General features: G+C 67.7%; 60 protein-coding genes, 3 pseudogenes and 1 riboswitch (1 of these 64 cut by a window edge). Of the genes and pseudogenes, 31 read left to right on the top strand and 32 right to left on the bottom strand.

The window, feature by feature from the left end; genetic code table 11:
- The 6 genes in view from AWC08_RS25320 to AWC08_RS25295 are tightly spaced (each overlapping or abutting the next) and all read left to right on the top strand, a layout consistent with a single transcriptional unit that may run on beyond the window.
- Positions 1–406 carry the end of a Na+/H+ antiporter subunit A gene (locus AWC08_RS25320; protein ID WP_085088370.1) on the top strand. It extends 2,504 nt beyond the left edge of the window, so only the last 406 of its 2,910 coding nucleotides appear in the window; its start codon lies beyond the left edge, outside the window; its stop codon occupies positions 404–406.
- Positions 403–876, top strand: coding sequence for a Na(+)/H(+) antiporter subunit C (locus AWC08_RS25315; protein ID WP_069435296.1), 474 nt, complete (start codon positions 403–405; stop codon positions 874–876). The genes AWC08_RS25320 and AWC08_RS25315 overlap by 4 nt, the downstream gene beginning before the upstream one ends.
- Positions 866–2,494: a Na+/H+ antiporter subunit D gene (locus AWC08_RS25310; RefSeq protein WP_069435297.1), complete on the top strand. Its 1,629-nt coding sequence runs from the start codon at positions 866–868 to the stop codon at positions 2,492–2,494. The genes AWC08_RS25315 and AWC08_RS25310 overlap by 11 nt, the downstream gene beginning before the upstream one ends.
- The gene (locus tag AWC08_RS25305; protein ID WP_069435298.1) at positions 2,491–3,042 is read left to right on the top strand and encodes a Na+/H+ antiporter subunit E; all 552 of its coding nucleotides are present in this window, start codon (positions 2,491–2,493) and stop codon (positions 3,040–3,042) included. Before AWC08_RS25310 ends, AWC08_RS25305 begins: the two co-directional genes overlap by 4 nt.
- Positions 3,039–3,329, top strand: coding sequence for a monovalent cation/H+ antiporter complex subunit F (locus AWC08_RS25300; RefSeq protein ID WP_083271410.1), 291 nt, complete (start codon positions 3,039–3,041; stop codon positions 3,327–3,329). The genes AWC08_RS25305 and AWC08_RS25300 overlap by 4 nt, the downstream gene beginning before the upstream one ends.
- Positions 3,326–3,673 (top strand): monovalent cation/H(+) antiporter subunit G, encoded by a 348-nt coding sequence (locus AWC08_RS25295; RefSeq protein ID WP_069435299.1) that lies wholly within the window; start codon positions 3,326–3,328, stop codon positions 3,671–3,673. Before AWC08_RS25300 ends, AWC08_RS25295 begins: the two co-directional genes overlap by 4 nt.
- A gap of 12 nt (positions 3,674–3,685) precedes the next feature.
- On the opposite strand, the gene AWC08_RS25290 is transcribed toward AWC08_RS25295, so the two are convergent.
- Positions 3,686–4,327, bottom strand: a complete 642-nt coding sequence (locus AWC08_RS25290; protein ID WP_065134632.1) for an LON peptidase substrate-binding domain-containing protein — start codon at positions 4,325–4,327, stop codon at positions 3,686–3,688.
- 5 nt (positions 4,328–4,332) lie between these two features.
- Positions 4,333–4,932: a TetR/AcrR family transcriptional regulator gene (locus AWC08_RS25285; protein WP_065134631.1), complete on the bottom strand. Its 600-nt coding sequence runs from the start codon at positions 4,930–4,932 to the stop codon at positions 4,333–4,335.
- Positions 4,933–4,953: 21 nt separating this feature from the next.
- Between AWC08_RS25285 and AWC08_RS25280 the strand changes: the two genes are divergently transcribed.
- A complete protein-coding gene (locus AWC08_RS25280; RefSeq protein ID WP_069435300.1) occupies positions 4,954–5,340 on the top strand; it encodes an SRPBCC family protein in 387 nt (128 codons plus the stop codon).
- Positions 5,341–5,407: 67 nt separating this feature from the next.
- On the opposite strand, the gene AWC08_RS25275 is transcribed toward AWC08_RS25280, so the two are convergent.
- The 4 genes from AWC08_RS25275 to AWC08_RS25260 form a co-directional block, all read right to left on the bottom strand.
- Complete coding sequence (locus AWC08_RS25275) at positions 5,408–6,538, bottom strand: glutamate--cysteine ligase (protein WP_065134639.1); 1,131 nt, start codon at positions 6,536–6,538, stop codon at positions 5,408–5,410.
- Between the two features lie 13 nt (positions 6,539–6,551).
- Positions 6,552–7,262: a superoxide dismutase[Cu-Zn] gene (gene sodC / locus AWC08_RS25270; protein ID WP_065134629.1), complete on the bottom strand. Its 711-nt coding sequence runs from the start codon at positions 7,260–7,262 to the stop codon at positions 6,552–6,554.
- Positions 7,263–7,357: 95 nt separating this feature from the next.
- Positions 7,358–7,831: a LytR C-terminal domain-containing protein gene (locus tag AWC08_RS25265; protein ID WP_065134628.1), complete on the bottom strand. Its 474-nt coding sequence runs from the start codon at positions 7,829–7,831 to the stop codon at positions 7,358–7,360.
- Between the two features lie 25 nt (positions 7,832–7,856).
- Positions 7,857–8,165, bottom strand: coding sequence for a DUF3263 domain-containing protein (locus AWC08_RS25260; protein WP_065134627.1), 309 nt, complete (start codon positions 8,163–8,165; stop codon positions 7,857–7,859).
- A 276-nt stretch (positions 8,166–8,441) separates the two neighbouring features.
- On the opposite strand from AWC08_RS25260, the gene AWC08_RS25255 reads away from it, so the two are divergent.
- The 4 genes and pseudogenes from AWC08_RS25255 (at position 8,442) to AWC08_RS25240 (ending at position 10,985) form a co-directional block, all read left to right on the top strand.
- Entirely contained in the window at positions 8,442–9,038 is a 597-nt protein-coding gene (locus AWC08_RS25255; protein ID WP_065134626.1) for a peptide deformylase, read from the top strand.
- Positions 9,038–9,613 (top strand): annotated as a pseudogene (locus AWC08_RS25250) (GNAT family N-acetyltransferase, cg3035/Rv0428c family); the annotation flags it as partial. The gene AWC08_RS25255 and the pseudogene AWC08_RS25250, both read left to right, overlap by 1 nt.
- 59 nt (positions 9,614–9,672) lie before the next feature.
- A complete protein-coding gene (locus AWC08_RS25245) occupies positions 9,673–10,479 on the top strand; it encodes an exodeoxyribonuclease III (RefSeq protein WP_172835167.1) in 807 nt (268 codons plus the stop codon).
- A 65-nt stretch (positions 10,480–10,544) separates the two neighbouring features.
- Positions 10,545–10,985 (top strand): hypothetical protein, encoded by a 441-nt coding sequence (locus tag AWC08_RS25240; RefSeq protein ID WP_065134623.1) that lies wholly within the window; start codon positions 10,545–10,547, stop codon positions 10,983–10,985.
- Between the two features lie 12 nt (positions 10,986–10,997).
- Here AWC08_RS25240 and AWC08_RS25235 read toward each other — a convergent pair whose 3' ends face one another.
- Complete coding sequence (locus tag AWC08_RS25235) at positions 10,998–11,198, bottom strand: Rv1535 domain-containing protein (RefSeq protein ID WP_142283800.1); 201 nt, start codon at positions 11,196–11,198, stop codon at positions 10,998–11,000.
- A 60-nt stretch (positions 11,199–11,258) separates the two neighbouring features.
- Here AWC08_RS25235 and AWC08_RS25230 point away from each other — a divergent pair, with 60 nt between their 5' ends.
- Positions 11,259–11,540, top strand: a complete 282-nt coding sequence (locus AWC08_RS25230; RefSeq protein ID WP_065134622.1) for a hypothetical protein — start codon at positions 11,259–11,261, stop codon at positions 11,538–11,540.
- On the opposite strand, the gene AWC08_RS25225 is transcribed toward AWC08_RS25230, so the two are convergent.
- The 3 genes from AWC08_RS25225 to AWC08_RS25215 form a co-directional block, all read right to left on the bottom strand.
- Positions 11,537–13,666 (bottom strand): ATP-binding SpoIIE family protein phosphatase, encoded by a 2,130-nt coding sequence (locus AWC08_RS25225; protein WP_069435456.1) that lies wholly within the window; start codon positions 13,664–13,666, stop codon positions 11,537–11,539. The two genes, AWC08_RS25230 and AWC08_RS25225, sit on opposite strands and share 4 nt — an antisense overlap.
- Positions 13,663–14,013: an STAS domain-containing protein gene (locus tag AWC08_RS25220; protein ID WP_069435455.1), complete on the bottom strand. Its 351-nt coding sequence runs from the start codon at positions 14,011–14,013 to the stop codon at positions 13,663–13,665. The genes AWC08_RS25225 and AWC08_RS25220 overlap by 4 nt, the downstream gene beginning before the upstream one ends.
- A 102-nt stretch (positions 14,014–14,115) precedes the next feature.
- Positions 14,116–14,793, bottom strand: coding sequence for a PAS and ANTAR domain-containing protein (locus AWC08_RS25215; protein WP_142283804.1), 678 nt, complete (start codon positions 14,791–14,793; stop codon positions 14,116–14,118).
- A gap of 137 nt (positions 14,794–14,930) precedes the next feature.
- Here AWC08_RS25215 and AWC08_RS25210 point away from each other — a divergent pair, with 137 nt between their 5' ends.
- From AWC08_RS25210 to AWC08_RS25195, 4 genes are all read left to right on the top strand, one after another.
- Positions 14,931–16,388 carry a PE family protein gene (locus tag AWC08_RS25210; RefSeq protein ID WP_085088364.1) on the top strand — a complete coding sequence of 486 codons (1,458 nt, stop codon included), beginning with the start codon at positions 14,931–14,933 and terminating at the stop codon, positions 16,386–16,388.
- Positions 16,389–16,524: 136 nt separating this feature from the next.
- Positions 16,525–16,634: riboswitch (TPP riboswitch) on the top strand.
- Positions 16,625–18,259, top strand: coding sequence for a phosphomethylpyrimidine synthase ThiC (gene thiC, locus AWC08_RS25205; protein ID WP_065134617.1), 1,635 nt, complete (start codon positions 16,625–16,627; stop codon positions 18,257–18,259). Its footprint overlaps the riboswitch before it by 10 nt.
- Before the next feature lie 10 nt (positions 18,260–18,269).
- Positions 18,270–19,100 carry a bifunctional hydroxymethylpyrimidine kinase/phosphomethylpyrimidine kinase gene (gene thiD / locus AWC08_RS25200; RefSeq protein ID WP_069435000.1) on the top strand — a complete coding sequence of 277 codons (831 nt, stop codon included), beginning with the start codon at positions 18,270–18,272 and terminating at the stop codon, positions 19,098–19,100.
- Entirely contained in the window at positions 19,097–19,732 is a 636-nt protein-coding gene (locus tag AWC08_RS25195) for an alpha/beta hydrolase family protein (protein WP_069435001.1), read from the top strand. Before thiD ends, AWC08_RS25195 begins: the two co-directional genes overlap by 4 nt.
- Positions 19,733–19,891: 159 nt before the next feature.
- Here AWC08_RS25195 and AWC08_RS25190 read toward each other — a convergent pair whose 3' ends face one another.
- From AWC08_RS25190 to AWC08_RS25165, 6 genes are all read right to left on the bottom strand, one after another.
- Positions 19,892–21,355, bottom strand: a complete 1,464-nt coding sequence (locus AWC08_RS25190; RefSeq protein WP_069435002.1) for a neutral zinc metallopeptidase — start codon at positions 21,353–21,355, stop codon at positions 19,892–19,894.
- A gap of 89 nt (positions 21,356–21,444) precedes the next feature.
- On the bottom strand, positions 21,445–21,897 hold the full coding sequence (locus AWC08_RS25185) for a DUF4190 domain-containing protein (protein WP_065134613.1): 453 nt from the start codon (positions 21,895–21,897) through the stop codon (positions 21,445–21,447).
- 69 nt (positions 21,898–21,966) lie between these two features.
- Entirely contained in the window at positions 21,967–23,442 is a 1,476-nt protein-coding gene (locus tag AWC08_RS25180; protein ID WP_069435003.1) for a M28 family peptidase, read from the bottom strand.
- Positions 23,439–24,941, bottom strand: a complete 1,503-nt coding sequence (locus tag AWC08_RS25175; protein WP_065134611.1) for a M28 family metallopeptidase — start codon at positions 24,939–24,941, stop codon at positions 23,439–23,441. Before AWC08_RS25175 ends, AWC08_RS25180 begins: the two co-directional genes overlap by 4 nt.
- Before the next feature lie 36 nt (positions 24,942–24,977).
- Positions 24,978–25,415, bottom strand: a complete 438-nt coding sequence (locus AWC08_RS25170; protein ID WP_065134610.1) for a DUF2752 domain-containing protein — start codon at positions 25,413–25,415, stop codon at positions 24,978–24,980.
- Between the two features lie 4 nt (positions 25,416–25,419).
- The gene (locus tag AWC08_RS25165; protein ID WP_065134609.1) at positions 25,420–25,761 is read right to left on the bottom strand and encodes a CD225/dispanin family protein; all 342 of its coding nucleotides are present in this window, start codon (positions 25,759–25,761) and stop codon (positions 25,420–25,422) included.
- Between the two features lie 410 nt (positions 25,762–26,171).
- Here AWC08_RS25165 and AWC08_RS25160 point away from each other — a divergent pair, with 410 nt between their 5' ends.
- Together AWC08_RS25160 and AWC08_RS25155 are read left to right on the top strand one after the other, a co-directional pair.
- Positions 26,172–26,675, top strand: a complete 504-nt coding sequence (locus AWC08_RS25160) for a serine/threonine protein kinase (protein ID WP_065134608.1) — start codon at positions 26,172–26,174, stop codon at positions 26,673–26,675.
- A gap of 73 nt (positions 26,676–26,748) precedes the next feature.
- Positions 26,749–27,264, top strand: coding sequence for a hypothetical protein (locus tag AWC08_RS25155; protein ID WP_065134607.1), 516 nt, complete (start codon positions 26,749–26,751; stop codon positions 27,262–27,264).
- On the opposite strand, the gene AWC08_RS25150 is transcribed toward AWC08_RS25155, so the two are convergent.
- From AWC08_RS25150 to thiO, 4 genes are all read right to left on the bottom strand, one after another.
- Entirely contained in the window at positions 27,261–28,025 is a 765-nt protein-coding gene (locus tag AWC08_RS25150; protein ID WP_085088361.1) for an SGNH/GDSL hydrolase family protein, read from the bottom strand. The two genes, AWC08_RS25155 and AWC08_RS25150, sit on opposite strands and share 4 nt — an antisense overlap.
- Complete coding sequence (thiG, locus tag AWC08_RS25145; protein ID WP_142283799.1) at positions 28,022–28,768, bottom strand: thiazole synthase; 747 nt, start codon at positions 28,766–28,768, stop codon at positions 28,022–28,024. Before thiG ends, AWC08_RS25150 begins: the two co-directional genes overlap by 4 nt.
- A gap of 61 nt (positions 28,769–28,829) precedes the next feature.
- Entirely contained in the window at positions 28,830–29,027 is a 198-nt protein-coding gene (gene thiS, locus AWC08_RS25140; RefSeq protein WP_065134604.1) for a sulfur carrier protein ThiS, read from the bottom strand.
- The gene (thiO, locus tag AWC08_RS25135; RefSeq protein WP_065134637.1) at positions 29,024–30,028 is read right to left on the bottom strand and encodes a glycine oxidase ThiO; all 1,005 of its coding nucleotides are present in this window, start codon (positions 30,026–30,028) and stop codon (positions 29,024–29,026) included. Before thiO ends, thiS begins: the two co-directional genes overlap by 4 nt.
- A 160-nt stretch (positions 30,029–30,188) precedes the next feature.
- Here thiO and thiE point away from each other — a divergent pair, with 160 nt between their 5' ends.
- Positions 30,189–30,875 carry a thiamine phosphate synthase gene (thiE, locus tag AWC08_RS25130; protein WP_065134603.1) on the top strand — a complete coding sequence of 229 codons (687 nt, stop codon included), beginning with the start codon at positions 30,189–30,191 and terminating at the stop codon, positions 30,873–30,875.
- A gap of 68 nt (positions 30,876–30,943) precedes the next feature.
- Here the strand turns inward: thiE and AWC08_RS25125 are convergent.
- A pseudogene (locus tag AWC08_RS25125) lies at positions 30,944–31,432 on the bottom strand (NUDIX hydrolase); the annotation flags it as partial.
- Positions 31,433–31,557: 125 nt separating this feature from the next.
- Between AWC08_RS25125 and glnX the strand changes: the two are divergent.
- The 5 genes from glnX (at position 31,558) to AWC08_RS25100 (ending at position 36,953) form a co-directional block, all read left to right on the top strand.
- Positions 31,558–32,877, top strand: a complete 1,320-nt coding sequence (glnX, locus tag AWC08_RS25120) for a protein kinase G-activating protein GlnX (protein WP_065134601.1) — start codon at positions 31,558–31,560, stop codon at positions 32,875–32,877.
- Positions 32,874–33,839, top strand: a complete 966-nt coding sequence (locus tag AWC08_RS25115; RefSeq protein WP_372513481.1) for a glutamate ABC transporter substrate-binding protein — start codon at positions 32,874–32,876, stop codon at positions 33,837–33,839. The genes glnX and AWC08_RS25115 overlap by 4 nt, the downstream gene beginning before the upstream one ends.
- A complete protein-coding gene (locus AWC08_RS25110) occupies positions 33,839–36,133 on the top strand; it encodes a serine/threonine-protein kinase PknG (RefSeq protein ID WP_065134599.1) in 2,295 nt (764 codons plus the stop codon). Before AWC08_RS25115 ends, AWC08_RS25110 begins: the two co-directional genes overlap by 1 nt.
- A 149-nt stretch (positions 36,134–36,282) precedes the next feature.
- Positions 36,283–36,702, top strand: a complete 420-nt coding sequence (locus tag AWC08_RS25105; RefSeq protein ID WP_065134636.1) for an Hsp20/alpha crystallin family protein — start codon at positions 36,283–36,285, stop codon at positions 36,700–36,702.
- Between the two features lie 11 nt (positions 36,703–36,713).
- Positions 36,714–36,953 carry a hypothetical protein gene (locus AWC08_RS25100; RefSeq protein WP_065134598.1) on the top strand — a complete coding sequence of 80 codons (240 nt, stop codon included), beginning with the start codon at positions 36,714–36,716 and terminating at the stop codon, positions 36,951–36,953.
- 192 nt (positions 36,954–37,145) lie between these two features.
- Here the strand turns inward: AWC08_RS25100 and AWC08_RS25095 are convergent, their stop codons facing one another.
- Positions 37,146–37,802, bottom strand: coding sequence for a hypothetical protein (locus AWC08_RS25095; RefSeq protein WP_232008061.1), 657 nt, complete (start codon positions 37,800–37,802; stop codon positions 37,146–37,148).
- A gap of 101 nt (positions 37,803–37,903) precedes the next feature.
- On the opposite strand from AWC08_RS25095, the gene AWC08_RS25090 reads away from it, so the two are divergent.
- Both AWC08_RS25090 and AWC08_RS25085 read left to right on the top strand, forming a co-directional pair.
- Positions 37,904–39,208 carry a DUF1800 domain-containing protein gene (locus AWC08_RS25090; protein WP_065134597.1) on the top strand — a complete coding sequence of 435 codons (1,305 nt, stop codon included), beginning with the start codon at positions 37,904–37,906 and terminating at the stop codon, positions 39,206–39,208.
- Entirely contained in the window at positions 39,205–40,386 is a 1,182-nt protein-coding gene (locus tag AWC08_RS25085; RefSeq protein WP_065134596.1) for a DUF1501 domain-containing protein, read from the top strand. The genes AWC08_RS25090 and AWC08_RS25085 overlap by 4 nt, the downstream gene beginning before the upstream one ends.
- On the opposite strand, the gene AWC08_RS25080 is transcribed toward AWC08_RS25085, so the two are convergent.
- Genes AWC08_RS25080 through fgd form a run of 3 tightly spaced genes read right to left on the bottom strand, consistent with a single transcriptional unit; the run spans position 40,381 to position 44,609 of the window.
- Positions 40,381–41,526 (bottom strand): acetate kinase, encoded by a 1,146-nt coding sequence (locus AWC08_RS25080; protein ID WP_065134595.1) that lies wholly within the window; start codon positions 41,524–41,526, stop codon positions 40,381–40,383. The genes AWC08_RS25085 and AWC08_RS25080 overlap by 6 nt on opposite strands.
- Positions 41,519–43,588, bottom strand: coding sequence for a phosphate acetyltransferase (pta, locus tag AWC08_RS25075; protein WP_069434847.1), 2,070 nt, complete (start codon positions 43,586–43,588; stop codon positions 41,519–41,521). Before pta ends, AWC08_RS25080 begins: the two co-directional genes overlap by 8 nt.
- Before the next feature lie 10 nt (positions 43,589–43,598).
- Positions 43,599–44,609, bottom strand: coding sequence for a glucose-6-phosphate dehydrogenase (coenzyme-F420) (gene fgd / locus AWC08_RS25070; protein WP_065134594.1), 1,011 nt, complete (start codon positions 44,607–44,609; stop codon positions 43,599–43,601).
- 29 nt (positions 44,610–44,638) lie between these two features.
- Between fgd and AWC08_RS25065 the strand changes: the two genes are divergently transcribed.
- Both AWC08_RS25065 and AWC08_RS25060 read left to right on the top strand, forming a co-directional pair.
- Positions 44,639–45,391 (top strand): MBL fold metallo-hydrolase, encoded by a 753-nt coding sequence (locus AWC08_RS25065; protein ID WP_069434846.1) that lies wholly within the window; start codon positions 44,639–44,641, stop codon positions 45,389–45,391.
- Positions 45,392–45,617: 226 nt separating this feature from the next.
- Positions 45,618–45,914, top strand: a complete 297-nt coding sequence (locus tag AWC08_RS25060) for a hypothetical protein (RefSeq protein ID WP_232008060.1) — start codon at positions 45,618–45,620, stop codon at positions 45,912–45,914.
- Positions 45,915–45,934: 20 nt separating this feature from the next.
- Here AWC08_RS25060 and AWC08_RS25055 read toward each other — a convergent pair whose 3' ends face one another.
- From AWC08_RS25055 to AWC08_RS25030, 6 genes are read right to left on the bottom strand one after another with little or no spacing between them, the layout of a single operon-like run.
- Positions 45,935–47,263, bottom strand: coding sequence for an NtaA/DmoA family FMN-dependent monooxygenase (locus AWC08_RS25055; protein ID WP_065131680.1), 1,329 nt, complete (start codon positions 47,261–47,263; stop codon positions 45,935–45,937).
- Positions 47,263–48,375, bottom strand: coding sequence for an LLM class flavin-dependent oxidoreductase (locus AWC08_RS25050; protein ID WP_069434845.1), 1,113 nt, complete (start codon positions 48,373–48,375; stop codon positions 47,263–47,265). The genes AWC08_RS25055 and AWC08_RS25050 overlap by 1 nt, the downstream gene beginning before the upstream one ends.
- On the bottom strand, positions 48,372–49,445 hold the full coding sequence (locus AWC08_RS25045; RefSeq protein ID WP_085088358.1) for an LLM class flavin-dependent oxidoreductase: 1,074 nt from the start codon (positions 49,443–49,445) through the stop codon (positions 48,372–48,374). Before AWC08_RS25045 ends, AWC08_RS25050 begins: the two co-directional genes overlap by 4 nt.
- Positions 49,442–49,924 carry a GNAT family N-acetyltransferase gene (locus AWC08_RS25040; protein WP_065131683.1) on the bottom strand — a complete coding sequence of 161 codons (483 nt, stop codon included), beginning with the start codon at positions 49,922–49,924 and terminating at the stop codon, positions 49,442–49,444. The genes AWC08_RS25045 and AWC08_RS25040 overlap by 4 nt, the downstream gene beginning before the upstream one ends.
- A complete protein-coding gene (locus tag AWC08_RS25035; protein WP_069434209.1) occupies positions 49,921–50,829 on the bottom strand; it encodes an SAM-dependent methyltransferase in 909 nt (302 codons plus the stop codon). The genes AWC08_RS25040 and AWC08_RS25035 overlap by 4 nt, the downstream gene beginning before the upstream one ends.
- Positions 50,830–50,841: 12 nt before the next feature.
- Entirely contained in the window at positions 50,842–51,225 is a 384-nt protein-coding gene (locus AWC08_RS25030) for a DUF3054 domain-containing protein (RefSeq protein WP_065132968.1), read from the bottom strand.
- 35 nt (positions 51,226–51,260) lie between these two features.
- Between AWC08_RS25030 and AWC08_RS25025 the strand changes: the two genes are divergently transcribed.
- Genes AWC08_RS25025 through AWC08_RS25015 form a run of 3 tightly spaced genes read left to right on the top strand, consistent with a single transcriptional unit; the run spans position 51,261 to position 53,825 of the window.
- On the top strand, positions 51,261–52,451 hold the full coding sequence (locus AWC08_RS25025; RefSeq protein ID WP_065132967.1) for an acyl-CoA dehydrogenase: 1,191 nt from the start codon (positions 51,261–51,263) through the stop codon (positions 52,449–52,451).
- 49 nt (positions 52,452–52,500) lie between these two features.
- Positions 52,501–53,217, top strand: coding sequence for a hypothetical protein (locus AWC08_RS25020; RefSeq protein WP_065132966.1), 717 nt, complete (start codon positions 52,501–52,503; stop codon positions 53,215–53,217).
- Positions 53,214–53,825, top strand: a complete 612-nt coding sequence (locus AWC08_RS25015; RefSeq protein WP_065132965.1) for a hypothetical protein — start codon at positions 53,214–53,216, stop codon at positions 53,823–53,825. Before AWC08_RS25020 ends, AWC08_RS25015 begins: the two co-directional genes overlap by 4 nt.
- On the opposite strand, the pseudogene AWC08_RS25010 reads toward AWC08_RS25015, so the two are convergent.
- A pseudogene (locus AWC08_RS25010) lies at positions 53,822–54,820 on the bottom strand (HNH endonuclease signature motif containing protein); the annotation flags it as partial. The gene AWC08_RS25015 and the pseudogene AWC08_RS25010 overlap by 4 nt on opposite strands.
- Positions 54,821–54,895: the final 75 nt, after the last annotated feature.

Genomic DNA, 54,895 nt, shown 5'->3' with positions numbered 1-54,895 from the left:
GTCGGTGTTCTTCTTCTTCACCGGCCACAATGCCCCCGGGGGTGGTTTCGCCGGTGGGCTGGCCGCGGGGTTGGCCCTGACGCTACGTTACCTCGCCGGAGGTCGTTACGAACTCGGTGAAACGCTGCCACTGGATGCCGGCAAAATTCTGGGGGCCGGCCTCGCCCTGTCCGCCGGAACCGCGGTGGCATCGCTGGCGCTGGGAGCACCGGCACTGTCGTCGGCGGTGGTGCAGTTCGACCTCCCCTTGGCAGGCCACGTCAAGTTGGTGACAGCGCTGTTCTTCGACCTGGGCGTGTATCTCATCGTGGTCGGCCTGGTGCTTGACGTGCTGCGCAGTCTGGGCGCGAGGGTCGACGAGGAGCTTGCCGAATCGGCGCCCGATGAGCAGGTAGGTGCTCGGTGACCACGTACGTCATCCCCATGCTCGTGGTCGCCGGCCTCTTCAGCGCCGGTGTTTACCTGCTGCTGGAGCGGAGCTTGACCCGGATGCTGTTGGGCCTGCTGCTGATCAGCAACGCGGTGAACCTGCTGATCCTCAATGCCGGGGGACCCCCGGGCAATCCGCCGGTGCGCGATCACGGCGGCGCCAACAGGCCCGCGACAGCCGACCCGCTGGCGCAGGCGATGGTATTGACCGCGATCGTCATCACGATGGGCACCGCGGCTTTCGTGCTGGCGCTGGCCTACCGGTCATATCGCCTGACCACTGCGGAACGCGTCGGTGACGACCCCGAGGACGTCCGCGTCTCGCGACTGACAGGGCCCGAAGCCAGCGCCGTCGACGAGGACGAGCCCGAGCCGGTGCCTACCGTCGGCAGCGATGACCCGCATGAGCTCGACGCGATACCCCCGGAGGGCCACAATGGGCCTTGACCTCGGCTCCATCCTGACTCCGCTGCCTGTCCTGCTCCCCACCCTCGGCGCAGCGGCCACGTTGATCGCGGGACGACGCCCGCGGATGCAGCGCACGATCGCGCTGTCCGTCCTGTCAGCGGTGGTCGCAGTCTGCGTGACCCTGCTCTACCTCGTCGACAAGAACGGAACACTGGCCCTCGCCGTCGGCGGCTGGGGTCCGACCAGCGCCGGGTTGGGACCGTTGGGGATCATGCTGGTGGTCGATCGGCTGTCCGCACTGATGCTGGTGGTGTCCTCGATCGTGCTGGTCGCCGTTGTCGTCTACGCGATCGGCCAGGGCATCCGCGACGGCGGCGAGCAACAGCCGACCTCCATCTTCCTGCCCACCTATCTGGCACTGGCCGCGGGTGTCTGCATGGCATTCCTTGCCGGAGATCTGTTCAACCTCTTCGTCGGTTTCGAGGTGCTGCTCAACGCCAGCTTCGTGCTCTTGACCATTGGGGCGAGCGCCGACCGGGTGCGTGCCGGCATCGGCTACGTCATGGTCTCGATGCTGTCGTCACTGATCTTCTTGGCCGGGATCGCACTGGTCTACGCTGCCACCGGCACGCTCAACATGGCCGAACTGGCGGTGCGGTTCGACAGCATCAGCTCCGGCACCCGCAGTGCGGTGTTCGCGGTGCTGCTCGTCGCATTCGGAATCAAGGCCGCCGTCTTTCCGCTTTCGGCCTGGCTGCCCGACTCCTACCCCACCGCGCCTGCCCCCGTCACCGCGGTATTCGCCGGAATCCTGACCAAGATCGGTATCTACTCGATCATCCGGGCACACGCACTGCTGCTCCCTGGCGCTGGACTGGACCATGTGCTGCTGGTGGCGGCGCTGCTGACCATGCTCGTCGGCATATTCGGCGCCATCGCCCAGAGCGACATCAAACGCCTGCTGTCATTCACGCTGGTCAGCCACATCGGCTTCATGATGTTCGGGGTTGCGCTGAGCAATCAGCCGGGCATGTCCGGCGCCATCTACTACGTCGCGCACCACATCATCGTGCAAACCACGCTGTTTCTGGTGTTGGGACTCATCGAACGCCAGGCCGGCACGTCGGCGCTGGGCCGCCTCGGCGGTCTGACCGCCACCCCGCTGCTGGCGTTCGTGTTCCTGGTGCCCGCATTGAATCTTGGTGGCATTCCGCCATTCTCGGGTTTCATCGGCAAAGTGGCGCTGCTGCAGGCCGGCGTGTTGAACGGTTCGGTGCTGGCCTGGACGCTGGTCGCCGGGGGCGTGCTCACCAGTTTGCTGACTTTGCTGGTGGTGGCCCGAGTGTGGGCGAAGGCGTTCTGGCGGCCCCGCGCCGAGGCGCCGGGTGCTGATTTGGTGACCGCCAGCCCGGCGGCGTTGCTGGATGACGCGGACGACGTGGCCCTCAGCCAGCGCGACGACGTGGGCAAGATGCCTGTCGGTATGGTCGGCCCGACCCTCGCCCTGGTTGCGGTGGGATTGACGCTGACCGTTCTGGCCGGACCGATCGTCGGCTACAGCCAACGGGCAGCCACGGAAGTCCTCGACCGGAGCCGCTACATCACCGCGGTTCTGTCCGGGGCCGACGCACACCATGACGAGGCAGGTGGCCGATGAGCGCGGCCAACCCGACGCGGACGGTCTTGCGCCGGGTGACGGTACTGGTCACACTGGCGGCGGTCTGGACGTTGCTGTGGGGGGATTATTCGCCGGGCACCGCGCTCGTCGGGTTGATGGTGGCCACGGTCATCGTCACCGTGCTGCCGTTACCGAAAGTTCCGATCCAGGGCCGGGTGCACGTGGTCTCGCTGCTGCGACTTATCACCCGCGTCGCGTGGTTTCTGCTGGTATCCAGCGTTCAGGTCTCCTGGTTGGCGATCAGACCGGGCTCGTTGCCGCTTTCGGCTGTGCTTCGCGTGCAGCTCGCAGTGAAGTCCGATCTGGTGCTGGTGTTCGCCTCCAACATCCTGTCGATGATGCCCGGGTCGCTGGTGCTGGAGATCGACCAAACGCGCCGAGTGCTCTTCTGCCACGTGATCAATGCCGGATCTGCTCGCGCGATGGAGACGTTCCGGCACCAGGTCACCGAGGTGGAACGGCTACTACTGGCCGCCTTCGAGCGCGACGCCGATTGGCGACCGGAGCGAATCGAGGGGAATCCATGACCATGGTCTCGGCAACCTCATTAGTCGCCGCGGTGATGCTGGGGATCGCAGCCGTACTCACTACCGTCCGCCTGCTGGCGGGCCCCAGCACGTTGGACCGCCTGGTCGCGCTGGATACCCTGATCGCGGTCACGATGTGCGCTATCGCGATCTGGGCGGCGGTGAGCCTGGACATCACGGTGGCCTTCAGCCTCGCTGCCCTTGCGTTGATCAGTTTCATCGGGTCGGTGAGCGTGGCTCGCTTCCGGGTGCGCGAGGTCCAGCGGAACCGGCGGAGACCCCGATGAATATCCTCGACATCGCCTCGGCCGCATTGCAGTTGTCCGGTTCAGCACTGGCGCTGACCGCGGCCATCGGGGTCCTCCGGTTCAAAGACACCTTGTCGCGGATGCACTCCGCGACCAAACCTCAAGTGATCGGCCTGATCTTGGTCCTGGCGGGTGCAACTATCCGGCTACGCCATGATTCCGACGTCGGTGTGCTCATCTTGACCGGGTCGTTCACGATCATCACCGCACCCGTCATCGCGCATCGCGTTGGGCGCTTGGCATACCACGAGCAGGACCTGCGGGACCTGCTGACGACTGACCAGCTGGAGTCAGATGTTCCCGACGAGCGAGAAGCCGGCTGATTAACCGGCCCGTCACTCCGACAACTGAAACTCCACCACCGCGGTAACCGAATCCACCGCCTCGAGCAAGGCGTCCAACCGGTCTGCGGCGGATGCGGCCGACAGCACGGCGTACCGGTCGGCCGGTCCCATCGGAACGCGAGATGCCAACGCGTACAACAGCGTTGCGAGGTCAGCGTCGTCGTCCCCGTAGTCGAAGATCTCGTCGCGACTGGGCAGTTCAGCGCCCTGTACGTCAGCGATCCGCTCGAACAGCGCCCACACCCGGTCCTCGACGTCGAGGAACGCGGCGGGGGTCACCGGCGGTCCCGGTTCGTCAGGCCAGATCTGCACCCGCGCCCGCGGGTAGGGGTCGTCCGGTAGCCACTGCAGCACCTTGATGCGCTCACCCATCCGGCACTGCAGCGCATACCGGCCCCCGCCGGCGTCAACGTAGTCGGTGATCGCGGCGAGGGTCCCGACGTCAGAGCGCGCGTCACCACCACCGACCTCGCGGCCACGGGAGATCAGCACGACGCCGAAGCGGGGGTCGGGGCTGTCCAGACAATCCCGGACGAGTGCTGTGTAGCGGGGTTCGAAGATGCGCAGCGGCAGATCCTCACCCGGCAGCAACGCGGATTCCAGCGGGAACATCGCCACGTCGATTGATTCCATCCGCCTCATCCCCTCTCTCCCCCATAACTATGCAGTACGGCGCGGGCGGCGGCCGCGACATCGGCCTCCAGCCAATGCGGCAACGGATTGTCGTGAGCGTGGCGTCTGACGACGGCATAGGGCAGATCGGAAACGGCGCGGTATACCGCGTCCAGCGCGCGTGGCTCGTCGCTGCCGTAGAGCCCGTCGGCCAACTCGTGAATCCGTTGTGTCAGCGGTGCGTTCATGGCGCCTAACGTGTCCCGGAAGTCCGTGTCCGAGCGGCTGTCGACCAGATCGCCAGGACGGATGGTCAACAACAGCCGCGCATCGTCGGGTAGCTCGCGGGCAAAGCCGACGGCTGCCACGGCCATCGCCGTGGCCTGCTCCGCCGCGGTGCCGCCGGTGGACGCGAGCGCGCGCTGCTGGAACCGGTCCAGCGCCCGCAGCCAGGCCGCGATCACCACGCCGTCCCGGTTGCCGAAACGATGGTAAAGCGTGCCCGCCGGCGCGCCGCTGGCCTTGGCTATCGCCGCGACACTCGCCGCGCGCGGGCCGGCTCTGAGCACGAGCGCCCGGGTCGCATCCAAGATGATGTCGGTTTCGTGCTTTCGCGGAGGTGCCATGATCTAGTATGGTCCTTCTATATGGAACGATTACCCTATATCGATGAGCATGCTATCGCGATCCACGCCTCGCCGGCGCAAGCCTGGGCGGCGCTGCTCGCCAAGACCTGCCGCGACCCCGGTGACCCGAGCACGGTTCCGTTCGGGTTCGCCCTCGAGGAGGCGACGCCGCCGCGCCGGCTCGCACTCAAGGGCCGTCACCCGTTCGCGGCCTACCGCCTGGTGTACGAGCTGGATCCCGAGCCCGACGGGGTTCGGTTGCGGGCGGTGACGTTCGCGGCATTCCCTGGTCTGCGCGGGACGGTGTACCGGGCGCTGGTCATCGGCAGCGGGGGGCATCGGATCGTGGTGCGCCACTTGCTCAGACGCGTCGCTAACCATGCCAAGGAAAATCCAGTGTGCGTCTAGCGCTTTGACAGTGCATCCACGGCGGCGAGATCGCGAAATCTCAACCGTGGCATCACACTCGAACAGGTCAGATATCCAGCTCGGCCACGAGCGCGTCGACGACCGAGCGCAGGTCGCCGTCGTGCTCCTCGGCCACCCGACGCTGCCGTTGGTAGGAGCCGCCGCGGCGCGGGATGTCGGCTACCGCCGCCAGTTCGTCAGAACACTTGAGCGACTTGGCAATCGGCTCCAACCGGTTCAGCACGTCATCGAGGTCCTCGGTGACCAGCCGCTCATTGCTGTCGGCGTCCAGGATGATCACCGCGTCCAGACCATAACGGGCCGCCCGCCATTTGTTCTCCTGCACATGCCACGGCGGCATCGTCGGCAGCGGCTGGTCGGCCTCCAGGCGGCGGTCCAGATCCACGATCAGGCAGTGGGTCAACGCGACCAGCGCACCCAACTCGCGCAGATTGGACACCCCGTCGCAGATCCGCACCTCGAGCGTGCCCAGATGCGGGGAAGGCCTTATGTCCCAACGGACCTCGTCGACGTGGTCGATGATGCCGGTCTTCTTCTGGTCGTAGACGAAGCCCTCGAACTCCGACCATTTCTGGAATTGGAACGGCAACCCCGCGGTGGGCAACTGCTGAAACATCATCGACCGGTTGCTCGCGTACCCCGTGTCCTCGCCGCCCCACCACGGCGAGGACGCCGACAGTGCCAACAGATGCGGGTATTGGTTGAGCAGCGAGGACAGGATGGGCATGACCTTGTTGGCCGATGAGATCCCGACGTGCACGTGCACTCCCCAGATCAGCATCTGCCTGCCCCACCACTGGGTGCGTTTGATCAGCTCGGCGTAACGCGGTGCGTCGGTGAGCTTCTGGCTGGACCACTGCGCGAACGGATGGGTGCCGGCGCAGAACAACTCCATGCCGCGGTCCCGCACGATCCGGCGGGCGGGGCCTAGCGTGTCGCGCAGGTCCGCCATCGCCTCGGCAGCGTTCTCGCAGATGCCGCTGACGACTTCGACGGTGTTACGCAGCAATTCCTTGTGCACACGCGGGTTTTCGCCGATCTCGGCGATCACCGCGGTGGCCTCGTTGCTCAGGTCGCGGGTTTGCGCGTCGACGAGCGCGAACTCCCATTCCACGCCGACGGTGGGCCGCGGCGAGCGGGCGAAATCGATGTGGCTACGCGCCCTGCTGGACGGCAGGCTGCCCGGACCCTTACCCGGATCCAATGACACCGCACGCCACCCGCTTGCCGGCGTCACCGGTTGTCATCGTCGTCTCGTCGGGTCCCGGCGTCCCGTCGTTCTGCTTGTAGCGATCCGCCGGAATGTTGGCGAAGTTGTCCGCGCCAGCATGAATGATGATCGCGGTCTTGGCCCCGGAGGTCAGGTCGTCCATGGTGAAGGCGTCCGTCGTGGTGATCAGCGTCCCAGACCCGTCCTTGCGCACCTGCAGCGGCGGCAGGTCACCGCTGGAGTGGCCCGACGGGGCACCGGGCAGTTGGAGATGCCCACCGGCGGACAGGAAGTCACCGGGCGCGCCGCCGTTCGGGGCGACGGAGTTGGGTTCACACTTGCCCACCTTGTGCAGGTGCATGCCGTGGAACCCGGGCGAGAGCACCCCGCCGGCGGTCGTCGCGACCGTCACGGTGGCGTAGCCATTGGTGAATTCGAACTTCGCCGTCGCGATCTGCGCGCCGTCCGGCCCCTTCAAAACGGTCATCAGCACCTGCGCCGACGCACCCGCCTGCGGGCTGGGGGTCGCCTCCTGATGTCCGGAGGTGGAGGGTGCCGGGGATCCCGTCCACACCGACGGCGTGGTACCCGGAGTGTTCGTGGCGTGCTGGGGCGACGAGCAGGCGCCCACCAGCGCGACGCAAGCGGCGGCCGAAAGGGCTGACAAAGCGGTGGCTGCAGGCTTAGGCATAGCGGAGAGCCTAGCGTGACGACGATGCGGGTCGAAACGACCCGCTGAGGAGTCAGGCAATCTGGGCCTAGCGTGACGACGATGCGGAATCAGCGTCAACCCATGACCAAAACGATGACGCCCGGTGGCTGGTCGGAAAGTGCCGATATCCGCTTCTCCACCGGCGCTCCCAGCTTCTTGCCCACCGCCTCAGCGGTCGCCTTCTCACCCTCGTCGCCGTAGTACACGGTGGTGGCCGTCACGTCCGCAACCGCCAGGTTGGTCACCTCGGTCACCTTGAATCCGGCCGCCTTGAGCTCGTCGGCCGTGGTCTTGGCGATGCCTTCCTTCGACGAGATGTTGTACACCCGGACCTCGGCTTCGTTCGCCGCGGCGGGCTTGGCGCTGGTCGACGAGGCCGGTCCGGTGGTGGCCGACACCGTGGTGACCGGTGACGCGTCGTCGTCGGACTTTCCGGAAGAGTCCAGGGCCTGCCAGCCGAGCAACAGGAAGATGACGCCCAAGAACAACAGCACCATCACCATGGCCCGCAGGGGAAGCCCGGAAGAGTCGGGCACGCGCTCGTTCATCGAGCCCACTGTAGCCGGGGGTCGCTCAGGTCACCTCGAAGCCGAGCCGGCGGGCGGCGCGAGCCTTCTGGCGGCTGGCACGCAGTCGCCGCAGGCGCTTCACCAGCATCGGATCGGCCGCCAACGCCTCCGGCCGGTCGACGAGCGCGTTGAGCACTTGGTAATAGCGCGTCGCCGACATCGAAAACAACTCTTTGATGGCGTCTTCCTTGACGCCGGCGAACTTCCACCACTGCCGTTCGAAGGCGAGAATGTCGTGTTCGCGACGGGTCAGCCCATCGGCGACCTCGACGTTGTCCCCCGACCGATTTGCCCGCGCCATGGCGCTGTCCATATCGCTTCCCCTGGACCCTTCCGGCGAAAACTCGATTGACTCGAATGACCTGACGTACTTCGGGGGCATTCTCCGGCGATTATTGAAACACGCCGGCATCTGCTGGGCCGGAAACCAGACCCGCGAGTCGGCCGAGTTGCTTTGGAACACGCGATGTCTGCGGGCTGCAGCATGCCTGGCAGACGTATGTCGCGGCCCTGCGGCCGTCGGATTGGTCACACTTGCCGCGCGGCCCGTTCCGGGCTGCCCCGGCGACACGCCTTAAGCTAGCCGACCATGGCCGTCGTACCCATCCTCATCGTGGGCGATCCCGTCCTGCACAACCCGACGACGCCGATCCCCGTCGGCCCCGACGGATCGCTCCCGGCCGATCTGCCCGAGTTGATCAAGAACATGTACGACACGATGGACGCCGCTCACGGCGTCGGTCTGGCCGCCAACCAGATCGGGTACGGATTGCGGGTCTTCGTCTACGACTGTTCCGACGACCGCGGGCTGACCAACCGCCGCCGCGGGGTGGTCGTCAATCCGGTGCTGGAGACCTCCGAGATCCCCGAGACCATGCCGTCAGCCGGGCACGACGACGACGAAGGATGCCTGTCAGTTCCCGGCGAGTCCTTCCCCACCGGACGTGCTGACTGGGCGCGGGTCACCGGACTGGACGGCGAGGGCAAGCCGGTCTCCATCGAAGGCACCGGACTGTTCGCCCGCATGCTCCAGCACGAGACCGGGCACCTGGACGGATTCCTCTACGTCGACTGCCTGATCGGCCGGCACGCCCGGGCTGCGAAACGGGCCATCAAGTCGCACGGCTGGGGCGTTCCCGGCCTGTCCTGGCTGCCGGGCGAGGGACCCGACCCGTTCGGTCACTGATGGTCTCCTGGCCGGCCCTCGGGACGCGGGTGACGCTGCGCTACCGCCGACCGCCCGGGTCGGTTCCGCCACTGACGGACGCGGTGGGCCATCTACTGGCGATCGACCCGACGGTCCGGGTCCAGACGCGCTCCGGTGCGGTGGTCGAAGTGGCTCCGGCGGACGTGACGGCCCTGCGCGTCCTGACCCACGCGCCGGTGCGCACCGCCGATATCCGCAGGCTCGAGCACGCGGCCGCGGCCGACGCACCCGGCGCCGAGCAACTCTGGCTGAGCGGCTGGCTGCTGCGCGCCCGCGGCCGCACGTTGGCAGCGAACTCCGCTGTACCACTTGATATTTCGGCACAGGCCAGTAGCATTCCGGAGATTTTCGACTGGTATGCCGAACGCGGACTGAAGCCACGGCTGGCCATCCCCGACCGCCTGTTGTCACCGCCCGCCGGCCTGCCCTGCGAACTCGTCGAACAGGTTCTGATGCGCGACACAACACGTGGCACAACGGAGTTCGTGTGCATCCCGGACACGGACTCGACCGCCGCCGCCGAGGAACAGGGCTTTCGCCTGCACCACCGCCGCCGCTACTACCACCGACCTTGACTCTCGCCACCGATAGGAGACACCCGATGCCCGAGCGATTGCGGCTGGCCACCTGGAACGTCAACTCGATCCGCACCCGACTGGACCGTGTCGTCGACTGGCTCGATCGGGCCGAGGTCGACGTGCTGGCCATGCAGGAGACCAAGTGCTCGGACACCCAATTTCCCGCGCTGCCATTGATCGAACGCGGTTACGAGGTGGCTCATGTCGGCTTCAACCAATGGAACGGCGTGGCGATCGCCTCCCGCGTCGGCCTGGAGGACGTGCAGGTCGGATTCGAGGGTCAGCCCACCTGGAGCGGCAAGCCCGATGTGGCCGCCGCGTCCGAAGCCCGTGCCATAGGCGCGACGTGCGGCGGCGTGCGGGTGTGGAGCCTGTACGTGCCCAACGGTCGCGCCCTCGACGACCCGCATTACACCTATAAGCTCGATTGGCTTGCGGCGCTCCGCAATACGGCTGAAGGTTGGTTGCGCGCCGATCCTTCCGCACCGATCGCGCTGGTCGGGGACTGGAACATCGCGCCCACCGACGACGACGTCTGGAGCACCGAGTTCTTCGCGGGCTGCACTCACGTCTCCGAACCGGAGCGCCGGGCCTTCAACGCGATCGTCGACGCCCAATTCGCCGATCTGGTAAGGCCTTTCACCCCGGGTCCCGGGGTGTACACCTACTGGGACTACACGCAGTTGCGGTTCCCGAAGCGACAGGGAATGCGAATCGACTTCATCCTCGGCTCACCGGCGTTGGCCGCCCGGGTGGTGGACGCGCAGATCGTCCGGGAGGAGCGCAAAGGCAAAGCGCCCAGCGATCACGCACCCGTGCTGGTCGATCTGCTTACCACCTGACAATTGCTGGTCATGTGAGCGGCATAGGGGTATACAAAGCAGAGAAACCTAGGCCAGGAGTCATCATGGGCGTCGTTGATCGGGCAGTGCGGAGTATGGGTCGAACGGTAAGTCGCGCTGCGACGGCTACAACGTCCGCCGCCGGGGCCGTCGGAGGGGCGGCCGTCAACGGCATCGTCGGCGGCGTCAAGGGTGCCGCCGAGGGAATTCAGCAGGGGCTCGGCACCGGCAGCAAGTCAACACCGGCGGCAGCCTTGGCCATCGGCGCGATCGGCGCCGCGGGTCTGGTGGAATGGCCGATCCTGTTGGCCGTCGGCGGCGGCGCCCTGTTGCTGCGCAGGCTGAGCCAGGCACCGGAGCCGCCGGTGCAAGCCGTGCAGCCGGCCAAGGCCAAGCTCGCGCCGGTACCCGACGAGCCGCCGGCCAAGAAAGCTCCCGCCAAGGCCGCGGCGAAGAAGACCGCGGGTCGCAGGGCCGGCGCCGGCGACCTGCGCAGCACGAACTGACGAGGCGTCGATTCAGCTAATCAACCGGTTGCTCGGCGGTACTCCGCCTGCGGCCGGGCCAGTGGTGGCCAGCCGCGGCTGCCGGCGCTCGGTCGTCACAACCTCCAGCACGCCGACGCGCCACAACAGCGCATAAAGTTCGGTTAGCGGCCCCCTCAGCAACACGGCGAACGACGCCGCTAGCGGGTCGGTCGGGTGTTCTGTCATCGTCATATCTCCGACGGTGACCGCACCAACCGGCAGGATGGCAAATCCGACGTTACCGAAAGGCAAATGATGGCGGAAAAGAAAGAACGCCGGCAGACCCCACAACGGGAGGCGGTTGACCGCATCCGGTCGGCACACACCTTCGCGGTGAACCTGCCCATCGTCGGACGGGTGACCGTTCCCCCACCCGAGCAGCTGGCCTATTTCGGCGGGCTGATCGCCCTGACCGCCTTCGAGCTGATCGACTGGCCGGTGGCCCTGGTGATCGGCACCGGACACCTGCTGGCGAGCAATCACCACAATCAGATCCTCGAGGAGATCGGCGAGGCTCTCGAAGAGGCCGACTAAGAATCGCCCGCGCGGTCGAAGCGCAGAGTCACCCGGGTTCCGCCGGGGGTGCGTACCGTCTCGACCTGGTCGGCCAGGCCGCTGATCAGGGTGAGGCCGCGGCCCCGCCGTCGGCTGCGCCGGCTGGCCGATGAATCGCCGACCCACCGACCGGAGTCACTGACACTGATCGACACCGCATCGGGGCGCAGGAACGCCTCGATCGACACCGTCTTGCGAGCCTCGCAGCCGCTGCCGTGCTCGACGGCGTTGGCGACGGCTTCGCCCACCGCCAGCAGGACTTCCTCGGCCCGGCCCACGGCGGTTGCGGCCAGCCACTCCCGCAGTCGGGTGCGCGCGGTGGGAATCTGGCCGGGGGTGGCCGGCACGACCATGGCGAAGCTGCGGTCCCCCGCGTGGCGGGGTCGCGCCGCCAGCACCACCACGTCGTCGCGGTAGCCGCCCGGCGGAGCCATCCGGTGCACCAGCTCGGCACATACACACTCGGCGGGAAGGTCCGCGCACTCGGCGGCAACGGCTTTGAGCCGGTCGAATCCGCGGTCCAAAGTCTCTCCGGCCCGTTCGATCAACCCGTCGGTGTACAGCAGGACAAGGCTTCCCGGCGGCAGCTCAGCGGTCGCGGTCTCCGGCGCATCCCCGGACGCGGCGGTCGCCACCGGAGACCGGCGCCCCCCTTCGAGGTACACCGGGCCCCGTTCGGGATGAACCAGCAACGGATAAGGATGGCCCGCGCAGAGGTAACTGATGCGGGCCGGTTGCACGCCGGTGTCGATGGCGGCGTAGGCGACGGTCGCGCAACGGGCACCGGCCAAGGTCAGCGCGTACCGGTCCAGGGCTCCGAGCACACTGACCGGATCGGAGGCCGTCAATGCCGAGACGGTGACCGCGGCGCGCAATCGGCTCATCACGATCGCCGCGGCCAGCCCGTGACCGACGACGTCGCCCACCGATATGCCGATCCGGTCGGAGTGATCGAGACCGGTCGCCGAGAACCAGTCGCCGCCGACCCGCACCACCTCACCTGCCGGCTGGTAGACGGCCGCTACCACCGCCGCGGTCGACCCGCGATCCAGGTCCAGCAGATGTTCCTGGAAGTCGACGGCGATGCGGTGTTCACGCGCGGCCAACCGGATCCGGCCCAGGGCCGACGCGGCGATGTCGGCGGTTCGGGCGAACAACTCGAGTTCGGCATCGGCGAAGCGGCGCGCCTGCGGCCACAGCAGCGTGAGCACACCCACCACGCGACCGCTAGCAGCGCGCAACGGGTGCGCCACACAGGCCCGCACGCTGCTCGCTGTGTCGTGCACGGCGTGGGCATAGCGCGCGGGCAGGGCGAACGTGTCGGGGATGACCATTCGCTGGCCGGTCGAGATGACGTCGACGCCTACCAACGGGCTGTCCAGTCTGGCCACGTGGTAGCGGTCGCGCAGCTCAGCCGGCACGGCGCCGGCGAATTCGAACTGGACGTGGTCCTCGCCGTCGAGAACGACGCCGATCGCTGCGGCGGTGGCATCGCCGCTGGCGAACGGGGAGCGCAGCACGGCGCGCAGGAGCCCGGCTATCGAATCTGCGCCCTGGACCGCCGCGTCGAGCGCCATGAGACCGGCGGATTGCTCGGCACGGTGCCGGACCACCGGGGGCGCCGGATCGGCGATATCCGTGACGGCGGCCATGACGGCACTGACCACGCCGTCGCTGCCCAGCACCGGATTGACCGCGAACGTGACATCCTCTGGTTTCGACCCTGTCAGGACCGGGAGCATCAGTCCGTGGGACCAGGTCGCGACCCCGGTCGACAGGACACCGCTGAGCATCGGCCCGATCTGATCCCAGTCGTCCCACCACAGCTCCCGAGCTGCGCGGCCGAGCGCGCCGGGGTGGTCGTTGCCCAGCAGGAAGAGGTATGCGTCGTTGTGCCACACGAACAGCTCCGGCGACCGCAGGAACACGATGGTGGGAGATCGCGACGTGAGCGTGCTGGCCACCGTCGTCCGTATCTCGGCCGCCCACTGCTGCGGCGGGCCGAGCGGATGGGCTGCCCAATCGAAGTCGGCGAACCGCTTCCCCATCTCGCCACCGAGCTTGACCGCAGTCGTGAGGTCAGCCGGCAGCGGGGACAGGTTCATCGCTGCAACGCGTCAGACACTGTCGAGTAGATCTCGAAGATGCGGTCCAGCTCGGTCACCCTGATCGGCTGCAACACCTGCGGGTGGTCGGCCACCAGCCGGACCGCAGTTCCGGCGGCCTGGCCGGCCTCATGGCAGTCGAGCACCGCGTTCAAGCCCGCGCTGCCGAAGAAGTTGACCGCCTGCAGGTCGACGACCAGCAGACGCCTCGGGTGCGTGGTTGCCACGTCGAGCGCGGCGACCAGCTGATCGCGCAAGTGGTCCGCCGTGCTGGAGTCCACGTCGCCTTTCACGAGTACGACCACCGCTTCCTCACCCGACTCACGCCCGACCTCCAGCAAATCCATCGGTTACCCGCCTAAATGTGTCAAATTTCGGCCGGTGGCGAAGGTAAGGATGCCCGAATCCGCTACCTCTCCCGTCCCAGATATGTGGAGCCTAGCCCCGCGTCAAAGCCCGGTCCCCTCAGGGATGCGCTCGTGCACCGTCAGCAGCAGATGGTCGAACTGGCTCTGCGCGACGGCGGGCGGGTGGTCCAGCGTCTGAATCTCGTCCAGCAACTGCTTGGCCAGCTCGCGCAGCTTGGTGTTGGTCTCCTGCGACCGCCATTGCAACACGCGGAAGGCCTGCTCGGAGCTCACCCGGTACACGTACATCAGCACGCCCTTGGCCTGCTCGATTGCCGCCCGGTTCTCGAACAGGTCCGGCAGGGCGTCGTCGAGCACCTCTTGGCGCGTCTCGTCGAAACTGTTGGTGAGGTCGATGTAATGCCCGGCGGTGCCCAGCACGGCCCCGTTCTCGTCCAGCATGCGGTCGGCCACCACGATCGCGTCGTGCACCGTGCCTGCGGTGTCGATGAACCGGTGCCGGCTCGAGAACGGCTCCCCCGACCGCAGCGCGTAATCGAGCAGGTCCTGCACGTGAGCGCGGTCATCCGGATGCTTGTGCGACATCAGCAACTTCGTCGTGGGCTCCACGGAACCGGGTTCGTAGCCGTGCATCCGGGCAACCTCGTCAGACCATTCCCAGCGTTGTCCGACGAACCAGAAGCGGAAGCTTCCCACGTTGAGATAGGGCCGGGCTCCGGCCGGCAGCACAGGACTGGTCGACTGCTCACGACCATCGATCTGCACCTAGGCATCATCCCATTACGCCGCGGCGACGGCCACTTCGTATTTCGGCCTTGACCGACTTTCAGTGGCCTGACCAGGGCGTTCAATAAACATGCAGCAACTGCACAACACCTGCCCGAGACAGTGGGCGCATGTCGTATGTGATCGCAGCACCCGAACTGGTAGCGGCGGCGGCAACGGACCTGGCAAATGTCGCCTCCACCATCAGCAGTGTCAACGCCGCCGCCTCGGCCGGAACCAGGACGCTGCTGGCCGCAGGAGCCGACGAGATATCGGTGGCCATCGCCGCCCTGTTCGACACCCATGCGCAGGCCTACCAGGCGGTCAGCGCCCGAGCTGCGGCGTTTCACGCCCAGTTCGTGCAGGCCCTCAACACCGGCGCCGGTGCCTACGCCAGCGCCGAAACCGCCAACGTCGGCCAGGTCGTGCTCGACGCGATCAATGCGCCCACCCGGCTGCTGGTGGGCCGGCCGTTGATCGGCGACGGCAGAAACGCGACAACGCCGGGCGGCAGCGGCGAAGCGGGCGGCCTCCTGTTCGGCAACGGCGGTAACGGCGCGGCGGGGGCGCCCGGTCAGAGCGGCGGTGCGGGTGGTCTCGGCGGGTTTCTGTTCGGCAACGGCGGGGCGGGCGGCACCGGCGGAGCCGGCGCATTAGGGGCTACGGTCACCACCGGCGCGAGCGGCGGCACCGGCGGCGGCGCCGGCTTGTTCGGCAACGGCGGCGCCGGCGGGGCCGGCGGCGTCGGCTCCTCCGGCGGCAACGGGGGCACCGGCGCCCCCGGCGGGCGGGGCGGACTGCTGTACGGCAACGGCGGACCCGGCGGCGCCGGCGGGGCGGGCGCAGCCGGCGGCGGCGGGCAACCGGCCGGACAGGGCGGCAGCGGCGGACCCGGCGGGACCACGATGCTTTTCGGCAATGGCGGAGCCGGCGGCGCCGGCGGAGTCGGCGGCAGTGACGCCATCAACGGCGGCGCCGGCGGAAACGGTGGTGACGCCGGCCGCGGCGGATTCTTGTTCGGCGACGGCGGTGCGGGCGGGGCCGGCGGCGACGGCGGAGTCGGGACCGCCGGTACCGGTGGCAGCGGTGGGCATGGCGGCAACGGCGGGTTGAGCGGCCAGATCGGCGACGGCGGCGCTGGTGGCGCCGGCGGCAACGGCACGTCCGCCACTGCTGCGCAGCGCAACGGCGGGACCGGTGGCGCCGGCGGCTACGGGGGCGACGCGAAGCTGTTCGGCAATGGCGGCCTGGGCGGCGCCGGCGGGTTCGGAGGCGACGGCAGCCCGGTGGGCGGCCTCGGCGGGGACGGCGGCGACGGCGGCAATGGGGGGCACAGCGGACTGCTGGGCAACGGCGGCGCCGGCGGCATTGGCAGGGTCGGCGGCAAAGGCCTCTTCGGCGGGGTTGGTGGCGACGGCGGCGAGGGCGGCGACGCCATCGGTCTGATCGGCAACGGCGGCAACGGCGGCCTCGGTGGCGCCGGCGGCGCCACCTTCGCTCCGGGCTCGGGTCAACCCGGACCCGACGGCCGTAGCGGCAATGGCGGCAACAAAGGCCTGCTGTTCGGCACCCCCGGAGGCGTCGGGTGAGCACCGTGTCATACGTGATCGCATCCTGATCGGCACCGGTCGGCACACCCGGCGCGACAGGCCTACATGGCTGAGCCCCTGCCCATCCGGTTCGCCCTGCGCTAGCGTGGGTGGAGTCCGGCGAGCCGGACAGCCCAATAAATCACGCGGGAGCGCAACCCACATGCGCTGAGAGGACGGCTGGGGCCGTCGACCGTACGAACCTGACCGGGTAATGCCGGCGTAGGGAGATAGAGATGACAGTGACCGTCAAACCGTCAGCACCGTCCGTCACCACCGGCCCCATTGCGGGCAGCAGCAAGGTGTACCGCGAGCTGGACGGGATGCGCGTCCCCTTCCGGCGCGTGCATTTATCCACTGGCGACCATTTCGACCTGTACGACACGTCCGGGCCCTACACCGATGACAACGCCGTGATCGACCTGGCCGCCGGCCTGCCGCCACGACCCGGCGTCGTCCGCGACCGCGGCACCCAGTTGCAGCGGGCGCGCGCCGGGGAGATCACCGCCGAGATGGCGTTCATCGCCATGCGCGAAGGCATGCCCGCCGAGCTGGTGCGCGACGAGGTGGCCCGCGGCCGCGCGATCATTCCGGCGAACCACAACCACCCCGAGAGCGAGCCGATGATCATCGGCAAGGCGTTCGCGGTCAAGGTCAATGCCAACATCGGCAATTCGGCCGTCACCTCCTCGATCGCCGAGGAGGTCGACAAGATGGTGTGGGCCACCCGCTGGGGCGCGGACACCATCATGGACCTGTCCACCGGCAAGAACATCCACGAAACCCGCGAGTGGATCCTGCGCAACTCCCCCGTGCCGGTTGGCACCGTTCCCATCTACCAGGCGCTGGAGAAAGTGAATGGCGACCCCACCGAACTGACCTGGGAGCTGTACCGCGACACCGTGATCGAGCAGTGCGAGCAGGGCGTGGACTACATGACCGTGCACGCCGGGGTGTTGCTGCGCTATGTCCCCCTGACCGCCAAGCGTGTCACCGGCATCGTGTCGCGCGGTGGCTCCATCATGGCCGCCTGGTGCCTGGCGCATCACCGGGAGTCGTTCCTGTACACCCACTTTGAGGAACTCTGCGACATCCTGGCCCAGTACGACGTCACCTTCTCCCTGGGCGACGGACTGCGGCCGGGCTCGATCGCGGACGCCAACGACGCCGCCCAGTTCGCCGAGTTGCGAACCCTGGGCGAGCTGACGAAGATCGCGAAAGCCCATGGCGTGCAGGTGATGATCGAGGGGCCCGGGCATGTCCCGATGCACAAGATCGTCGAGAACGTGCGACTGGAAGAGGAACTCTGCGAGGAGGCACCCTTCTACACCCTCGGCCCGCTGGCCACCGACATCGCTCCGGCCTACGACCACATCACCTCGGCGATCGGCGCGGCGATCATCGCCCAGGCCGGCACCGCGATGCTGTGCTACGTCACGCCCAAGGAGCACCTCGGTCTGCCGGACCGCAAGGACGTCAAGGACGGTGTGATCGCATACAAGATCGCCGCGCACGCCGGCGATCTGGCCAAGGGCCACCCGCACGCACAGGACCGCGACAATGCGTTGTCGCAGGCGCGGTTCGAGTTCCGCTGGAACGACCAGTTCGCACTGTCCCTGGATCCCGACACCGCGCGCGAATACCACGACGAGACGCTGCCTGCCGAGCCGGCCAAGACGGCGCACTTCTGCTCGATGTGCGGACCGAAGTTCTGCTCGATGCGCATCACACAGGACGTGCGCGACTTCGCCGCCAAGCACGGACTCGAGACCGAAGAGGACGTCGAGGCGATGCTGGCCAACGGCATGGCCGAGAAGTCCCGCGAGTTCGCTGAGCACGGCAACCGGGTGTATCTGCCCCTGACCCAATAATAGTGAGCCAGTGACTTTCCTGCCCCTGGCGCCGCCGGGAACGACGCCGCTGCGGGTGCTGACGATCGCCGGATCCGATTCCGGCGGCGGGGCCGGCATCCAAGCCGATATGCGTACCATCGCGCTGCTCGGCCTGCATGCCTGCGTCGCGGTCACCGCGGTCACCGTACAGAACACGTTGGGGGTGAGAAGTTTTCATGAAGTTCCCGACGACGTGGTGGCGGGACAGATCGAAGCGGTGGTCACCGACATCGGCATTCAGGCCGCCAAGACCGGCATGCTGGCGTCGTCATCCATCATCGAGGCGGTGGCACGCACCTGGCGCGGGCTTGCCCTGAGCGTGCCGCTGGTCGTCGACCCGGTGTGCGCGTCCATGCACGGGGACCCACTGCTGGCCACCTCGGCACTGAATTCGCTTCGTAGGCAAATTTTTCCGCTCGCCACCCTGGTAACGCCCAATCTGGATGAGGTGAAGCTGCTGGTCGACATCGACGTCATCGACACCGACTCCCAGCGCGCCGCCGCCCAGGCACTGCACGACCTGGGCCCACGTTGGGCGCTGGTCAAAGGTGGACACCTGCGTTCCTCGGAGCGCAGTACCGATCTGCTCTACGACGGAACCGACTTCTACGAGTTCGACAGCCCGCGCCTGCCCACCGGCGACGACCACGGCGGCGGTGACACACTGGCCGCCGCGGTCGCAGGTGCGCTCGCCCACGGATACCAGATGCCTGACGCAGTCGCGCTCGGAAAGCGTTGGGTCACCGAATGTCTGCGGGCGGCCTATCCGCTGGGCGGCGGCCACGGACCCGTGTCCGCACTGTTTCGGCTGCAGTCATGAACCTTGAGGACATCGCCGGTATCGCGCACCACCCGGCGGGCACCCCACAAGGCATCGCGGTGCTGACCCACGGTGCCGGCGGTAATCGGGATTCCGCTCTGCTGCAGAAGATTTGCGACGAGTGGGCGCGCCGCGGCTTTCTGGCGGTGCGCTTCAACCTGCCCTACCGGCGACGGCGCCCGAAGGGCCCTCCGTCCGGCTCCGCGATGGCCGATCAGGCGGGCATCGTCGAGGCAATCGAAACCTGCCGCACGCTCGCCGACGGACCGCTGATCGCCGGCGGGCATTCATACGGCGGGCGGCAGACCTCGATGGTGGTGGCCGCCCTGGAAGTTCCCGTCGACGTGCTGACGCTGTTCTCCTACCCGGTCCATCCCCCGGGCAAGCCCGAGCGATCCCGCACCGAGCATCTGCCGCGCATCACCGTGCCGACGGTGTTCACTCACGGCACCTCGGATCCGTTCGGCACCATCGCCGAGCTGCGCGACGCCGCGGCGCTGATCCCCGCGCCCACCGAAATCGTCGAGATCACCGGCGCGCGGCACGACCTGGGATCGAAGACGCTCGACGTCCCCGCCTTGGCAGTTGACGCGGCGCTCCGTGTGCTTCCTCCGGCGTCCCGAAAAGCGTGACCTCCATGAGCTTTCGCACGCAAGCCTGCAGGTAGGCCGACTCACCCATCCGCCCCATGTCCACCACCGGCGGCGACGACTGCCCCGACACCCGGTCGGCAGCCCGGCGCAACCCCGTCGCCAGGATCCGGGCGGCAACCGGCCTGAGCCTGGGCCGGATCAGCCTGGATAGCGTGAGTAACAGCCGTCCATCTCGCCACCGACGCCCGAGCGGAACGCCGCAATCCGGGTGAACCCGGCGGGCACGCTGATGCCGTCGGCGTCACTGGCGACCATATGATTCGTGAGGAGCCCGGCAACGGCTTCGTCGAGGTCGCCCGCCGTCAGCACCAGCGAGTTACCCGATGGCAGCTCGATGTTCTCGGCCATCTTGCGGTGCGCGACACCGGTCAAGCACGCCGTGCGCAGCGCAGTCCACGGGCTCTGCATCGCCAGCCCCCGCTCATGCTGCACGGCCAGCGCGTACCGCGACATCACGATCGACAGCGCGGTGTCGTCGCCCTGCGGCAGGCTGTGTTCCTTCTCGCTGGCGACCTTGCCCATGGTGGCCAGCGCCGGCAGATCCACATTGATCGTGTTGGTGGCCGGGCAGTAGGAGGCGGGCGGGCTGGGCTTGGCGTCCGAGCAGCCGCCCGCCTTCAGGACCAGCGTGGGGGGACTCTTCGGTGCGAAGATCTTGCCCATCAACTCCATCAATGTCTTCAGGGTGTCTTCGGTGATCTCGACTTCGCCCGTCTCCGTCTCGCCACCGGTATCCACCCGCAGCGCGGTCGGCAAGTCACCGCGGCGCCGCTCTACTTCCGCCTTGTTGATCGCCGCACACGCCGAGGTACCGGTGACGAAACCCATCTGGAAGGCGCTGACGCGGTCCAGGGCCGAACCATGCTCGTCGTCGTTCTGGGAGTCGGCGTCCATCACCGGGTCGCGGGTGGTGATGATGCCGGCCAGGACGTGGTCGAGGCCGTCGGCAGTGCTGATGTCGAAGCGCGGCGACTGGCCGGAAGCCACGTGGTACAGATACACCCCGGCGAAGCAGTCGGCCTGCTGCTCGCGCACGATGGTGGGGTCTTTGCGGGTGACCAGCTTGGCCATGGTTTGCAGGGCGTGCCCGAATTCGTGTGCCAGCACGCCGTTGACCGACATGTCGCCGAAATACTTCTGCGCGACGGCCATGAATACGCCGCGGTCCCAGGCGATCATGTTGCACCGGGAGGTGTAGAAGGCGTTCACCAGATCGTAGGTCTCGTTGTTGCACACGATCGGGCTGTTCGGGTCGTTGGAGTCATACGAGACCAACTTGTCGACGGCCCTGAAGGACCCCTGCAGCGGCGCCGTGTAGTTGGCCTTCCAGAACTCCTCGATGTCGTTGACCGACAGCAAGGACAGCTTGTCGATGGGCCCGTTGTTGGTGTTGAGGACGGTACCCGTCGGCGCCGGCCCATTCGGCTTGGCTCCGCTGGGTCCGTTGGTGGCCGGCAGCCCACCGACCCGGAACGGATCGTTGAGTATCGACACCGCGCGTCCGTTGACCGTGGTGCTACAGCCCGCCACGACGAGCACCGCAGCCAGGCAAGCCGTTAGGGCGCGTGCCGACGCGACCACCCTGCGCGAGCGCAACTTCATTCGATCAACCCCGTCCACAGCCTGCACCGAAGGAACCTCATTCTAAATGCGCCACAACCCAATACTGAGCACTTAGTGCCGTGGAACTTTCAGGCGGCGGTGCCGTACGAAAAAGCTTGCTGCGCAACGAGCGTCAACTCGGCGGCGGCTTGCGAGCCGCCAATCTCCGCGGCCGCGCCGATCATCAGGAGAATCACATACATCACCATGAAGGCGATCCCGATCCCGCCGATGATGATGCCGGCCAGCGCAAGGCCACGGCCGGCCTGACCGTTCTGCTTGATCTGATTCAGCGCGATGATGCCGAAGACCACGCCGAGGATCGGTCCTATGCCGCAGATCCAGCCCAGTAGCGAGGACACCAACGACGCGATGGCCATGTTGTTGGTCGAGGCCGAGGGCGGCGGCGGATACCCGTAACCCGGAGCCGGCGGCGGGTACCCGTAGCCGGGCGGCGGCGCAGCTGGCTGGTAGCCGTATCCGCCCGCTGGCGGTGGGTAGTCACCCGGTGGCGGCGGATAGCCCGGCGGTTGGTCGGTCACTGCAACCTCCTACGCGAAATGACGATCTCGTCTGCGGGTGATCTGGGGTGAACCCGCGACACACTCTACTCAGGAAACCCGGGTCCGATGGCGTTTGTCGTGTGCTGGCACCCCGTTGACGCCCGCGACCGAATCCGCGTAGGTCCCTACCGCGAACGCAACTCCGGCCCCCATGACCGCCAGGGCGTCGCGGTTGATCGCGTCGACGGTGTCGCGCGCGCTGTGATAGTTCGGATCGAACGCCGCGCCGGCCTGTCCGCCCCAGAGCCGGGCCTGCACAGTGGTTTTCGTCTGCGATGCACCGGTGTTCATGCCGCCCACCGGGATACCGGCCACCAGGAACGGATGGTAGTCGGTCCTGGTGTTCAACGGCATGTCTGCCGGGCGTTTGCCGGCCAGATTCAGATAGCCGGCCAGGGTGCGCTCGATGCCGGCCGACCCCTCCGGAATGTCCGACGCCGCCACTCCCGGGCCGGCCGGGCCGGACTCGTCACCGTCGTCGGTGAAGAACCCAGGATTGGGGGAACCAAGCATGTCGAAGTTGAGGTAGAGGGCGATGTCGTTGAGCGCGTTGTTGTCCAGTCCGAACACGTAGTCCATGGAGCCGTTGAGACCGTCCTCCGCGGCGCCCCAGAAGGCGAACCGCACCGCGTTGTTCACCGGAGGCAGCGGACCCAACTGCAGCGCAGTCTCCAGCACCGCGGCCACCCCGGATCCGGCATTGTTGATGCCCGGACTGTCGGCCGGGCTGTCCAGGTGAGTGCCCACCATCACCACCTCGTTGGCTGACCCGGTCTTGGTCTGGGCCAACACATTTCGCGACACAATTTTGACGTTCTCGGCGTCCAGAACCAGCCGTACCGGTGCGGTCGTCCGTGCCAGGGCCGCCGCCCCGCCCGCACCCACCACCGCGACCGGCACCGTCAACTGGTTGTAGTAGCCGGGGTTGAACAGGGTCGGCGGCGCACCCTGGCCGCTGGGCTGACTGGTTACGATCACCGCCGCGGCGCCCTTGGCCGTCGCGGCGTTCTGTTTGTCGACCACCGAGCAACGACTGTCGTCGACGACGGCGATCGCACCCGTGGGCAGCGCCGCCGGATAGTCGGCCGCGCCGCAACCGGCCGGCTGACCCGGCCGCACCACCTGGCCGGTCAAACCACCGGGCGGGGTACGCACCAGCAGTGAAGCCTGGTCGACGGGGTAACCACGGCCGCCGACTGTCATGGTTGGCTTGCCCTCGGACACGTTGCGCATTCGCTCGAACTGCGGCGTCGAGACCTCGAAGCCTTTGCCGCGCAGCGCTTTGACAACATAGTCGACACTCGCGTCGTAGCCCGGGGCGCCGGTCGTCCGGTTGCCTTTGTTGGCGTTGGCGATGTCCTGCAGCGCGCGCAGATGACCGAACATACCGTCCACGCTCACCTTCGCAGCCAGTGCACGGCCCGGGTCGGGCGCCGCGACCGGCGTACGTGGCGGCAAGGAGTGCGGAGCTGAGCACGCTGCGATCAGCAACGTCAGCAGGACGACGGCCAGCGGCCGCGTCATGGCTTGGCGAGCACGTGCCGGGTGCGGTCCTCCATGACCGGAACACCGTTGCGCCCACCGAGATCCTGGGCATACAGCGCCACGGCGTAGGCGACGCCGCCGCCCTGGATACCCAGTGACGTGCGGTCGATGTGCTCGAGGGTGTCGCCCTTCTGGTGATAGTTCGGGTCGAATGGCTCGTCTGCCTTGCCGCCCCACAGCTTGGCCTGCTCCGGGGACATCTTGACCTCGGCGCCCGAAAACAACCCGCCGGACGGGATGCCCGCCAGTGTGAAGCCGTCGTAATCGGAGCGACCGTCGAATGAGGTGTCCTGGGCCGTCTTTCCGGCCTGTTTCAGGTAGGCGACCAGGGTCCGCTCGATACCGGCCGAGCCCTCGGGCACCACCGGCTGGCCACGCGCGTCCAGCGCCAGCGACTGGTCACCGTCGTAGGTGAAGTAACCGGGATTGGGCGATGCCAGCATGTCGAAGTTGAGGTACAGCGCGATGTTCTTGAGGCCCTCGATATCCAGCGACTCGACGTAATTGCGGGAACCGATTAGCCCGAGTTCCTCGGCGCCCCAGAAACCGAACCGCACGGCGTTGTGCACCTGCGGTGAATTACCAAGTTGTACAGCGGTTTCCAGGATCGCGGCGACACCGGATCCGTTGTCGTTGATACCCGGACCCTCCGGCACGCTGTCTAAGTGCGCGCCGGCCATTACCACGTCCGTCGGCGACCCGGATTTGGTCTGCGCGATGACGTTTCGGGCCTTGAAACTCTGGGTGTTCGCGGACAGTTTGATGGTCGCCGGACCGGACTTCGAGCGCAGCTGAAACCCAACGGATTTGGTCACACTGACCACCGGAATCTTCACTTCGGTGTTTGCCCCGAGCGTTCCGCCCATCGATTGCTCGTCCACATTGTCGACGACGATCAGGGCCGCGGCACCGCGCTGGGCGGCCGCGTCTTCCTTCTGCGCGAACTGGCAACCGCCCCGATCGACCACAATTACCGCGCCCTGAGCCGGCAGCCTGTCGTAGTCGGCGGGGCCACATCCCGGATTTTCACCGGTGGGCGCGAACAACAGCGGCCCGGTCACCCCGGCTTCCGGCGTGCCCAGGCTGTATTCCAGCGCACGCGCATCCGCGGTGAGGTCGCCGGCCGCCACCGAGCCTTTCTCGGAGTGGAACACCCGAGCCGAGAACTCGGGTGTCTGTACGTCAAAGCCGCTCTTGCGCAACGTTTCCACGACGTAGTCGACACTGGCCTCGTACCCGGGCGTGCCGACCGCGCGGGTTCCGTTGTTGGCGTTGGCGATGTCCTGCAGCTTGGTGAGGTGCGCCATCATCGCGTCGGCGGTGACTTTGTTGCGGATCGTGTTGGCGAACTCGCTTGCCGCCTGGTTGCCGCCGCCGGACCCGGCCTGGTTCGACCCGCGCCCGCAGCCGACCGCCACCAGGGCGACGATCGCAACGACGGCCATTACCGCCGGAATCATCTTCGTTTTGTGCACCATTGCGCCCAGACTAGACCAGGTGCGAGAGCGGCAATTTCATACGTACAGCGCGCTGAACGGAGCGAAGGGCAGATTTCGCACCACAAACCAGACCGACACCAGCGACAAGGTCACCAGGGCTGCCCAGCGATTGTGCTGCCAACCGCGGATTCGCCGTCCGGTCACCCGGCCATAGGTCCAGGCCAGGTAGGCCCAAACCAAGAGTCCCACGGCTACCAAGCCAAGCGCGTTAAATCTGGCGGCTGCCAACAGATCACCGTGCATAAGGCTGTAAAGCATGCGCATGCTGCCGCAACCCGGGCAGTCGATACCGAGCAGCGCCTTGGTGGGGCAGGTCGGCAGCGGGCCGTTGGGGGTCGTCGGGTCACCCAGCCAGATGCCGGCACATCCCACAGCCGAGGCTGCGGCCACGAGCACTGGGGCGCTCAATCGCGCACCCAGTTTCGCGGACACCGACCCTTGGCGGGTCACCATCAGGTCAGGCCAGGCTCAGTGCGTCGACCATCATCATGGCCGCCGAGCTGGTGTCGGTGTTCATCGCACCCAGCGCAATGATGACGCCGTAGATGACGGCGCCCACGACGCCCGCGATCACCGAGTACTTCACGAACTTCTTGGCACTGTCAGCCGCGGCCTGCGCCTCGGCGTACTGTCCCTGCGCCCACAAACCACTGACCTGCGTGGACTTGACGATTGCCACGATCCCAAGAGGAAGACAGCAGAACAGCGTCGCCAGGATCGACCAGACCAGGTAATTATCGGGCTGCTGGCCGGCCGGCGGCTGCTGCGGCGGGTAACCGGGAGGGGGTGGTTGTGTCATGGATTCTCCAGATCGAAAGAGTTAGCTGGCGTGAAGCGAGGCTTACCATACCGGAGAGCAGTCGCGACGGCATCACCAATCTGAAATTGGCTTTTCGGCACCTTTGCCGCCGCCCGGGTCGCCCCGCCGGCACCGCTGAAAGGGCGCCTGGTGCCGATATCAAATCGATTGCCGGACAGAAATTTCGGCCTATGCCGAGCTAACGGCACGACGGCGGCTGCAGCTGCCCACACCGAGTGAGATCAATGCCGTGACAGACAATTTCCAGCGGAATGTGTCAGGCGGCACCGGCGTAGCTCTACGATGCCATTCGGGATGAAAGCCCTGTTCTGCGGGGAGTTTGAGAAATACACTCACCGATATCGACGCAGCCGCATATGTCGGTCCGCCGACTATTAAGGAGCCAAGAGTTGTTTCACCTCAGCACGGTGCTGCGAGCCGCCACGGCCGCGACACTCATGGGCGGCTTTGCCTGGGCAGGCACGGCCACGGCGAACGCCGACCCCAACGACACGCTCGCCGCTTCCCTGTCGAAGGGCTACTCATTGAGCAACTGCACGCCCAAAGAGCCTCCCTCGGGCGTGGCCGCCGCGATCAACTGCGGACAGAACGCCGACGCCGCCGGCCCCGTCAAAGCGACCTACCTGCTGTACAACAACTCCGGTGACCTCAACGGCGGATTCACCGCCAGCATCAAGGACGAGAGCCTGACCGCGTGTGGCGACAGCGGCCAGTCGCCGACCACCTGGCACACGGGCAGTGCCGGCGCCACCGCGGGACAGGTCGCGTGCGGAACCTATCAGGGGGCCGCGGAGATCATCTGGACCACCGACGCCAAAAATGTGTTGAGCTACATCCGTGGAGCCAACACCGACGTTCAGGCGCTCTACCAATGGTGGCGCACCAACGGCTGATATCTCGTCTGGGCCGCAGGGACTTCGGGCGTGCCTGCGGAGCATTTCCTACAACAACAAGGAGCTGAACACGATGTATCTCAAGAATGCGCTGCGCGGCATCACGACCGCGGCGCTCGTCGGTGGGTTCGCCTGCGCGGGCCTCGCCACCGCATCCGCGGACCCCACCGAAGCGTTCGCCGGCTCGCTGTCCAAAGGGTATTCGTCCAGCAACTGCTCGTCGCAGGCCGTTTCCGAGGTGCAGTCCGCGTTCCCGACGGTGCAGGCCGTGCTTGCCTGTGGCCAGAATTCCGACAGCAGCGGACCGGCCTCGGCCAAGTACTTCCAGTTCCCCAACAGCGCGGACCTTGCCAGCGCCTTCACCAAACTCATTGGCAGCGATACGCTTACGAACTGTGGCGACGCCAAGTCCCCGACCGTCTGGCACCAGGGCAGCTCCACCGTCTCGGCCGGCCAGGTCGCCTGCGGAACCGATGACGGCAAGGCCGAGGTCATCTGGACCGTCGACGCCAAGAACGTCCTGGCCTTCGTCCGGGCACCGGGTGGCGACACCTCCTCGCTCTACCAGTGGTGGCGCACCAACGGCTAGCCCTTCAACCGGCTCACTATCAGTTCGGCGACCGCACGCATTCCCGCCTCGTTGGGATGCAGCGGAGCCGGCCGACCCGGTAGCGGCACAACGGGTTTCACCGTCCAGGGGTGTCGAGACCACGCATGATGCTCGCGGCTGGGCGCCGCGGCTGACACGACTTCGCAATCTGTCGCCGCGGCGGCTTTTGCCGTCAGTTGCTCAAGTGTGACCGCCACGTGCCGGCCCAGGTCGGCGTGCTCGCCGGACAGCGGCGGTGCCGGCTGACCCGCTGGCGGTAGCAGCGTGAGGTAGTCGACGAACAGCACCCGTGCCTGCGGGGCCCGCCGGCGAATCGACCGACCCACCTCGCACAGCGAATCAAAAACCCGGCCCAGCGCCACGTTCCGCGCGTCGGGGTCCAGCAGCTCAGCGATGCGACCACCGATCAGCGGCAGTCCCCGGGCGAAGGACGGCAGTGAAGCCGCCATCAGCAACGGCACATAGCCGACGTCATTGCCGCCGATGGTGACCGTTACCAGCGCCTCCGACCCGTCGAGCGCCGTGAGCTGGGGCGGTGCGCCATGCTGGCGATCGGTGAGGATGTGTGCCGTGGTGGCCCCGGAATAGGTGACGTCGGTCAGCTGCAGACCCGCCCGCTCGGCGACCTGATGCGGGTAATTGTGCGCCGACCGGCCCGACCGCCACGGCGCCCCGTCGGAGCGGGGCCGGATGCCAGGACCGGCCGCCATCGAGCTCCCTAGCGCGACATAACGTTTCACGAGCGCGAGGGGCTCGAGGCCTGCGCCCAGAAGCGTTTGGGGATCCGCCCGGCGCGCCGCGCCAGGAACCCGGCGGTGACCCCGGCCGCCATCGCCGCGGCCATGGCCGGCGGATCGGCGGCGCGGGTGACCGCGGTGGCCAACAGCACGGCGTCACAACCCAACTCCATGGCCAGCGCCGCGTCGCTGGCAGTGCCGATGCCCGCATCGAGTACCACGGGAACACCCGCCCGGGCGACGATCATCTCGATGTTGTGTGGGTTGGTAATGCCCAGCCCGGTCCCGATCGGCGAGCCCAGCGGCATCACCGCCGCGCAACCGGTGTCCTCCAAGCGTCGGGCCAGCGCCGGGTCGTCGTTGGTGTACGGCAACACAACGAACCCGTCATCGACCAATTGCTCTGCGGCTCTTACCAACTCGACCGCGTCCGGCAGTAGTGTGCGCTCGTCTGCGATCACTTCGAGCTTCACCCAGTTGGTGTCGAGCGCCTCTCGGGCAAGTTGCGCGGTCAGCACGGCCTCCGCGGCACTGCGGCAGCCGGCGGTATTGGGCAGCGGCATGATCCCGAGTCGGTTGAGCAGGTCGAGCAGTCCGGTACCGCCCTCGGCGTCCACCCGGCGAATGGCCACCGTGGTCAGTTCGGTCCCGGACGCGACCAGCGCCTCTTCCAGTACCGAAAGACTGGTCGCACCACCGGTGCCCATGATGAGCCGGGACGCAAAGCTGCGGTCCGCGATAGTCAACTTTTGCGTCTCGCGACGATGCGGGCCGCAATGGCCCGAGGAGGAGCGGGACTCGTCTGCGCTAGCCACCTTGCACCGCCGTCACCACCTCTAGTCGCGCACCGTCGAAAAGTCTTGTAGCCCAATCGGACCGGCGCAGCACCGCGTCGTCCATCGCGACCGCGACGCCGCGGTCCGGAAAGCCCAGCGAGGCCAGCAAGGCCCCAACCGTCGTCGGCTCGTCGACCTCGACGCGCTGCGCGTTGACCAGCACGATCATGACTTGACTCCCACCGGAAGGAGTTCGGACACAACCCTTTCGGCGGTCCACGGCGCCAGCAGGAAGCCAGAGCGGCCGTGACCGGTGGCCGCCACTGTCCGCTCGTCGAGTCGTCGCACAATAGGCAGGTTATCGGGCGTCATCGGCCGCAGGCCAGCCGCGCATTCGGCCAGCTCGTATTCCCCGAGCGCCGGCAGCACCGCGCACGCGTCGTCCAGCAGGTCACGCACCCCCGAAACCACCGGCGCGGTATCCCGGCCGTGCTCGTACTGCGTGGCGCCCACCACGACGCCGTCCGCCCGGGGCACCAGATACACCTGACGGCCGTGCACGCGGGCCCGAACCACCTTGTCCAGCAGGGGCATACATCCCTTGCGCCAGCGCAATCGCAGCACCTCACCCTTCACCGGCCGCACCTGCAGGCCGGGCCACAACGCGGGCGCGTCGATTCCGTTGGCGATCACGACCGTGTCGCCGGCGGCGTCGCTCACGTCGCTGACCGGAGCCGCCCAGCGCACGCCGCGCCGCTCGCAGTCGGCGGCCAGCGCCGCCACTACGGCGCGATTGTCCACCGCCAGCTCGGTGGGCGCCCGGAAGCCGTGCCGAATGCCCTGTGCCAGCAGCGGTTCGACATCCCGTGCGGCCGACTCCCAGACCACTGGGTGCCCCTGCTGAGACAACCAGTCGGCGACGGTGCGCAGATCGGCGACATCGGCCCGGTCGACGGCCACCACCAGCGATTCGCGGGCGGTCACCAGCGCCGGGTCCAGCCCGTCCAGGAAACCCTCGCGCCACAGCCGCAGCGAATCCAGACCCAGTCGCAGCAGCCGTTCCTCGCCGGGCCAGCCCTCGCTGTGCGGGGCCAGCATGCCGCCGGCCACCCACGAAGCGCCGCGGTCGGCACCGCGATGCACCGTCACCGACAAACCCGCCTGCGCCGCCCTGCGCGCCACCGACAGGCCGATGACGCCGCCGCCGATCACGGCGACCGAACCCGACATCCTGTGCTCCCTTCGCCGGCATGACCCGGATCAGGTGTGACGGTAAGGGCAGGTCCATCGCCCGGTATCCGAGCCCGGCAGTGCCCACTCTCAGCCCCGCTGCTAACCCGGGACTCCCGTGTGTTCTTCAGGCTCCACGCTAGCGCGCTAACGTCGCGGTGTGCAGGACCCCTTCTCCCGGCGGGCCGCCCGTCTCGTCACCGCGCGGCTGTATCTGTGCACCGATGCGCGTCGCGAGCGCGGCGATCTGGCCGAGTTCGCCGACGCCGCCCTGGCCGGCGGGGTCGACATCATCCAGCTGCGTGACAAGGGCTCGCCCGGTGAGCAGCGGTTCGGCCCGCTGGAGGCGCTCGACGAGCTGGCCGCCTGCGAGATCCTGGCCGATGCTGCCCGCCGGCACGGTGCGCTGTTCGCGGTCAACGACCGCGCCGACATCGCCCGGGCGGCCGGCGCCGACGTGCTGCACCTCGGACAACGCGACCTGCCCCTTGAGATCGCCCGGGACATCGTCGGCCCCGGCACGTTGATCGGCCGGTCCAGCCACGACGCCAGTGAGGCCACCGCGGCAGCCGCCTCGGAGGCCGACTACTTCTGCGTCGGCCCCTGCTGGCCCACCCCGACCAAACCGGGCCGCTCGGCACCGGGCCTGGACCTGGTGCGCAGCGCCGCCGCCCTGGACACCGAGAAGCCGTGGTTCGCCATCGGCGGCATCGACCTGCAGCGGCTGCCCCAGGTGCTGGCCGCCGGCGCCCGCCGCATCGTGGTGGTGCGGGCCATCACCGCGGCGGCCGATCCGCGGGCAGCCGCCGAACAGCTCAAACGGGTCCTGAGCACCCACCGAGAGTGAATCTCACGACGCATAAGCGGCGTGTCGCGTCGCCAGATCGACTCTCGGCGCGCAGCAGCCGCTCAGCGCGCCAGCGGCAGGGTGGCAAGCAGGGTGCGCAGCCGGTGCCAGCTGGCGGCGAACCCGGGGTGCAGCGGCAGTTCGGCCACCTCGTCCTCGCCGACCCAGCGCAACTCGGCGCTTTCGCGGTTGGGCACGGTTTGCAGCAACTCCCCGGCGTCGGCGACCACGGTCGTGTAACTCCACTGCGTCCCGCCCATGCCCGCCACCTCCGCGGTCACCACCGTCGCCCGCACCGTCAGCCGCTCGGCGGCCAGGCCCGCCTCCTCCTGCGCTTCACGCACCGCGGTCTGCTCCGGAGTCTCGTGACTGTCGCGGGCGCCGCCCGGCAGACCCCAGGTACCGCCCTGATGGCTCCACACCGCCCGGTGCTGCAGCAGCACCGCAGGGCTGCCATCCGGTAGCGGGGCCCGCAGCAGCAGGCCGGCCGCCCCGTACCTCCCCCAGTAATGGGCTCCGCGCTCGGAGATCACCCACCCGTCACCGTCGCCCTGCACGGATTCAGGATATGCACGCAACCCCGGCCAGGTAATTGGCCGGGCCTCCCCCCATCCGCCGCGCGATGCTCTTAGAATTCGCTTATACGGGTTCGTAACATGGCCGAGATGAGGTCCGAGCAGACGTGACGGTTGAGCTGGCGCACCCGTCGACCGAGCCGATGGGATCGCGCTCGCCCGCAGAACCGGCTCATCCCCGCTGGTGGTTCATCTCGACCACGCCCGGGCGCATCCTCACCATCGGGATCGTGCTGGCGGCCCTGGGCGTGTCCAGCGCGTTCGCCACCTCGACCACCATCAACCACCGCCAGCAGGTGCTGACCACCGTGCTCGACCACACCGAGCCGCTGTCCTTTGCGGCCGGACGGCTCTACACCACGCTGTCAGTGGCCGACGCCGCCGCGGCGACCGCGTTCATCGCCCAGACCGAACCGCGTGCCGTGCGGCTGCGTTACGAGCAGGCCATCACCGATGCCGCGGTGGCGGTGACCCGGGCCTCCAGCGGCCTGACGGACGAACCGCTGGTGCAGCTGCTGGGCCGGATCAACGCCGAGCTGGCGGTCTATACGGGGCTGGTCGAGATCGCCCGCACCAACAACAGGGCGGGTAACCCGGTCGGCTCGTCCTACCTGTCGGAGGCCTCCGGGCTGATGCAGTCGCGCATCCTGCCCGACGCGCAACAGCTCTACCAGGCGACCTCGGCCCGGGTGGACAGCGAGACCACGGCATCCACTCAGATTCCGGCTCCGGTGATCCTGGTCGTCACCACCACCGTGGCCTTCGGCGCCTTCGCCCACCGCTGGCTGGCCCGTCGGACGCGGCGGCGCGTCAACCCAGGTTTGGTCGCCGGCGGTCTCGGTATCCTCATCATGGTGGTCTGGGTGGGAACGGCACTGACGATCTCGACGACGGCCAGTCGTAGCGCGAAGGACACGGCGGCCGAGTCGCTGCGGACCGTGACCAACCTCGCCATCACCGCCCAGCAGGCCCGCGCCGACGAGACGCTGTCGCTGATCCGGCGCGGCGACGAAGAGGTCCGCAAGCAGGCCTTCTACCAGCGGATCGACGCGATGCACCACCAGCTCGACGCCTACATGGCCCGCCGCGACGCCGTCGACAAGCCCGACCTGCAGGGCGCTGACCAGCTGCTGGTGCGCTGGCAGCAGGCCAACGACCGGATCAACGCCTACATCTCGGTCGGCAATTACCGGGCCGCCACGCAGGTGGCGCTCGGCAAGGGCGAGGACGACTCCACCCCCGCCTTCGACAAGCTCGACGAAGCCCTCACCAAAGCGATGGAGCAGAGCCGCAACCACCTGCGCAACGACGTCCTGAACGCCAAACGCGGCCTGGCCGGGGCGCAGGTCGGCGCGGTGGTGCTCAGCCTGGGTGCGGCAATCGCAGTGGCGCTGGGTTTGTGGCCCCGGTTGAAGGAATACCGGTGAGCGCGCGGCGGGTGGCGGCGCTGGCCGCAGCGGCGTTGCTGCTGGCCGGCTGCGGACATCCGGAGACGCTGAAGGTGGAGGTGACGCCGACGCTGCCGCTGCCGACGCCCGTCGGTATGCAGGAACTCCCCATGGAAGCCCCGCTGTCGCCGGACAACACCAGCCAGGACTGCAATCCGACCGCCAGCCTGCGCCCGTTCCCCAACAGGGCCGACGCGGACGCCGCGGTGGCCAACATCCGCGCCCGGGGCCGGCTGATCGTCGGCCTGGACATCGGCAGCAATCTATTCAGTTTCCGCGACCCGATCACCGGCGAGATCACCGGTTTCGACGTCGACATCGCCGGGGAGGTGGCCCGGGACATCTTCGGCGGGCCCTCGCACGTCGAATACCGCATTTTGTCGGCCGACGAACGCATCACCGCGCTGCAGCGCTCGCAGGTCGACGTGGTCGTCAAGACCATGACCATCACCTGCGAGCGACGCAAGCTGGTGAACTTTTCCACCGTCTACCTTGATGCGAATCAGCGGATCCTGGCCCCGCGAGACTCGGCGATCGCCAAGGTCTCCGATCTGTCCGGCAAGCGGGTCTGTGTGGCCCGGGGCACCACCTCGCTGCGCCGCATCCGTGAGATCACCCCGCCGGCGGTGATCGTGTCGGTGGTGAACTGGGCCGACTGCCTGGTGGCCATGCAGCAGCGCCAGATCGACGCCGTCAGCACCGACGACTCGATCCTGGCCGGACTCGTGGAAGAGGACCCCTACCTGCACATCGTCGGGCCGAACATGGCCACCCAGCCCTATGGGATCGGCATCAACCTCGACAACACCGGGCTGGTCCGGTTCGTCAACGGCACGCTGGAACGGATCCGCACCGACGGCACCTGGAACACGCTGTACCGCAAATGGTTGACAGTGCTGGGCCCGGCGCCCCTGCCGCCACAACCGAGGTACGTGGACTGATGGGGAAGCCGGCGCAAGAGGACCAGGAAGACCAGGCGGGTCAGGACATCTCGCCCGGCACGCAGCCGGTTGCCCAGGCCGAAGACGCCCAGACCGGCGCGACCGCGACCACGGGAAGGCCGCAGGCCACCCAGGCCCTGTTCCGGCCGGACTTCGACGACGACGATGACGACGATTTCCCGATCTCGCTGGGCAGCCTCGACACCCAGCCGCAGGATCGGATGTCGGTGGCCACCCGCGCGCTTCCGGCCGTCCGCCAGCTCGGCGGCGGCCTGGTAGAGATTCCCCGGACCCCCGACATCGATCCGCTCAAGGCGTTGATGAAGAACCCGGTGGTCCCGGAATCCAAACGGTTCTGCTGGAACTGCGGGCGGCCGGTCGGGCGGTCCGGTTCCGAGGGCAAGGGCACCTCCGAGGGCTGGTGCCCCTACTGCGGCAGCCCGTATTCGTTTCTGCCGCAACTGAACCCGGGCGACATCATCGCCAACCAGTACGAGGTCAAGGGCTGCATCGCGCACGGCGGCCTGGGCTGGGTCTACCTGGCCCTGGACCACAACGTCAACGACCGACCGGTGGTACTCAAGGGCCTGGTCCATTCCGGGGATGCCGAGGCCCAGGCCATCGCGATGGCCGAGCGGCAGTTTCTGGCCGAAGTGGTGCACCCCTCGATCGTGCAGATCTTCAACTTCGTCGAGCACAGCGACAAGCACGGCGATCCGGTCGGTTACATCGTCATGGAGTACATCGGCGGCCAGTCGCTCAAGCGGGGTCGCGGGGAGAACCTACCGGTCGCCGAGGCCATCGCCTACATCCTGGAAATCCTTCCGGCACTGAGCTATCTGCATTCCATCGGCCTGGTCTACAACGACCTGAAGCCGGAGAACATCATGCTCACCGAGGAGCAGCTCAAGCTGATCGACCTCGGCGCGGTGTCGCGGATCAACTCGTTCGGCTACCTGTACGGCACCCCGGGCTACCAAGCTCCCGAGATCGTGCGGACCGGGCCCACCGTGGCCACCGACATCTACACCGTCGGCCGCACCCTGGCGGCTCTGACGCTGACCCTGCGCACCCGCAACGGCCGCTACGTCGACGGGCTGCCCGACGACGACCCGGTGCTGGCGCAGTACGACTCGTTCGCGCGACTGCTGCGTCGCGCCATCGACCCCGACCCGCGACGACGGTTCACCAGTGCCGAGGAGATGTCGGGGCAGCTGATGGGCGTCCTGCGCGAGGTGGTGGCCCAGGACACCGGGGTACCGCGCCCGGGGTTGTCGACGATCTTCAGTCCCAGCCGATCGACGTTCGGCGTGGACCTGTTGGTCGCACACACCGACGTCTACCTGGACGGCCAGGTGCACTCCGAGAAATTGACCGCCAAGGAGATCGTCACCGCGCTGTCGGTGCCCTTGGTCGACCCGACCGACGTCGCGGCTCCGGTGCTGCAGGCGACGGTGCTCTCGCAGCCGGTGCAGACGCTGGACTCGTTGCGCGCGGCCCGCCACGGCTCCCTGGACGCCGAGGGACTGGACCTCAGCGAGTCCGTCGAGCTGCCGCTGATGGAGGTGCGGGCCCTGCTGGACCTGGGGGACGTCAGCAAGGCCACCCGCAAACTCGAGGACCTCGCCGAGCGGGTCGGCTGGCAGTGGCGGCTGGTCTGGTACCGCGGTGTGGCGGGCTTGCTCACCGGCGACTATGACTCCGCCATCAAGCATTTCACCGAGGTGCTCGACACCTTCCCCGGCGAGCTGGCGCCCAAGCTGGCGCTGGCTGCCACGTACGAACTGGCCGGTGAGCCCGACGAGCACAAGTACTACCAGACGGTGTGGGGCACCAACGATGGTGTGATCTCGGCGGCGTTCGGATTGGCCAGGGCCCGTTCGGCTTTGGGTGACCGTAGTGGCGCGGTGCAGACACTCGACGAAGTACCGCCCACCTCAAGGCATTTCACCACCGCCCGGCTGACCAGCGCGGTGACCCTGTTGTCCGGACGTTCGCAGAGTGAAATCACCGAGGAGCAGATCCGCGACGCCGCGCGCCGGGTGGAAGCGCTGCCGCCCACCGAACCCAGGGTGTTGCAGATCCGCGCGCTGGTGCTCGGCGGTGCGATGGACTGGCTGCAGGACAACGAGGCCAGCACCAACCACATTCTGGGCTTTCCGTTCACCGATCACGGACTGCGGCTGGGCGTCGAGGCGTCGCTGCGCAGCCTGGCCCGGGTGGCCCCCACCCAGCGGCACCGCTACACCCTGGTGGACATGGCCAACCAGGTGCGGCCGACCAGTACCTTCTGACCTGTAGCTCCACGCCCACAACGGAATTGACAAAATTTTCCGGTTAAGGATCTTGCGTTCGCACGCGCTCGGTGGTAAATCAAATGTATGCCAATTGGCATACATTTACTTTGGCTTTGACACCACATTGAGAGTTGGAGGTGGCGACGATGCTGATGCGAACCGATCCGTTCCGTGACTTCGAACGCTTCACCCGGCCGGTGTCGGGGACCGCGTCCCGCCCGTCGGTCATGCCGATGGACGCCTGGCGTGACGGCTCGTCTTTCGTCGTGGAATTCGACCTGCCCGGGATCGACGCCGATTCGCTGGATCTGGACATCGAGCGCAACGTGGTGACGGTGCGCGCGGAGCGCCCCGAAATCGAACCGGGCCGCGAAATGCTGGCCAGCGAGCGTCCGCGCGGAGTATTCAGCCGTCAGTTGGTGCTCGGAGACAACCTGGACACCGAGAAGATTGAAGCGTCCTACGACACCGGAGTGCTGACGCTGCGAATCCCGGTGGCCGAGAAGGCGAAACCGCGCAAGATCTCGATCGGGCGGAGCAACGGACACCAGGTCATCAACGCCTGATCGGGGGCGAGATGACCGGCCTGTTGGTTGAGGCGGAGCTGGATTTCGACGCCCTGGACGCTGAGGTGGCCGAGTTGATCGCCGAGGTCGACGCCATCTTGTGCGCGGCGGTGGCTGTCGCCCGGCGGCCACCCGCGCCGCCGGTGACGGCGAGCGTGGCGCTCCGTCCGTGGCACGGGCCGGCCCATTCGGTGCGTGCCGTTCAGCGCAGCCCTCCGGCTTCCCCGATAGTTGGCAGCACAACCGGGTAAATGAGAGGCAGGTGATGACATCACAGCAGACCTAGCCGAGCGGCCCGCACCCCGGCCATGATCGAGCGCGTTCATCTCAGATGAATCCCGCCACTGCCCACTGGGGCTTTCAGGCCGGGGCGGGCGCCGGCCGCCTTCCCGCTCTCCCTGATATCGAGTGTGCGGCTACCTGTGAAAGCAGTAGCCGCACAGTCAACTTCGGGAGCGCTCCGCTGCTGCCTCCAAGGCCTCGCGGACCCGCTGCATAATGACAGCTGGACGGTTCTCCGCGACCACCCGCACAATGATCCAGCCCATTCGCTCGAGCACCGTCTCCAGCCGCCGCAGTCCGGGCGAGCCTGGATGACAGGCTATGACGGCCAGCACGTCGTCGATCTTGAAACCCGTTGCGCGCGCTAACGAGTCGAGCCGCGCCACCCCGGACCGCGCGGCGCCGCGCCGGCCGATGTCGAAAGCGGTTCGCTCGGGCGTGGTGACACCAAGGCCGCTGATCACCTGGACTTCGCCGTCGAGTAACACGTCACGTCGCGTCAGCACGCCTTGTGGCGCCCTGGCGTTGGGGTGCACTAGTTCGATCGGAACGTCGTCGGGGATCCACCTCGCGCCATGCAGGGCCGCCGCGGCCGCGCCCGCGATAGTGCCCCTACGGCGCGACCACAACCAGGCCGCGACGGTGCGCTGCTGCAGCGACGGCTGCAGGCCTTTCGGCAGGTAGACATTCGCTAACACCGCCCAGTAATGCTTGCGCAGCTGATTGACCGAACCGTTCATCGGCATGACGGGTGACCGCGCCATCCGCCAGTGCTCGGCTTGGGCTGTCGCGCGTGCGGCCTGGGACTCGGTGTGCATGCTGGGAGCAGAATCGACCCGGATCCCACCCTGCACGCACAGGCGAAGCCGCTAGCGCACACTCAGCGAAAACATAGGTTTGCGCGCGACAGTGGTTCACTATGGCCGGGCAGTCCCCTCAGTGGATCGCGACGGCCCGCGTCCTGCGCAGGAGCGGGTTCGGGGCCACCGGCGCCGAAATAGACGCGGTGGTGGGCCGTGACTGGCCCAGCTACGTAACCGCCGCCCTGGCCGCCGATCCCGATGCCGACCGCGGCGCACTCGCTACCCCGATGCCGTCCCTCCCGCCACCCCGACCACCCGGTCGAGGCGCGACAACAGCGGCGCGGGCCCAATACCGGCGCCAGCTCACAGAGCAGACCGAAGAACTCACCCGCTGGTGGGTGAGCCGCATGATCGCCGCCGAACAGCCACTGCACGAGAAGCTGACGTTGTTGTGGCACAACCACTTCGCCACCTCGGCGCAGAAGGTGCGGATCGCGGCGTACATGGCGGCGCAGAATCAGAAGCTGCGCACCCTGAAGCTGGGCGACTTCCGGACTCTTGCCTACGCGATGCTCACCGACGCCGCGATGTTGCGCTGGCTGGACGGACAGCTCAACACCGCCAAGGCCCCCAATGAGAACCTGGCCCGCGAATTCATGGAGCTGTTCACCCTCGGCCACGACAACGGTTACACCGAGGACGACGTGCGCGCGGGTGCCCGCGCGCTGACCGGATGGACGATCAGCGACGGCCGGGCGGTGCTGGTAGCCCGCCGCCACGACCATGGCCCCAAGACGCTGTTCGGGGTCAGCGCAGATTTCGACGCCACCGGGTTCTGTGATGCCGTCCTGGCACGACCGGGTTCTGCGGCCCACGTCGCCGGGCGCCTGTGGCAACAATTGGTGTCCGACGAACCTCCCTCCGCGCCGGCGCTCGAGCGCATGGTCACCGCCTACGGCCCCCAGCGCGACCTGAAGGCACTGACCCAGGCCATCCTCACCGACGACGAGTTCACCGGCGGCCGCGGGACCGTCGTCAACACCCCGGTGGAATGGCTGGTCGGGGTGATTCGCGCGCTCAACGTTCCCGACCAGCACGGCAAGCTGATCGACACCACTCTCAAGGCACTGGGCCAGCGGCCGTTCTTCCCGACGGACGTCAACGGCTGGCCGCGCGGCCAGGTATGGCTGACCACCGCATCCGCGCGCACGCGCTGGCGCGCCGCGTCACAACTGGCGGGGACCGCTGACCTGTCGGTGATCGAGCGTGCCGGTGTCGCCGATCGGATCGATGCGGTCGGCCACCTGATTGGTGTGGGCGCCTGGACCGACCGCACGGTCGACGCACTGCGCCCGTTGGTTCGCAGACCCGCCCTGTTGGTGGCCGCCGCCGTCAACACACCCGAATACCTGACGTCATGAACCGACGCAGATTCCTGATGACCGGCGCCGGTGTCGGCGCGCTCGGCCTGTTGTCCGGCACCGTGGCGGTCGGTTGGGACGACCTGCTGCGCGCGGCGCATGACCGACCGCTTGCCGACCACGTCGGCATCCTGGTGATCGTCACCCTCTACGGCGGCAACGACGGCATCAACACCGTCATCCCGTACGCCGACCCCGCCTACCACGACGCCCGCCCGGACCTGGCCTACGCCCCCGAGGACGTCCTGCACCTCGACGACCAGCTCGGCCTGAACCCCGCGCTGCAGGGCCTGGCCCAGCTGTGGAGCGATCGGCACCTCGCGGTGGTGCGCGGCGTGGGTTATCCCAAGCCCGATCACAGCCACTTCCGGTCCATGGACATCTGGCAGACCGCGTCGCCGGACGCCCCGGAACCGACCGGCTGGATCGGACGGTGGCTGGACGCCACGGGGGACGACCCGCTGCGCGCGGTCAGCGTCGGCAGCGTGCTGCCGCTGCTGGCCGTGGGCGAAAAACAGACCGCTGCAGCGCTTTCCACCACTATGCTGCCGACACCGGGCAAGGGCATGTTCGGGCCGACGATCGAAGCCCTGGGCGTGGACGACCCCCGGGATACGCCCGCGATGGCGGCCGTACGCCAGTCCTATCGCGCCACGCGATCGACAGATGCGGCCTTCGAGAACCTGACGGGCACCGAGTCGACCAACGCCCTGGCCAGCCGGCTGAGCCTGGTGTCCGCCGCGATCATGGCCCGGGTGCCCACCCGGGTGTACATGGTCCATCTGGGCGGCTTTGACACCCATGCCGACGAGCGCGGCACCCAGCAACGCCTGCTGCAGACGTTCGACGAAGCACTGACCCCGTTCCTGACGCAGATGGCCGGCGATCCGTGCGGCCGCAACGTCGTGGTGCTGGCCTACTCGGAGTTCGGCCGCCGGGTGGCCGCCAACGCATCGCAGGGTACCGACCACGGCACCGCCGGACCGGTTTTCGTCGCGGGCGTTCCGGTCAGGGGCGGCTTCTATGGCGAGGAGCCGAGCCTGACCGACCTCGACCAGGGAGACCTCAAATACACCACGGACTTTCGCGACGTCTACTACGAACTGCTGGTGCGCACGCTGCGCACCGACCCCACACCGTCGGTCGGCACCGGCCGCAGCGGCCTGGGTTTCCTATAGCAGGCTGACGCAGTCGCGGGCGATGGCCAGTTCCTCGTTGGTCGGCACCACCAGGACGGCGATCCGCGACTCGTCGCCGGAGATTAGGCGCGCACCGGAGGTCCTGGCCGAGTTGCGGCCCTCGTCCAGCACGATGCCCAACTCGCCGAAGCCGGCCAACGCATCTCGGCGCACCGCCGCGTCGTGCTCGCCGATTCCGGCGGTGAAGGTCACCACGTCAGTGTGGCCCAGCACCGCCAGGTAAGCGCCAATGTACTTGCGCAACCGGTGGATGAACACGTCGTACGCCAATTTCGCTGCGGCGTCACCGGATTCGATCAGCTCCCGCAGCCGGCGGAAGTCGCGCTCGCCGGCCAGGCCCAGCACGCCGGACCGCTTGTTGAGCATTGACTCGATCTCGCCGACGTCCATCTTCGCGGTGCGCCACAGGTAGCTGAAGACACCCGCATCGATGTCACCGCTGCGGGTGCCCATCACCAGGCCCTCCAGCGGGGTCAAACCCATAGATGTCTCGACCGGGCGGCCGCCGGCAACGGCGGATGCCGACGCGCCGTTGCCCAGGTGCAGCACGATCTGGTTCAGCTCAGCTAAGGGGATGCCCAGGAAGTCCGCCGCCTGGCCGCTGACGTATTCGTGTGAGGTGCCGTGAAATCCGTACCGGCGGATCTGCCAGGCCTCGGCGAGCTCGCGGTCGATGGCGTAGGTCGCGGCGGCGGCGGGCAGGTGATGGAAGAACGCCGTGTCGAACACCGCGATGTGCGGCACGCCGGGCAGCAGCTTGCGCGCCACTTCGATGCCCTGCACGGCGGGCGGATTGTGCAGCGGGGCCAGCGGTGAAAGCTGGTCTAGTTCACCGATCACTTCGTCGTCCAGCAGCGTCGGACGATGAAAATGATTGCCGCCGTGCACAACCCGGTGACCGACCGCCGCCAGCCCGCAGTGCTGCAGATCGATGCCCTCGTCATTCAGCATCTCGAACGCTCGACGCAGCGCCGCCTCGTGGTCGGCAACCGGCGATGACGGTTCGCCGATCTGCTCGACGGTCCCGCCGGCCCGCGCGGCGCCGGAATCCGGGTCGACGAGCTGGAATTTCAGCGACGAGGATCCGGAGTTGATCACCAGCACCAGACGGTCACTCATGGCAGCCCTGCGCCTGAATCGCGGTGATGGCCACGGTGTTCACGATGTCTTCGACCAGCGCGCCGCGGGACAGGTCGTTGACCGGCTTGCGTAAACCCTGCAACACCGGGCCGATCGCGATGGCGCCCGCGGAACGCTGCACAGCCTTATAGGTGTTGTTGCCGGTGTTCAGGTCGGGGAAGATCAGCACCGTCGCGCGTCCCGCCACGGGCGAGTCGCGCATCTTGGTGGCCGCTACCGCCGGGTCGACCGCCGCGTCGTACTGGATCGGGCCCTCCACCAGCAGCCGCGGCTCGCGTGAGCGCACCAATTCCGTTGCTGCGCGGACCTTTTCCACATCGGCACCGGCGCCTGAGTCACCGGTCGAGTAGGACAGCATGGCCACCCGGGGCTCGATGCCGAACTGCGCCGCGGTGCGGGCCGAGGAGATCGCGATGTCGGCGAGCTGTTCGGTGGTGGGATTGGGAATGATGGCGCAGTCCCCATAGGCCAGCACCCGGTCCGGCAGACACATCAGGAAGATGCTGGACACCGTGGACACGTCGGGCACCGTCCGGATGATCTCCAATGCCGGCCGCACGGTGTGCGCTGTGGTGTGCACAGCACCGGACACCATTCCGTCCACCTTGCCGTTGTGCACCAGCATGGTGCCGAAATACGTTGCATCGTTCATGATTTCGCGCGCGTGCTCCAGGGTGACGCCCTTCGCCTTGCGCAGTTCGGCGTATTGCTGGGCGAATTGGTCGTGCAGGTCGCTGCCGCGCGGGTCGATCACCGTCGCGTCGTCCAAACTCACCCCGAGTTCGGCGGCGCGCAACCGGACCTGGGACTCGTCGCCCAGGATCGTCAGGTCGGCGACGCCGCGCTGCAACAGGCGGCCGGCCGAGCGCAGGATCCGGTCGTCCTCCCCCTCGGGCAGCACGATGTGCTTGCGGTCCGCCCGGGCACGTTGCTGCAACTGGTGGGTGAACATCTGCGGCGTGATGACGGTCGGAATCGGGATGGTGAGCTGCTCGAGCAGGTCGTCGATGTCGACATGGCGGTCCATCAGCTGCAGCGCGGTGTCGATCTTGCGCTGCGAGGACGCGGTCACCCGGCCGCGGGCGGTGGCCGCCGCGCTGGCCGTGTCATAGGTGCCCAGGTCGGTGGCGATGATGGGCAACCGCAGCCGCAACCCGGACACCAGGGCCGCGATCGACGGGTGCAGGTCGAAGCCGCCGTTGAGTATCAGGCAGGACAGAGACGGAAACCCTGCTGCGGCATGGGCACTGGCGACAGCGAGCACCACGTCCGAACGGTCACCCGGGGTGATCACCGCCATGCCGTCGCGCAGCCGCTCAAGGCAGTGGTCGGCGGTCATGCCTGCGACCATCACGCCCATCACCTCGCGCTGGGCCAGTTGCTCGTCACCGCGGATCGGTGTCCCGTTGACCGCCCTGGTCAATTCGGCGACGGTCGGCGCGGCCAGCAGGGGCTCCTCGGGCAACACGTAGGCCCGCGGGGTGAATTTGCGCAACGCGTCCGCGACGGCCTGCATGTCGCCGGGTTCACACCGGTTGGCGACGACGGCCGCGGTGTGGGCCCGCTGCGCGGACAATTCCGCCAGACACACCTCCACGACACTGGCAACCTCATCGGGCGTGCGGCCCTTGCCACGCACTGTCAGCAGCACCGGCGCACCGAGGTTGACCGCGATGCGCGCGTTCACCGAGAGCTCGGCCGGGCTGGTGACGTCGGTGTAGTCGCTTCCGACGATCACGACGGCGTCGCAGTGTTCGGCGACCGCGTGGTACGCGTCGACGATGCCGGCGATCGCGGCGTCGCTGTCGTCGTGCAACTGCTGATAGGTCACCCCGACGCACTGTTCGTAGGTCAGGCCGGCCGTGGAGTGCTCGAGCAGCAGTTCCAGGATGTAGTCGCGACTCTCGTTATGTCGCGTAATGGGCCGGAACACACCGACTTTGGCGACGTTTGCGGCCAGCCGATGGATCAGGCCCAGCGCGATCGTCGACTTCCCGGTCTCCGATTCGGGCGCCGCGATGTAGATGCTGGAGGCGGGCACGGCTGGCGTGTCAGCCAAGTCTACGCAGTCGCGGCGCCAGGTCTTTCTCGAACAACTCCAGGAACCGTCGTTGGTCGTGGCCGGGCGCGTGGAACACCAGGTGGTTCAGGCCCCACGTCACGTACTGGCCGACCTTCTCGACCGCCTCGTCCGGGTCGGCGGCGACGATCCAGCGTTTGGCGATCTGCTCGATCGGCAGTGCGTCGGCGGCCTTCTCCATCTCGATCGGGTCGTCGATGCTGTGCTTCTGCTCGGCGCTGAGCGACAGCGGTGCCCAGAACCGGGTGTTCTCCAGCGCCAGGTCCGGGTCGGTGTCGTAGGAGATCTTGATCTCGATCATCTTGTCGATGTCGTCGTCGTTGCGGTCGGCCGCCGCGGCGCCTTCCTTCACGGCCGGGATGAGCTTTTCGGTGTAGAGCTCCTCCCCCTTGCCGGAAGTGCAGATGAAGCCGTCGCCGGCGCGGCCGGCGTACTTCGCGACCGCCGGCCCGCCGGCGGCGATGTAGACGGGCACGCCGCCTTCGGGCACGTCGTAAATCGAGGCGCCCTTGAGCCGGTAGTACTCGCCGTCGAAGTCGACGCGGTCCCCGCGCCACAGCTCGCGCATCAGTCGCACCGACTCGCGCAGCCGGGCGAACCGTTCCTTGAATTCAGGCCAGGCGCCTTCGTATCCGGTGGCGATCTCGTTCAGCGCTTCGCCGGTGCCGACGCCGAGGAACACCCGGCCCGGGTAAAGACACGACATGGTGGCGAAGGCCTGCGCGATGACGGCGGGGTTGTACCGGAAGGTCGGGGTGAGCACCGAAGTGCCCAGCTGCAGCCTTTCGGTGCGCTCGCCCACCGCGGTCATCCACGCCAGCGAGAACGGGGCGTGCCCGCCTTTGTGCCGCCAGGGCTGGAAGTGATCGCTGACGGTGGCGCTGTCCATGCCATGTCCTTCGGCGAGGACGGCCAGTTCGACGAGCTCACGCGGTGCGAATTGTTCGGCGGACGCCTTATATCCAAGTTTCAGTTCAGCCACCAGTCTTTTCTACTCCTAGGCTGTTGGGCATGTCCGGGGAGACGCAGCTCATCCAGATCACCGACACCGTTCACCTCGCCCACGGGCCCGCCGTCAATTGGACGCTGGTCACCGACGACTCCGGCGTCATGCTGATCGATGCCGGCTATCCGGGCGACCGCGAAGAGGTGCTGGCCTCGCTGCGCACGCTGGGTTACGGGCCGGGCGACGTACGCGCGATCCTGCTCACCCACGCCCATATCGACCATCTGGGCACGGCGATCTGGTTCGCCGCCGAGCACGGCACGCCGGTGTACTGCCACGCCGACGAGGTGGGTCACGCCAAGCGTGAATATCTGGAACAAGTGGCGATCGGTGATCTCGCACTGCGGCTCTGGCGGCCGCGCTGGGCGGTGTGGACCGTGCACGTGGTGCGCAGCGGCGGCCTGATCCGCGCCGGGATTCCGACCACCCAGCCACTGACGCCGGACGTTGCCGCCGGGCTGCCTGGCCGTCCGCGGCCGGTGTTCAGTCCCGGCCACACCAACGGTCACTGTTCCTACGTGGTCGACGGGGTGTTGGCCAGTGGTGACGCGTTGATCACCGGCCATCCACTGATCCGCCACGACGGGCCCCAGCTGCTGCCGGCCATCTTCAGCTACAGCCAGGCCGAATGCATCCGGACCCTGTCGGTGCTGGCTGAGGTAGAGACGGAGGTCCTCGCTCCCGGTCATGGCCCACTCTGGCGGGGCCCGATCCGCGAAGCGACAGACGCCGCATTGCGGCGGGCCGGGGCGGGCTGATCCCGGCGTCGCTAAATTACGTACCCGAAAATAAGTGCGGAATTCCAGAAACCAGCGCGCTATCGTCATGGTTCAGTGCAGCGGATCGTCGGCGCAACGCGTCAGCGTCACCCCGCTCGCAGCCGCCGAGCCTGACTCGGTTAGCCGATATGTATTTTGACCGCGGAGCAATCCGCTGCCTGGGAACGGCGCGGAATCATAGAGAGGAAACGACATGGTAAGCACGGTGAAGCGAACTCTCGCCGGCGTTCTGATCACAGCCTTCGGCGCAGTCGCCTCTTTGTGGCTCACTGCCTTGGGGCCGGGCACCGCGACTGCGCACGCGGACCTGGTGTATGACCCTGTCGGACACGGCACTTGGTGCCCGGGAGACCCCGTTTGGTGGCAGATCCGGGACTTGGCGGCCGGCTGGGACATGAACACCTGCCATGAAGTCCACCAGGTATCCGGAGGCGTCTGGGCCGAGGGCCCGCTTCCGCCGGGCACGTTCGTCTGCCCGCCCATCTCCTTCATGTGCCCCTGACCGGTGGGCCCGCTGGGAGGCTATCCGCTGCCCGACTCGCTCAATCCCAGATTCCCCCGCAGCGTCGCAGCCGGGTACTCGGTGCGAAACGCCCCGCGCTCCTGCAGCAGCGGGACCACGCGGTCGACGAAGTCGTCGAGGCCGTGCGGCGTCAGGTGCGGCACCAGAATGAAGCCGTCGCAGGCATCGGCCTGCACGTAGCGGTCGATCTCACCGGCGATATGGGCGGCGGTCCCCACGAACTGCTCCCGGCTGGTCACCGCGATCACCAGCTCGCGGATGGACAGTTTCTCCGCTTGCGCCCGCTCCCGCCAGCGCCGCGCCACCGCGATGGGGTCGCCGTGGCGCACCCGTCCCTGGGTGATGTCACTGTCGAGGACCGGGTCGAACTCGGGCAGCGGGCCGTCCGGGTCGAAGTCGGAAAGTTCGCGTCCCCAGACCTGTTCCAGCATCAGGATCGCCGTCGCCCCGGTGACCTGCTGACGACGGATGTGCCGGGCTTTGTCCTCGGCTTCGTCGGCGGTGTCGCCGATGACGAAGGTAGCCGCCGGAAACACCTTGAGCTGGTTGGGATCCCGGCCGAACTTGCGGGCCCGTGCCTTGACATCGGCGTAGTAGCGCCGCCCGTCCTCCAGGGAGCCGTGCAGCGTGAACAGCGCGTCGGCATAGCGGGCGCCGAAATCGCGTCCCTCGTCGGAGTCGCCCGCTTGCAGTAGTACCGGGTGGCCTTGCGGGCCCGCCGGCAGCGTCGCGAAGCCGCGGACGTCGAACTGCGAGCCTGTGAATTCGACGCTGCGGATCCCGGCCGGGTCCACATAGACACCGTCCTGGCGCACCACCGCATCCGGCGCCCAGCTGTCCCAGAACCGCCGGGCCACCGTGACGAACTCCTCGGCCCGCCGGTAGCGGTCGGCGTGGGCGAGGAAGCCGCCCCGGCGAAAGTTGGCGCCGGTGAACGCATCCGAGGACGTGACGATATTCCAGCCGGCGCGGCCGTCGGATAGGTGATCGAGGGTGGCGAATTGCCTTGCCACTTCGAAGGGTTCGTTGAAGGTGGTGTTGATGGTGCCGGTCAGACCGATGCGGTCGGTGACGCCGGCCAGGGCCGCCAGCACGGTGAACGTGTCCGGCCGGCCCACCACGTCCAGGTCGTGGATGCGGCCCCGGTGCTCGCGCAGCCGCAACCCTTCGGCGAGGAAGAAGAAGTCGAACAATCCGCGTTCAGCGGTGCGCGCCAGGTGCGCGAACGACTCGAACTCGATCTGGCTGCCCGCGCTCGGGTCGGTCCATACCGTGGTGTTGTTGACGCCCGGGAAGTGGGCCGCAAGATGAATCGGCTTGCGGCTCATCAGGTCAGACCCCACCTCTGCGCAATCAGTTCGTGCGAGCGCAACCGGTCGGAGTGACTGTGGGTGACGGAAGTGACGACGAGTTCGTCGGCACCGGTCACCCGCTGTAACGCCCGCAACCTTTCGGCGACCTCGTCCGGGTTGCCGACGAATCGTGTTGCGAGCCGGTCCTTTACCAGCTCATACTGCTCGTCGGTGAGCGGTCCACAGTCCTCGGGAGCCGGATAGGGCATCGCGCCGACGCCGGTTCGGATGGAGTAGACCCAGTGGCCGTAACCGGCGGCCAACTGCCGAGCGCGCTCGGCGTCGTCGGCGACCACGATGTCGGCGGACACCACGACGTAAGGCTCGGCCAGCGCCGCCGACGGCACGAACGTGTCGCGGTAGGCCTCGATCGCCTCGAGCGCGGTGGCCGGAGTGATGTGATAGCTGGCCACGAACGGCAGCCCCAAAGCTCCGGCCACCCGGGCGCTTTGGCCCCGGGTGCTGCCGAAGACCCACGGCCGCAACCCGCATCCTTCGCCGGGCACCGCATGCACGTCGAACCCGCCCGCGCAGTAGGTGCCGTCCAACAGCGCGAGGATGTCGTTGAGCTGCTCGGCGAAGTCCGGCGATACCGCCTCGGGCTGTTGCAGGATCGCCATGGTGGCCGCCAGCTGTTCGAGGTCGAGCATCCCGCGTAGGTCGAAGGGTGTCGGAATCACCACGCCGTCCACCTCGTGCCACACCCGCGGTGGCCGCGGCTCGCGTGGTTTCTTCGGTTTGCCCTCCTCGGAGCGACGCTGCCCGGACCGGCCGACACCGAGGTCGATCCGTCCAGGGTAGAAGGCGTCGAGCATGCCGAAGTTCTCGACCACCGCGACGGCGGTGGTGTAGCCGAGTTGCACCGCCGCCGCGCCCACCCGAATTGTGTTGGTAGCAGCTGCGATCTGACCGATCAGCAGGGCGGGCGACGAGCTGGCGACACCCACGAAGTGATGCTCGGCGATCCAATAGCGCCGGAAGCCCCACCGCTCGGCGTGCCGGGCCAGATCAATGGTGTTGTGCAGCGCGGTGCGCGCGTCGCTGCCCGCGCTGATCGGCGCCAGGTCCAGGATCGACAACGGAATCATCGGCGCACCCCCTGATATCGGTTGACGGCCAACGGAAGTCCGAGTCGCTCGCGCAGCGTTTCGCCATCGCGGTAGGCAGCGCGAAACTCGCCCGCGCGCTGCAATAGCGGCACCACCTCGTCGACGATCACCGGGAGGTCGGTGGCGTGCACGGCGGGACGCAGCCGCACACCGTCGACGCCGGCGAGCTGCCACTGCAGCAGCATGTCCACCAGTTCGGCTGCACTGCCACCCCAGACCAGCGTGTCGGACCGGAAATCGGTTGCACCGTGGAACGAAACCACCACGTCGGCAAAGACTTTCAGATGCTCGCCGGCCTCGCGTACGTCGTCCACCAGACCCTGTACCGACGTGTCGGCGGGAGTCACGAACACGAGGTCAGCGGTTTGGGCCGCGAATTCGTAGACCGGCCTGGCGTGCGCCAGGACGGCGATGACCGGCTGACCCTGCGGCGGACGGGGCGTGATCGACGGCCCCTTCACCGAGAAGTACTGACCGGCGAAGTCGATGTAGTGCAGCTTGTCCCGGTCGATGTAACGCCCGGTGGCGACGTCACGGATCACCGCGTCGTCCTCCCAGCTGTCCCACAACCTGCGCACCACATCGACATAGTCCCGGGCCTCGGGGAACAACTCCTCGGGTCGCACGGTACGCCTGCCGAACAGCGCCGCCTCGTGCGTGGTGACGCTCACCCGGGGCTGCCAACCGGCCCGGCCGTGAGAGACATAGTCAAGGGTGGCAACGGCTTTGGAGATATGGAACGGCTCGGTGTGGGTGACCGTCGCCACCGGGATCAGCCCGATATGCCGGGTGACCGGCGCCACGCGGGCAGCGACGAGCACCGCGTCGCCGCGCCCGGCCAGCCGGTTGGGGTCGATGCGCTCGCGGCGCCCGGGCTGGGGCATCAGCGAATCGTCGATGGTGAGGAAGTCCAGCAGTCCGCGCTCGGCTGTGACCGCCAGGTCCGCCCAATAGCGCCCGCTGAGCACGGAGCGGGTTTCGTCGGCCAGCGCCCAGGCCTGCGTGTGCCAGCCGTATCCGTCCAGCGCGACCCCGAGATGAAGCGTCACCGGAGTGCCTTCAGAAACGCGATCGGGAACACCGGGCCTTGGGATGGCAGAGGTTCGGACAACCGGGTGTATCCGGTCGCTTCGTAGAGCTTCTCGGCCTCAGGCTGACGGTCGCCGGTGATGAGGTACACCCTGGTGTAACCCCGAACGGCGATCTCCGATTCCAGCGCAGCCAGCAGAGTCTTGGCGTAGCCGCGGCGACGGTGGTCGCGGTGCGTCCAGACTCGCTTGAGCTCGGCGGTGTCGGCATCGAAGCGGCAGAACGCGCCCCCTGTTACGGGTTCGCCGTTCAGCAGACCCAACAACATCCCGCCGTGCGGAGGCGAGAACTCGCCGTCCGGGCCGTCTACGAGCCACTCGGCGATGCGTTGCGGGTCCGCGCCGTACCGCCGGGCGTACTCGTCAGCCAGCTCGACCAGCAGCGGTTGGGCCAGCGGGTCGTCCAGGGCGGCCGGCACGAAGCGCAGCTCACCCGTCACCGGTCACCCAACGTCGCGGTGACGTAGCGGGGGGTGACCGCGAGATCGTGCGGGGTGACCCGCCGGCGCCCCGCCAGACCGACGGTGGCCAGCAACTCGACGAGGGTCTTTTCGGTGGTCCGCCAGCCGTGTGCCTCGAGATTCTCAGGAAGGGAACCGAATTCGGCGGAATAGGTCAGCTTGGCCAGGTCGATGTCCAGACCCTCCTGCCGCCAGCCTTCGATGAAGGCCCGACCCTCCTGCAACTGCGCCTCGGTCCACGGCATGTGGTCGGCGGCAAACCGGCTGCCGGCCGCGCTGGCGGCGCTGAGCTGATGCAGCAGCCGATCCTGCGCGTCCGGCGGCAGGTAGCCGATCAACAGGTTTTCGGCGATCCAGACCGTCGGTTGGTCGGGATCGAACCCGACGCGCCGCAGCGCCGTGAGCCAATCGTCGCGGAGGTCGACTCCCACGGCGCAGTGATGCGCGGTCAGCTTCCCGCCCAGCGCCCGCAGCACCTCCGCCTTGAAATCCATCACTCCCGGCTGGTCGCACTCGTACACCGTTGTCCCAGGCGGCCACCACAATCGGTAAGCCCGGGTGTCCAGCCCACAGCCGAGATTGACCGCCTGGCGGATACCCGCTCGCGCGGCGCGGGTCAGGTACTCGTCCAGGAACCGGCCGTGCACGGCAAGGATGTTGAGCATCCCGTACATGACCGGGTCGCCACCGCCGTCGGCCGCATACTGCTCGTCCTCGATCACCCGGACGAAATACTCGACGCCCGCGGCACGCACCAGCGGCTTGGCGAAGGGATCGTTGATCAGCCCCTTGTTGGTTCCCACCGCCCTGGCAACAGCGCCGAACGTCGCCGTCATGCCGACACCGGTGGCCGGGTCCCAGGTGTCGCCGTCGGTGCGTACCATCTGGTCGGGCCGTCAGCCGTCCGAACCGTGCCGGCCCGCGCGCGCCGAGAAGGCTGTGACGGCCGCCCGCCAGCCGAGCAGGAACACCGCTGTCACCGTCGAGGCCACCACCACGAAGGCCCCCGCCACGCTCGCCGAACTGGCTTTGCGTAGCAGCATTCCGAGCACCACCGTCGATATCCAGACGGTCACCCCGGTAGGCACCACAGCCGTCGGGCGCCGCCAGCCGCGCGATATGAGCCAGCCCAGGGCCGTGCCGCTCAGAAACGGCCAGGCGGTGGTGGCCAGCCCGCTGACGTTGACGCCTTCATCGTGGCTGCGCCGCCCGAGGGCACAGAAAACCAGCACAGCCAGCACGTCCACACCGAGCCACGCCAGCCCTCGCCGCGGTTGCATGCAGCGAGACTACCGGGCCGGGGCAGGATTGACTCATGAGCACAGACACGACGCCGCGCGCTTTCGATCCCTTTGACCCGCTGGGGCTGGACGCGTCGCTGTCCAGCGACGAGATCGCCGTGCGGGACACGGTGCGCGCGTTCTGCGCTGAACAGGTCTTGCCGCATGTCGGCCAGTGGTTCGAGGACGGCGACCTGCCGGTGGCCCGGGACCTGGCCAAGCAGTTCGGCGAACTCGGTCTGCTCGGCATGCATCTGGAGGGCTACGGCTGCGGCGGCGCGTCCGCCGTGCACTACGGTCTGGCCTGCCTGGAGCTGGAGGCCGCCGACTCCGGCATCAGGTCGCTGGTGTCGGTGCAGGGGTCGCTGGCGATGTTCGCGATCTGGAACAACGGGTCGGAGGAGCAGAAGCAGCGGTGGTTGCCGGGCATGGCGGCCGGCGAGGTGCTCGGCTGCTTCGGGCTGACCGAACCCGACGCGGGATCGGACCCGGCCGCGATGAAGACGCGGGCCCGGCGCGACGGTTCCGATTGGGTGCTCAACGGGCGCAAGATGTGGATCACCAACGGGTCGATCGCCGACGTCGCTGTGGTGTGGGCCGCGACCGACGAAGGGGTCCGCGGTTTTATCGTCCCGACGGACACACCGGGGTTCTCCGCCAACACCATTCACCACAAGCTCTCGCTGCGGGCGTCGATCACCAGTGAGTTGGTGCTCGACGACGTGCGGCTGCCGGACGAGGCGCTGTTGCCGGGCGCGGTGGGCCTCAAGGGGCCGCTGGCCTGCCTGTCCGAAGCGCGCTATGGCATTGTCTGGGGCTCCATGGGTGCGGCGCGTTCGGCCTGGCAGTCTGCCCTGGAGTACGCCGGTCAGCGCACCCAGTTCGGACGCCCGATCGCCGGTTTTCAGCTGACCCAGGCCAAGCTGGTCGACATGGCGGTCGAACTGCACAAGGGGCAGTTGCTGTCGCTGCACCTGGGTCGCCTCAAGGACAGCGTGGGGTTGCGTCCGGACCAGGTGAGTTTCGGCAAGCTGAACAACACCCGGGAGGCGATCGAGATCTGCCGTACCGCGCGAACGATACTGGGCGGCAACGGAATATCGCTGGAGTATCCGGTGGTCCGGCACATGGTCAACCTGGAATCGGTTCTGACTTACGAGGGCACTCCCGAGATGCATCAGCTGGTCCTCGGTCAGGCATTCACCGGCATCGCCGCATTCCGGTGATGCGGCGCTTCCGCCCACGGCGGAAGACATCGAGCCATACACTTGCCGCGTGAACCTCAGCAAAGCCCTTGCCGGTGTAGTGATGGCCCCTGTCCGGGCCGGCGTCGCGGTGGCCGATGCCGGACTCGCCGTGGGTGCCATCGCGCTCGGGGCCGTGAAGCAATCCCTGGGCGAGGAAGGCCCGAAGACGGTTGACCCCATCACCGACCTGTTCCCGCTGCGCGGCGCGCTCATCGGCGCCAATCGCGTTGCCGAATTGACCGAGAACGACCGGGCAATGGGGCGCGCCCTGGTCCGCGGCGGGCCGGCGGACAAGCTGATGCGCCCGGGTGGGGTTGTCGACCTGTTGACCGCGCCCGGCGGTCTACTGGATCGGGTCACCGTTGAAGGAAGCGCGCTGGAACGGATTCTGGAGCCCGGCGGGCTGGCGGATCGGCTGCTGGCGAAGGACGGGCCGCTAGAGCGGATGTTGGCCGAGGACGGGATTATCGAGCGGATGTTCGCCGAGGACGGCGTCGTCGACAAGCTGCTGGCTAAGAATGGTCCGCTCGAGCAGTTCACCGAAGCCGCGGAAATTTTGAGCCGGCTGGCGCCCGCCGTGGAGAGGATGACGCCCACGGCTGACACCCTCGAGTCTGCAGTCGATAGCCTGAACAGGATGATCAACTCGCTGAGCGGCATCACCGAACGCATTCCGCGGCGGCGGTCGGCGCGGCCGGCGGTGCGCGCCAAGCGCAGCCTGGACCAGGATGCCATCGAACAGTGAAATCGCTTGCCCGCCTTGGATTGATCGCTGCACTGTCGCTGTTTCTGGCGCCGACGGCAGCGGCCGACCCTGCCGGTGGGCTGCCCCCGATGACCTCCACCGGCAGTGGGCCCGTTGTCGGTGGTGGTGGCGGCGGTAACGCGAGCGCGATCGCCCAACAGCTGTTCAGCTTCCACGACCCGAACGTGCAGGAGGTCGACGGCTCCGACGCGGCGCAATTCATCACTGCCGCAGCCGCCGTCACCAATCGCGACCTCGCCACCGTTTTTCAGCCGCTGCAACGGGCGCTGGGTTGCCAGGCGAACGGAGCCGGATTCGGCGCACGCGCCTATCGCCGGGCCGACGGGCAATGGGGCGGGGGGATGCTGGTGATCGCCAAGAGCGGCGTTTCAGACGTCGATGCGCTGACCGCCTGCGCCAAGAACAGCTGGCGCCGGGCGACCATGGGCACGCCGACGTCGATGTGCAACAGCGGATGGAGTTACCCGCCATACAGTTTCACCCACAAGGGTGAGGGCTATTTCGTCCTGCTGGCCGGGACGAACTCAGACTTCTGCAATCCTCCGAATGCCAACTTCCGGAGTACCGCGAGCTCCTGGCCCACCTAAAACGGTGGGGGTTCGTTGTCGGGTGGGCCGGTGGCGGCGATGCGCTCTTTTCGATTCTGGCGGCGTTCGGCGGCCACGCGGTGGGCGCGGTCTTGGGCGCGGGTGCGGCGGCGGGTGGGCATCATCGCGGTGCGCTCGGCGCAGTAATCGGCCGGTGGGGTTTGGGCTTCGGGGGCGGGCATGCCGCCCACGGCGTGACACAGGCTGGGAAACAGCAGGGCACTGCCCGGGGTGGTGACGTGGGTGTCCCCGGCCGGGGAGGTCAGGATCAAGGTGCCATCAGCGAGTTGCTGGTCGGTCCAGCCCCAAAACGTTTTCATCAGGTGATGGGTGCGGCAGTAGCACTTGAGGTTGCCCGCATGAGTGGGACCGCCCTGGGCATAAGGCAGGGTGTGGTCAACATCGCAGGCGGTGGCCGGCACCTCACAACCGGGCCACCGACACGTCAGATCCCGCGCCCGCACGAAGTCGGCCAGCGCGCTCGAGGGAGTGTAGTGCGGTTCGGGCAAGTGATAGCCCGGGTGGACCAGCGGCACCCGCCGGGCCGTCAACGCCAACTCGTGGAGCAGTTCGGGGGTGATCAGGTCCTCGGCCCCGAACACCCGGGCCGGGCGGTCGGCGGTGCCGTTGAGGGTGGCCTGCTCGGCGATCACATGGATCACCACCGGCGACGACGGCTTGCGGTCGGCGGCGCTGCAATCGCGGCGCCCGCACTCACAGCCCAACCGGGTGGCATCAGCGGCCAGGGCGCCCAACGCATCAGCGCGGCGCTGAGCGGCGGTGCGCGGATCATTCGGACACACCGTGCCCGCCAGCGCGGACAGCCGCGCATCCACCGCCTGGGCATCGGTGCTGCGCAGCCGCCCCTCGATCTGACACAGCCCGTCTAACTCCGCGCTGATCCACACCTCCCGATCAGCCTGGGTCTTGGTGCGCCGCCGCACCGCATCGACATCAGCAGCCAAGACGATCTGATCCACCTTCTGCGACAACTGTCAATGGACATCGGAAACTGCCCGTGGGCGGACATGAGAACTGCCTGTAGGTGGCCAATAAGAACTGCCCAGTGG

The organism is Mycobacterium gordonae, assembly GCF_002101675.1.
In the GTDB taxonomy this organism is placed as follows: Bacteria; Actinomycetota; Actinomycetes; order Mycobacteriales; family Mycobacteriaceae; genus Mycobacterium; species Mycobacterium gordonae.
Note: the sequence above shows the minus strand (reverse complement) of the source record. Positions and strands in the feature narration are given on the sequence as shown.

Coding starts and splice junctions, on each gene's coding strand:
- AWC08_RS25055 (WP_065131680.1), bottom strand. CDS start 47,263: ATGAGCCGCAAGCCGATTCATCTTGCGGCCCACTTCCCGGGCGTCAAC.
- AWC08_RS25220 (WP_069435455.1), bottom strand. CDS start 14,013: ATGGATTTGCTGGAGGTCGGGCGTGAGTCGGGTGAGGAAGCGGTGGTC.
- AWC08_RS25210 (WP_085088364.1), top strand. CDS start 14,931: ATGTCGTATGTGATCGCAGCACCCGAACTGGTAGCGGCGGCGGCAACG.
- AWC08_RS25190 (WP_069435002.1), bottom strand. CDS start 21,355: ATGAAGTTGCGCTCGCGCAGGGTGGTCGCGTCGGCACGCGCCCTAACG.
- AWC08_RS25295 (WP_069435299.1), top strand. CDS start 3,326: ATGAATATCCTCGACATCGCCTCGGCCGCATTGCAGTTGTCCGGTTCA.
- AWC08_RS25065 (WP_069434846.1), top strand. CDS start 44,639: ATGTCCGGGGAGACGCAGCTCATCCAGATCACCGACACCGTTCACCTC.
- AWC08_RS25230 (WP_065134622.1), top strand. CDS start 11,259: ATGATGGCGGAAAAGAAAGAACGCCGGCAGACCCCACAACGGGAGGCG.
- thiS (WP_065134604.1), bottom strand. CDS start 29,027: ATGATCGTGCTGGTCAACGCGCAGCGCGTCGAGGTCGACGAGCCGACG.
- AWC08_RS25090 (WP_065134597.1), top strand. CDS start 37,904: ATGGCCGGGCAGTCCCCTCAGTGGATCGCGACGGCCCGCGTCCTGCGC.
- AWC08_RS25175 (WP_065134611.1), bottom strand. CDS start 24,941: ATGGTGCACAAAACGAAGATGATTCCGGCGGTAATGGCCGTCGTTGCG.
- AWC08_RS25225 (WP_069435456.1), bottom strand. CDS start 13,666: ATGAACCTGTCCCCGCTGCCGGCTGACCTCACGACTGCGGTCAAGCTC.
- AWC08_RS25265 (WP_065134628.1), bottom strand. CDS start 7,831: ATGAACGAGCGCGTGCCCGACTCTTCCGGGCTTCCCCTGCGGGCCATG.
- AWC08_RS25280 (WP_069435300.1), top strand. CDS start 4,954: ATGGAACGATTACCCTATATCGATGAGCATGCTATCGCGATCCACGCC.
- AWC08_RS25105 (WP_065134636.1), top strand. CDS start 36,283: ATGCTGATGCGAACCGATCCGTTCCGTGACTTCGAACGCTTCACCCGG.
- AWC08_RS25095 (WP_232008061.1), bottom strand. CDS start 37,802: ATGCACACCGAGTCCCAGGCCGCACGCGCGACAGCCCAAGCCGAGCAC.
- AWC08_RS25025 (WP_065132967.1), top strand. CDS start 51,261: ATGAGCACAGACACGACGCCGCGCGCTTTCGATCCCTTTGACCCGCTG.
- AWC08_RS25260 (WP_065134627.1), bottom strand. CDS start 8,165: ATGGACAGCGCCATGGCGCGGGCAAATCGGTCGGGGGACAACGTCGAG.
- AWC08_RS25100 (WP_065134598.1), top strand. CDS start 36,714: ATGACCGGCCTGTTGGTTGAGGCGGAGCTGGATTTCGACGCCCTGGAC.
- AWC08_RS25255 (WP_065134626.1), top strand. CDS start 8,442: ATGGCCGTCGTACCCATCCTCATCGTGGGCGATCCCGTCCTGCACAAC.
- sodC (WP_065134629.1), bottom strand. CDS start 7,262: ATGCCTAAGCCTGCAGCCACCGCTTTGTCAGCCCTTTCGGCCGCCGCT.
- thiO (WP_065134637.1), bottom strand. CDS start 30,028: ATGTCGGGTTCGGTCGCCGTGATCGGCGGCGGCGTCATCGGCCTGTCG.
- AWC08_RS25170 (WP_065134610.1), bottom strand. CDS start 25,415: ATGGTGACCCGCCAAGGGTCGGTGTCCGCGAAACTGGGTGCGCGATTG.
- AWC08_RS25305 (WP_069435298.1), top strand. CDS start 2,491: ATGAGCGCGGCCAACCCGACGCGGACGGTCTTGCGCCGGGTGACGGTA.
- AWC08_RS25235 (WP_142283800.1), bottom strand. CDS start 11,198: ATGACGATGACAGAACACCCGACCGACCCGCTAGCGGCGTCGTTCGCC.
- AWC08_RS25310 (WP_069435297.1), top strand. CDS start 866: ATGGGCCTTGACCTCGGCTCCATCCTGACTCCGCTGCCTGTCCTGCTC.
- AWC08_RS25300 (WP_083271410.1), top strand. CDS start 3,039: ATGACCATGGTCTCGGCAACCTCATTAGTCGCCGCGGTGATGCTGGGG.
- AWC08_RS25085 (WP_065134596.1), top strand. CDS start 39,205: ATGAACCGACGCAGATTCCTGATGACCGGCGCCGGTGTCGGCGCGCTC.
- AWC08_RS25240 (WP_065134623.1), top strand. CDS start 10,545: ATGGGCGTCGTTGATCGGGCAGTGCGGAGTATGGGTCGAACGGTAAGT.
- thiC (WP_065134617.1), top strand. CDS start 16,625: ATGACAGTGACCGTCAAACCGTCAGCACCGTCCGTCACCACCGGCCCC.
- AWC08_RS25195 (WP_069435001.1), top strand. CDS start 19,097: ATGAACCTTGAGGACATCGCCGGTATCGCGCACCACCCGGCGGGCACC.
- AWC08_RS25030 (WP_065132968.1), bottom strand. CDS start 51,225: ATGCAACCGCGGCGAGGGCTGGCGTGGCTCGGTGTGGACGTGCTGGCT.
- AWC08_RS25080 (WP_065134595.1), bottom strand. CDS start 41,526: ATGAGTGACCGTCTGGTGCTGGTGATCAACTCCGGATCCTCGTCGCTG.
- AWC08_RS25180 (WP_069435003.1), bottom strand. CDS start 23,442: ATGACGCGGCCGCTGGCCGTCGTCCTGCTGACGTTGCTGATCGCAGCG.
- AWC08_RS25035 (WP_069434209.1), bottom strand. CDS start 50,829: ATGGTACGCACCGACGGCGACACCTGGGACCCGGCCACCGGTGTCGGC.
- AWC08_RS25285 (WP_065134631.1), bottom strand. CDS start 4,932: ATGGCACCTCCGCGAAAGCACGAAACCGACATCATCTTGGATGCGACC.
- AWC08_RS25050 (WP_069434845.1), bottom strand. CDS start 48,375: ATGATTCCGTTGTCGATCCTGGACCTGGCGCCGATCAGCGCGGGCAGC.
- AWC08_RS25290 (WP_065134632.1), bottom strand. CDS start 4,327: ATGGAATCAATCGACGTGGCGATGTTCCCGCTGGAATCCGCGTTGCTG.
- AWC08_RS25155 (WP_065134607.1), top strand. CDS start 26,749: ATGTATCTCAAGAATGCGCTGCGCGGCATCACGACCGCGGCGCTCGTC.
- AWC08_RS25110 (WP_065134599.1), top strand. CDS start 33,839: ATGGGGAAGCCGGCGCAAGAGGACCAGGAAGACCAGGCGGGTCAGGAC.
- AWC08_RS25165 (WP_065134609.1), bottom strand. CDS start 25,761: ATGACACAACCACCCCCTCCCGGTTACCCGCCGCAGCAGCCGCCGGCC.